Source organism: Arthrobacter sp. Z4-13, assembly GCF_054792705.1.
The window spans coordinates 1,424,617-1,482,287 of record NZ_CP096459.1; the positions used below are offsets into that span (position 1 = coordinate 1,424,617).

The window sequence follows — 57,671 nt, forward strand, 5'->3', positions numbered from 1 at the left end:
GGGACGTTGGCTGCCCCGCTGGACGGCTACCAGGATCTTTACAGCCACTGGAAATCCATCCAGGCCGAGCTGGACACGCTCCGGAGTGCCGCCCGGGACAGGCTCCGTGAAGCCGAGTCCCTGGAAGCGGCACTGGCCGAGATCGACGAAGTGGATCCGCAGCCGGGAGAGGACGAACTCCTCAAGGCAGAGGCGGTGAAGCTGGCCAATGTTGAGGAATTGCGGATCGCCGCGAGCACCGCCCATCAGGCCCTGATCGCCGAGGACTTCGGCGAAGCAGGCGACGCCACCACCCTGGTGGATGCCGCGAAGCGGACCCTTGAGCACGTGGCGGAGCACGACGCGGAACTCGGTTCTGCAGCTGCCCGGCTGGCTGAGGTGGGGTTCCTGCTGAACGATATCGCCACCGAACTGGCCAGCTACCAGGCCGGGCTGGACACGGAGGGACCGGAACGCCTCGCCGAGATCGAGGACCGGCGCGCTGTCCTGGCCAAGCTGATCCGCAAGTACGCCCCCTCCATCGACGAAGTCCTCCAGTGGGCCGAAAATGCCCGGGTGCGCTTCGACGAGCTGCAGGACGATTCAACCCGCATCGAAACCCTGGACGCCGAGGTGCTCCGCGCCGAGGCCGATCTGCAGAAGCAGGCGGCTGCCATCACCAGGATCAGGACCAAAGCCGCAAAGGAGCTCTCCTCACGCGTCAGCGCTGAGCTGAAGGCACTGGCCATGGCCGATGCCACGCTGGTGATTAACCTCGAGGGCAGCGGCCAGCTGGGACCGCACGGCGCTGACGAAATCAGCTTCCTGCTGCAGCCGCACTCGGGAGCTCCTGCCAGGCCGTTGGGCAAGGGGGCATCCGGCGGTGAACTGTCCCGCGTGATGCTGGCCATCGAAGTGGTACTGGCCGCCGTGGACCCTGTTCCCACGTTTGTCTTTGACGAAGTGGATGCGGGAGTCGGCGGACGCGCCGCCGTCGAGATCGGACGCCGGCTGGCCATGCTGGCACGCCACGTGCAGGTGCTGGTGGTCACGCACCTGCCGCAGGTGGCCGCCTTCGCGGACCAGCACATCACCGTCACCAAGACCTCCGTCAGGGGAGCCGACGGCAAAACAGCCACCGGGTTCACGTCGAGTGATGTCCGCCTCCTCGACGGCCCGGAACGGGTGCGTGAACTGGCCCGGATGCTGGCCGGCCAGGAGGACTCAGAGTCGGCGCAGGCACATGCGCAGGAGCTGCTGGACGACGCCAAACTGCTGCCACAGCGGGCGTGACACGGCCCGGGGGCATTTATAGCGAAACCCGCCAACCCCTTGCTTACCGGGCGCCCGGTAAGCAGACTTGATCATTTGGGAAACAGTTCCGGACCCGTGGAAGGCTCATTTGATGATAGGCTCGAATTCCGTGGTGCAGCGATCAAATTCCCGTGTAAATTCCCGGTTCCCGGGCTCGTCCAAGACGACCAAACACATCTTCGTAACCGGTGGTGTGGCGTCCTCGCTCGGTAAGGGACTGACGGCATCAAGCCTCGGTCATCTGCTGCGGGCACGCGGCCTGTCTGTAACTATGCAGAAGCTCGATCCCTACCTGAACGTGGATCCGGGCACGATGAACCCCTTCCAGCACGGCGAAGTCTTCGTCACCGACGACGGCGCTGAGACGGACCTGGACATCGGACACTACGAGCGCTTCCTCGACGAAAACCTTGAGGGCTCGGCCAACGTGACCACCGGCCAGGTGTACTCCACCGTCATCGCGAAGGAACGCCGCGGCGAGTACCTTGGCGACACCGTACAGGTCATCCCGCACATCACCGACGAGATCAAGCGCCGCATGCGCCTGCCCGCCGAAGGCAAGAACGCCCCGGATGTGATCATCACCGAAATCGGCGGCACCGTGGGCGATATCGAATCCCAGCCGTTCCTCGAATCAGCCCGCCAGGTCCGCCAGGACATCGGCCGCACCAACGTCTTCTTCCTGCACGTCTCCCTCGTCCCGTACATCGGACCGTCCCAGGAACTGAAGACCAAGCCCACCCAGCACTCCGTTGCAGCCCTGCGCTCCATCGGCATCCAGCCCGAGGCGATCGTCATCCGCTCGGACCGTGAAGTGCCGGACGCCATGCGCGAAAAAATTGGCCGCATGTGCGACGTCGATATCGACGCCGTGGTGAACGCTGCAGATGCCCCCAGCATCTACGACATCCCCAAGACCCTGCACACCCAGGGCCTGGACTCCTACATCGTGCGCGCCCTGGACCTTCCCTTCAAGGACGTGGACTGGACCAGCTGGGACAAGCTGCTTGAGGCTGTCCACAATCCCAAGCACCACGTTGAAATCGCGCTGGTAGGCAAGTACATTGACCTCCCGGACGCCTATCTGTCCGTCACCGAGGCCCTGCGCGCCGGTGGCTTCGCGAACGACACCAAGGTCAAGATCCGCTGGGTCCCCTCGGACGAGTGCGAGACCCGTGAAGGTGCCATCCAGGCCCTGGACGGGGTCAACGCCATCTGCGTCCCGGGAGGCTTCGGCATCCGCGGCCTTGAGGGCAAGCTCGGTGCACTGAAGTTTGCCCGCGAAACCAAGCTGCCCGTCCTGGGACTGTGCCTGGGCCTGCAGTGCATGGTCATCGAGTACGCCCGCAACGTGGTGGGACTGGAAGGTGCATCCTCCAGCGAGTTCGAGCCGGATTCGAAGTACCCGGTCATCGCCACGATGGAAGAGCAGCTGGAGTTTGTTGAAGGACGCGGCGACCTCGGCGGCACCATGCGCCTGGGCCTCTACGAAGCGAAGCTTGAAGCCGGTTCAGTCATCGCCGGGACCTACGGCAAGACCACCGTCAGCGAACGCCACCGCCACCGCTACGAGGTGAACAACAAGTACCGTGAGCAGATCGCAGCCGAAGGGCTCGTCTTCTCCGGCACGTCCCCGGACGGCAAACTGGTGGAGTTCGTAGAACTTCCTGCCGACGTCCACCCGTACTACGTCGCCACCCAGGCGCACCCTGAGCTGAGCTCGCGCCCCACCCGGCCGCACCCGCTCTTCGCCGGGCTTGTAAAGGCAGCCCTGGACCACCAGGAGGGCGCCGACACGGCCGCCGGCCTGGGCGCTGTTGCCCCGGAGGCCGGGCAGTCCGGTACGGTAGCCGCTAAGTAGTTCCGCACGACAAAAGGACGGCGCGATGCCCGGTACACACGAAGCCACTCACGTAGTAAAGGTTTCGGATGCACCGAGCCCGCGCCGTCTTTTGTCCACCGAGAAGGTCTACGAGGGCCGGATCTGGGACGTTGTCAGCGACAGTTTCCAGCTTCAGGAAACGGGTGAGCCCCTCACCCGGGACTACATCGAGCACCCCGGCGCCGTGGCCGTCCTGCCCATGAACGGCGACGGCGAAATCCTCCTTCTCAAGCAGTACAGACACCCCGTGGGCATGGACCTTTGGGAGATTCCGGCCGGACTGCTTGATATTGAAGGCGAGGACTTCGTGGTGGGTGCCGCGCGCGAACTCGCCGAAGAGGCGGACCTCGCTGCCGGCACCTGGAATGTCCTGGCTGACTTCTTCAACTCACCCGGCTCCTCCAGCGAAGCCATTCGAATCTACCTGGCCCGGAACCTCACCGACGTCCCGCATCACGAACGCCATGAGCGGACGGACGAGGAAGCCGAGATCGAGTTCCATTGGATTGACCTTGACGCCGCCGTGGAGTCGGTACTGGCCGGACGGCTGCACAACCCGTCTGCCGTCGTCGGCATCCTTGCCGCCGCAGCCGCGCGCGCTGACGGATATGCCAACCTCCGCCCCGCGGACGCACCCTGGCCCGCGCACCCCAGCCAGCGCTGATGGGCCCTGGTCCTTCTGCTGAACTGGCGTCTGCCGCACTGGTTCAGGACGCCCCCGGACAGGTGCGTGACGCCCCGCCGCCGGCTTCCCCGCCAACAGCCATAGACCGCGGCATCACCGACTACCTCCAGCACATAGGGGTGGAACGTGGCGTTGCAGCCAATACCCTGGCGGCCTACCGCAGGGACCTGGCCCGGTACTCCCGCTACCTGGCAGCCGCAGGATGCGGCCGGCCCCAGGACATCACCCGCCACCACGTGACCGGTTACGTCCGGGCGCTGACGGATGGGTCTGACGGCGGATCCGCGCTTGGCGTACGGTCCGCCGCCAGGACAGTGGTCGCCGTCAGGGGGCTGCACAAGTTTTGGGCCCTGGAAGGGTTCACACCCACAGACCCCGCCAGCGACGTCCATCCGCCCATGCCCGGGAAGCGGCTGCCAAAGGCCATCAGCGTGGACGAAGTGACCAGGATCCTGGAAGCGGCCGGAACCGACACCGCTACCGGACTGCGCGACCGGGCACTCCTGGAATTCCTGTACTCCACCGGCGCGCGCATCAGCGAGGCAGTGGGCCTGGACGTTGACGACATTTCCCTGCAGGAGCCGGAGACAGGACCCGCCATCGTACGGCTCTTCGGCAAGGGCTCCAAGGAACGGCTGGTACCACTGGGTTCCTACGGTGCCCGTGCCCTCGATGCCTACCTGGTCCGCGGCCGCCCGCTGCTGGCGGCCAAGGGCAAAGGGACGCCGGCCTTGTTCCTGAATGCCCGCGGCGGACGCATCAGCCGCCAAAGTGCCTGGACGATCCTGAAAACGGCCGCTGAAAAAGCCAACATCACCAAGGACGTCTCACCGCACACCCTCCGGCACTCCTTCGCCACCCACCTGCTGGAGGGCGGCGCGGACGTCCGTGTAGTCCAGGAGCTGCTGGGCCACGCCTCGGTGACCACCACACAGGTCTATACGCTGGTCACCGCAGACACCCTCCGCGAGATCTACGCTGCAGCGCACCCGCGGGCTCTCGGATGACGGACCCACCCGGCGACCAGGCCACCGGGGTGGCAGGAGCCGCAGCGGCAGTAACCCTCTGCTTCCTGCTCCGCGAGGCGGAAGTTGGAACAGAGGTCTTGCTCGGCCTCAAGCGCACAGGCTTCGGCACCGGAAAAATTGTGGGCATCGGCGGCCATGTGGAACCGGGGGAGAGCGAAGCCGAAGCCGTGGTCCGCGAAGTCCTGGAGGAAACCGGCGTGACCCTCCGCGAGGAAGACCTGACCGACGCGGGTGTGGTGCAGTTTGTCTTCCCGGCCCGGCCCGCCTGGGACATGCACACCCGGCTCTTCACCGCCCGGCGATGGGATGGTGTGCCGGCGGACAGTGATGAAATCATGCCTGCGTGGTTCCGGACCGACGCCCTGCCGGTGGACCGCATGTGGCAGGACGCCGATCACTGGCTTCCGGTGGTGCTCGAAGGCGGCAGGGTCAACGTGGTGGTCACACTCAACAGCGACAACGAAACGGTCGCCTCGTCCGTGAGCCTCCTGCCGTAAGCCCCTGCGGCGCAACACCTCCTACGGCACGTGCCGCTCCTCCGGCCCCACGTATTCGCTCAGCGGCCGGATCAAGGAGTTGGCGTCCAGCTGCTCCATGATGTGCGCCGTCCACCCGGTGATGCGGCTGGCCACAAACAGGGGAGTGAAGGTGTGGGTGTCGAATCCCATCAGGTGGTAGGTGGGGCCGGCCGGATAGTCGAGGTTCGGCTTGATTCCCTTCGCCTCGTCCATCGCCGCCTCCAGCCCGTTGTACAGTCCCAGCAGTTCGGGGCGGCCGTAGTGGGCGATCATCTTGTCCAGGGCGGCCTTCATGGTGGGCACCCGTGAGTCGCCGTGCTTGTAGACGCGGTGGCCAAAGCCCATGACCTTTTTCTTTTGGGCCAGCGCGTCCTCCATCCATGCCTTGGCGCGGGCCGCCGCTTCCTCCAGGGATTCCTGGGGGCGGATGCCTATCTCGTCGAAGGTGTGCATCACAGCCTCGTTGGCGCCGCCATGCAACGGTCCCTTTAAAGCGCCGATGGCGCCGGTGACGGCAGAGTGCAGGTCCGCCAGCGTGGACGTGATCACCCTGGCCGTGAAGGTAGAGGCGTTGAAGGAGTGCTCGGCGTAAAGGATCATCGAGACGTTGAAGGCTTCCACCACCTCCGGCACCTGTTCTTCACCAAAGGTCATCCACAGGAAGTTGGCGGAATAGCCCAGGTCATCGCGGGGCTCGACTGGTTCAATGCCGCCTCCCGCCTCGTGGCGGCGGCGCTGGTCGTAGGCCACCACCGCAGGCATGGCCGAGAACAGGTCGATGGCTTTGGCCATGTTGGCCTCCCGGGAGGAGTCCTCGGCGAGGGGGTGCCGGGCGCCCAGCACCGAGGCGGCGGTGCGGCAGACATCCATCGGATGGGAGCTCTCCGGCAGTGCGTCGATGACCTGCCTGACCACCGGGTCCAAGGCACGGCCGGCCCGCTCCCGGGCGTTGAACTCCGCCAGCTGCTGCTCTGTGGGCAGCTCACCGTTCCAGAGCAGGTAGGCCACCTCCTCGAAGCTGCACCTGGCAGCAAGCTCCTGGACGGGGTAGCCCCTGTAGAGCAGGGAATTGGTGTCCGGGTTGACCTTCGATACGGACGTGTAATCCACCACGACGCCGGCAAGACCCTTTTTGATGTCCTCTTCAGCCATGCTGAAACTCCTTCGTTCCTGTCGCCTGTTGTGCCGGCCGGAGCCGGCGCGGTTTTCCCTACTCCCCGGGGATCCGGAAATTGAACACTCCGCTGTCGAAGCGGTTGTAGCCTTCGTAGTCAACGAGATCGTATAACCGTGCGCGGGTCAGCATGCTGCCCACCTGCGCCTCCTGCGTGCCGTCAGCCTTAATCGATTCCAGCGTACGCTCGGCAGCGCCCATGGCACTACGGAGAAGTGTCACCGGATAAATGACCATGTTCACGCCAACACCCTGGAGCTGGTCCACGGTGAACAGGTCGCTTTTGCCGAACTCGGTCATGTTGGCCAGGAGGGGCACATCCACGGCTTCCCGGATGGCCTGGAACTCGCTGAGGTCCTTCATGGCCTCCGGGAAGATGGCGTCCGCTCCTGCTTCCACGAGCGCCCGGGCGCGGTCCTGCGCGGCTCCCAGCCCGCCCACGGCGCGGATGTCGGTGCGGGCCATAATCAGGAAGTTCGGGTCGCGGCGGGCGTCGGCGGCGGCGCGGATACGTTTGGTGGCAGTCTCCAGGTCCACCACGTTTTTGCCGTCGAGGTGGCCGCAGCGTTTGGGGTTGAACTGGTCCTCGATGTGCAGGCCTGCCAGGCCGGCGTTCTCAAGTTCCTGGACGGTGCGGGCCACGTTCATCGGTTCGCCGAAGCCGGTATCCGCGTCCACGATGGCGGGCAGGTCCGTCATGCGCGCAATCTGCCCGGCCCGGGTGGCGACTTCCGTGAGGGTGGTCAGGCCGATGTCCGGCAGGCCAAGATCGTTGGCCAGGACCGCGCCGGAAATGTAGACACCGGCGAAGCCCTTCTCCTCTATGAGCCGGGCCGAGAGCGGGTTGAACGCGCCGGGAAACTGCGTGATAGTGCCCGAGGCCAGGAGTTCGCGGAACCGGATCCGCTTCTGCTCGGGGGTCACCTTGGAATACAGCATCAGAAAAGTCCCTGGGGTGCGGCAGCGAAGTCGATGACGCCTGGTGCTGCCGAGATGTTCAGCTGGTCCAGCTCGCCCGCCGCGAGTTCCGGGAGGCGTTCGACGGCGGCAAGGAACCGTTCGATTTCAGCTTCCTCCACCAGGCCCGCGGCGAGGGTACGGAACTTGTTGATGTACTGTTCCCGGCCGAAGGGCCGGGCGCCGAGGGGGTGGGCGTCAGCGACGGCGATCTGGTCCCTGATGACGGTCCCGTCCATGAGGGTGATCTCCACCGAGCCGCCAAAGGCCTTCTCGGAGATATCCAGCGAGTGGTACCGCCGGGTCCACTCGGGGTCTTCCTCGGTGCTGACCTTCTGCCACAGATCCACGGTGTCCGGACGGGCGGCGCGGGCGGGGGAGTAGGAGTCCACGTGGTGCCAGGACCCGTCCTGCAGGGCGACGGTGAAGATGTAGGGGATGGAGTGGTCAAGGGTTTCCCGGGAGGCGGCGGGGCTGTACTTCTGCGGATCGTTGGCCCCGGATCCGATGACGTAGTGGGTGTGGTGGCTTGTCCTGATCAGCACCGACTTCACGTTTGCCGCATCCGTAGCCTCAGGGTGCTCGCGGTTCAGCTTCCGGGCCAGGTCGATCCACGCCTGCGCCTGGTACTCCGCGGAGTGCTCCTTGGTGTAGGTGTCCAGGATGGCGCGCTTGGCTTCGCCGGCTTCGGGCAGGGGCACCAGGTAGGAGGCGTCGGGGCCGTCCAGCAGCCAGGCGATCACACCGTCCTCGCCTTCGTAGATGGGCACCGGGGAGGTCTGCCCGCGCATTGCACGGTCTGCCGCTTCCACGGCCATTTTGCCGGCGAAGGCGGGGGCGTGGGCCTTCCACGTGGAGATCTCACCCTTGCGCGACTGCCGCGTGGCGGTGGTGGTGTGCAGGGCCTGGCCCACGGACTGGAAGATGGTTTCGACGTCGAGCCCCAGCAGCGTGCCGATCCCCGCCGCGGCGGAGGGGCCCAGGTGGGCCACGTGGTCGATCTTGTGCTTGTGAAGGCAGATCGCTTTCACCAGGTTCACCTGGATCTCATATCCCGTGGCAATCGCCCGCACCAGGTCCCGGCCGTTTGACCCCACGTGCTGGCCCGCAGCGAGAATCGGCGGAATGTTGTCCCCGGGGTGGGAGTAGTCCGCTGCCAGGAACGTGTCGTGGTAGTCCAGTTCACGTACCGCCACGCCGTTTGCCCACGCCGCCCATTCGGGGGAGACGCGCTCGCCGATCCCGAAAACTTTTGCGCCCTTTCCACCGGAGCTGGGGCCATGGGTGAGTGCCTGCGCCCGGGCTGCCACGATGGGTGCCCTGGTCAGCGAGGCGATGGCCACCGAGGCGTTGTCTATCACGCGGTTGATGACCATGTCCGTGACCTCGGCGGGCACCTCCACGGGATCGGCGGCAACCCTGGCGATTTTGTGCGCGAGTTGGTCCTCGCGGGGCAGGTTTTCCTCGCTCTTGTAGACGCGGACGTGGTGTTCCTTGACCATGGTGCTCCTTAGCGGGATGGGTGGGTGGCTTTGATGTGGGACAGGCTGCGGTGCAGGTGGAGGGTGGTGGCTGCCTGTGCCAGGCGCGGGTTCCGGATGGCGATGGCCTCGGCAATGGCGGCATGTTCGGCCGCTGCGGCAGTGAGCCGGGCGGCGTCATCGGCTGCGAGGCGGCGGATGCGGACCAGGTGGACACGAAGGCCGCGCATGGCCTGGGCAAGGTAGGAATTGGAGCTGGCGGCATCAACGGCAGAGTCCAGCCGGTCCACCAGCAGGTAATAGTCCTGCAGGGCGGGAGCGGTGCCGGTGATGAGCGACGGCGCTGCCCGGAATTCCGCCTCGAGCTTCCGGAAAACCTCGGCCTCGCCCCGCTGAGCGGCGAGGGCGGCAGCCTTTCCTTCCAGCGTCTCCCGGAGCTCGAACAGTTCGTCGATGTCCTCCAGCGAGATATCGGTGACGACGACGCCGCGGCCGCCTGCCGCCGTCGTCAGTCCTTCTGCGGTGAGGCGCCCCAGCGCCTCCCGGAGCGGCGTGCGCGAAACACCCAGGCGTTCGGCCTGCTCCACCTCGGCAAGCAGGGCACCCGGCTGGAGCCGCCACTGCACGATGTCATCGCGGAGCGCGGCGTAGGCACGGTCGCTGGCTCGCACTGGCAATCCCTTCGCTGGCATTGACCCCAGTGTATACATGCATCCGCGGTTTACGGCGGAGTAGGATCTTTTTACGCCAAAAAACCAGCAATTTGTATACATTGTGCTAGCGATAGAGATTTTGACAGGCTCAATTCAGCGGGCCGGCGGTTGAGCCGGAAACCGGAGCCGGGCTTAGCGGCCGCTCCATCGGTATTCGTTCTCGGGCCGGCCGGGCGTCCCGTAGCGTGCTGTCCTGGATACCGTTCCGGCATCCGCCAGGTACTCCAGGTAACGGCGCGCGGTGACCCGGGACATGCCCAGCGCATCCATAACCTCAGTGGCGGAGACGGCGCCCTGCTGCAGCTTCATAAATTCCTGGACTGACGCCAAGGTGGACACCGAGAGGCCCTTGGGCAGGGGCAGTTCGGACGGTGCCCGCAGGCTGGCGAACGCCTGGTCCACGTCCGTTTGGGAAGCCCCTGCCTTCCCGTGCCCGCCTTGCGGGCCGGTCAGCTGCTGCCGGAACTGCTGGTAGCTTGCCAGCTTGTCCGCAAAGGTGGCATAGGTGAACGGCTTGATCAGGTACTGGACAACACCGATGGCAACGGCGCTGCGCACGATGGCCAGCTCGCGGACGGCCGTGATGGCGATGATGTCCGCGAGTATTCCTGCCGACCTCATCCTGCGGGCAATATCCAGGCCGTGGAGGTCGGGCAGGTTCATGTCCAGCAGGACAAGTTCCACCGGATTTCCCCCAGCGGTGAACTCACTGAGCAGCCGCAGCGCGGACTGGCCGTCCGGGGCTGTGCCGGCGAGCTCGAAGCCTGGCAGCCGGCCCACGTAGGCTGCATGCGCGGCAGCTGCGATGGCCTCGTCCTCAACGACGAGGACCCGGATGTTGCTCACTGTTTGTGCTCCTTCTGTGCTGGCACCGCTGCGGGCAGGAACACTTCGAACTTGGCGCCGCGCCGTCCATTAATGGTCAGGCTACCTCCCAGGCGCTGCACCGCCTGCCGCACCAGCGCCAGCCCGATTCCCCGGCCGCCCGGGCCCGCCGGCTTGGTGCTGAAGCCGTGCCGGAGGATGTTCTCCGCTGTGGCCTGATCAATAGCGGGGCCGGAATCATGGACGGTGATGTCCAGTCCTTCCTCGTCGGACTCCACCGTGAGCTCCACCCGGCGCGGCGGCGGACCATCCGCGGCCGCATCCATGGCGTTGTCCAGCAGGTTACCAAGGATGGTCACCAGGTCCTGGACGGCAATTCCTGCAACACTCGCTGAGCCGAGTGCCGCCACATCCAACTGCACGCCGCGTTCGTGGGCTTCGGCCACTTTGCCCATCACCAGGGCTCCAAGAACGGGTTCGTCCACGGAGCTGACCATGTCATCCGTCAGTTGTTGGCTGAGCTCCAGGTCCTTGGTCGCGAAGGCAAGGGCCTCCTGGGTGCGGCCCAGTTCCAGCAGGGAAACCATGGTGTGCAGCCGGTTGGCGTGCTCGTGCGTCTGGGCGCGGAGGGCGTCGGAGAGGGTGCGCATCGTTTCCAGCTCGCTGCCGAGGGCTTCGATCTCGGTCCGGTCCCGCAGCGTCGCCACAGTGCCGTAAACGGGGGTCTTGCCGCGGCTGCCCGGGGAATCAGGCCCCTTGGCGGGTCCCTGGTTGACCACCAGGATGCGGGAACCGGTGAGCATAATCTCATCCTTGGCGCTGCGCCCCGACTCGAACAGGGTCCGCAGCCCCTCCTCGAGCGGCAGCTCGGCCAGCGACGGCGGCCGGGTGGGGTCCTTGCTGCCCGGACCGTCGAGGCCCAGCAGCTCGGCCGCCTGGTCGTTGTACATCACCACCCGGCCTCTGGTATCGATGAGGATCAGTCCCTCCCGCACGGAATGCAGCACCGACTCGTAATACGCGAACAGCTGGGCCAGCTGTTCAGGCCCCCAGCCGCGCGTGACGCTGCGGAGGTAACGGCCCAGCAGCCATGAGGCCAGCGAGCCCCCCACCAGCAAGGCAAAGCCGATGGCCAGGAGGGCAGGCAGGCGCCCGGCGAAGGCGACGTCGACTGTCCGCACGGTGACGCCGACAGATACCATCGCCTTCACCGCTCCCGCACGGTCCTTGACCGGAACAATGGTGCGCACCGAGGGCCCAAGGGTTCCCGCAACAACCTCGGTGAAGGCCTCACCTTGTAGCGCGGCGTCAATGGAACCTATATAGGGCCGTCCAAGTTCCTCGTCTCGGGGATGTGTCCACCGCGTCCGGTCCGGCGCCATGATGGTGATGAAGTCGACGCCGGTTGCCGCCATAACGTCCTGCGCATAGGGCTGAAGGGTGGGGGAAGGGTCCGGCGAAGCGGCTGCTTCCAATACCAGCGGGCTGGCCGCGATGGAAGCTGCAATTCCAGCCATCCGCTGCCCGGCTTCGTCATACGTGCGGTCGCGGGCGTCCACATAGGTGGCCGCTCCAACGATGGCGATGAACGCCGCCACAATCAGCAGGTTTGCCACGAAGAGCCGTCGGGCGATACTCCAGCGGTGGATCATCTGTACCTCCCACGACCAATATGAACGCAACGGTGAGCTGGGTCACCACGTGCCCAATGATGGATATCACACCGGAGGACGTGTCAAGCCCAGAGACTGTGCCGCAGCGTCTATCAGATTATCCAAAGGAGACACATCATGGCTTCTCAACGAGGAGAGTCGCTTGACACCGTGAAGACGCGGCGCAAGGGCATCGACAAATCGCACTACCTCTACATCGCCGTTATCGCCGCTGTCATCATCGGCGCGCTGGTGGGCCTGATGTTCCCTGAGGTTGGTAAATCCCTCAAGCCGCTGGGCGACGGGTTCATCAAGCTCATCAAGATGATGATCGCACCCATCATCTTCTGCACCATTGTCCTGGGTATCGGGTCCATTGCCAAAGCCGCCACAGTGGGCAAGGTCGGTGGCCTGGCACTGGGCTACTTCGTCCTCATGTCGACGTTCGCGCTCGCCATCGGCCTGGTTGTAGGAAACCTGATCCACCCGGGCGAGGGCCTGAAGCTTGCTCCCTACGACCCCAACAAGAAGGCGGAAGTTGACAGCACCGTCGCCTTCCTCCTGGGAATCATCCCGGGCGATATTCCGGTCCTTCCGACCCTCTTTGCCGCCCTCCTGGTAGGTTTCGCCCTGCAGAAGATGGGGCCGCAGGGCGCTCCCATCCTCAAGGCCATTGGCCACGGCCAGGTCCTCGTGTTCCGCATCCTGATCATGATCATGTGGCTTGCCCCCGTGGGTGCCTTCGGTGCCATCGCCGCCGTCGTGGGAGCAACCGGTTTCCAGGCCATCGTGAGCATGTTCACCCTCATGGCCGCCTTCTACATCACCTGCGCACTGTTCATCGTGATCATCCTGGGCGGTCTGCTCAAGGTGGTCACCGGCGTCAACATCTTCAAGCTGATGAAGTACCTGGGCCGCGAATACCTGCTCATCTTCTCCACCTCTTCCTCCGAAGCTGCCCTGCCCCGCCTGATCGCCAAGATGGAACACCTCGGTGTCTCCAAGCCCGTTGTTGGCGTCACCGTACCCACCGGCTACTCCTTCAACCTTGACGGCACGGCCATCTACCTGACCATGGCTTCCCTGTTCGTGGCCAACGCCATGGGAACCCCGCTGGACCTGGGAGCCCAGGTTTCGCTGCTGATCTTCATGATCATCGCTTCCAAGGGCGCGGCCGGTGTCACCGGCGCCGGCCTCGCCACCCTGGCTGCAGGCCTGCAGGCCCACAAGCCGGAACTGCTGGGCGGCGTGGGCATGATCGTCGGCATCGACCGGTTCATGTCCGAGGCCCGCGCCCTGACCAACTTCACCGGCAACGCCGTGGCCACCATCCTGATCGGCACCTGGGTCAAGGAGATCGACGGCGGCCAGGTGGACAACGTCCTCTCCGGCAAACTGCCCTTCGATGAGCAGACCATGATTGCCGGCCATGGAGAGCCGGTAGCCACCGAGACCGACGCACGGCCGGTTCCGGTGAACGCATAAGGCACAGCATTGCTGAACCGCACAATTGCCCCCGCAGCCATTGCTGCGGGGGCATTTGTGTGCCGGGAAGAGGTAACCTTCGACCTCAGCTAGAGGGTCAAGGCTCAACATTCGCGGAAAGTCAAGTTGCCTCGAATACCGTGTCGGGCGCTGTAGCCTTGGGAAGAAGAAGGATCGTTGCTGGCCAGCCAGCGGCAGGAAATCAACGTCATCGAAAGTGTGGATAGATACGTGAGCAGCGAACAGGGTTCAGCAACTCTGGAGGGCACGCAATTCGACCTGGAAGACCCGGTGATGGGACCCACGGGGCGCCCCTACCGCGAGTTCCCGGAACCCGCGCCCCTGGCCTCCCACGGTCCGGCCCGCGTCATCGCCATGGTCAACCAAAAGGGCGGTGTCGGGAAGACTACATCCACCATTAACCTGGCGGCGGCGCTGGCTGAGTACGGCCGCCGTGTGCTCCTGGTCGACTTCGATCCGCAGGGCGCCCTGTCTGCCGGCCTGGGTGTGAATCCGCATGAACTCGACCTCACCGTTTACAACGTGCTGATGGACCGCAAAGTGGACATCCGGGACGCCATCCACCAAACCGGCGTCGAGAACGTGGACCTCCTGCCCGCAAACATCGACCTCTCCGCGGCGGAAGTCCAGTTGGTCAACGAGGTGGCCCGCGAGCAGGTCCTTGACCGCGCCCTTAAAAAGGTGGAAGACGATTACGACGTCGTCCTCATCGACTGCCAGCCGTCCCTTGGCCTCCTGACCGTCAACGCATTGACGGCCGCGCATGGAGTGATCATTCCGCTCATCTGCGAGTTCTTTGCCCTCCGGGCTGTCGCGCTGCTGGTGGAGACCATCGACAAGGTCCAGGACAGGCTTAACCCGCGCCTGCAGGTGGACGGGGTGCTGGCCACCATGTACGACGCGCGGACGCTGCACAGCCGCGAGGTCATCACCCGCCTGGTGGAGGCCTTCGGCGACACAGTCTTCGAGACCGTCATCAAGCGTTCCATCAAGTTCGCCGACGCCACCGTTGCCGCAGAGCCCATCACCAGCTACGCCGGCAATCACGTAGGCGCCGACGCCTACCGCAGGCTGGCGAAGGAACTGATTTCGCGCGGCGGCGCACCCTAGCCACGCGTGGCCGAATTCAAGCCCGGCTTCGAGGTCCGGCTGGCCAATTTCACCGGTCCCTTCGACCTCCTGCTCGGACTGATTGCCAAGCACCAGTTGGATATCACCGAGGTAGCCATTGCCACAGTGACTGACGAATTCATCAAGTACATCCGGAACCTGCAGAAGCTGGGCGAGGAGTGGGCCCTGGATGAAGCCAGCGAGTTCCTTGTCATCGCGGCTACGCTTCTGGACCTCAAGGCTGCCCGGCTGCTTCCTGCCGGGGAGGTCGAGAACGATGAAGACATCGCGCTGCTTGAAGCCAGGGACCTGCTCTTCGCCCGGCTGCTCCAATACAAGGCCTTTAAGCACGTGGCGGGCCTCCTGGGCGAAACCCTGCAGCAGGAGGCCATGCGCTTCCCCCGGCAGGTGGCCCTGGAAGGACACCTCGCGGCCATGCTTCCCGAGCTCGTCTGGAAGCACACGCCGGAACAGTTTGCCCGCCTGGCCGAAGCCGCCCTGCAGCCCAAGGCCCCAAAGCCGACGGAGGTTGGCCTGGCGCACCTGCATGGCGGCAATGTCAGCGTGAAGGAGCAGGCAGAAGTGATGGGCCTGCGGCTTCAGCTTGAATCGCCGCTGACCTTCCGCGCCCTGATCGCCGATGCCGAGTCCACCCTGGTGGTGGTGGCAAGGTTCCTTGCCCTCCTGGAACTGTTCCGGGACAAGGCCGTTTCCTTCGACCAGCTGTCGCCACTGGGGGACCTCGCAGTTCATTGGACTGCCGGGAACGGGGAATGGTCTGCGGAAAACCTGAGCGAAGAATTTGAGGAGCAGCTGTGACTGAGCAGGCAACAGAAGGTACCAGGGAGGGGGAGCCGCACGTCGAAAGCCTTCCCGGTGGGGCCAAAGCCGCCCTCGAGGCGGTACTCATGGTCATTGACCAGCCCGCCACGGAGGAAGAACTGGCGGCAGGACTCGAACTTCCCGTTGCTGCCGTCGCTGCCCTGCTCGCAGAACTTGAGCGGGAGTATAGCGGCTATACTGTTAAAGCCCCGGATTTGGATCAAGCCAGTGGAACTGGCTTTGGCTCCAGCCCCCGGGGTTTTGAATTGCGGAACGTCGCCGGTGGCTGGCGGATCTACTCCCGCACCGAGTTCGCCCACATTGTGGGCAAATATGTGCTGGAGGGCCAAACGGCCAGGCTTACCCAGGCTGCCTTGGAAACGCTGGCGGTCATTGCCTACCGCCAGCCGGTGTCCAGGGCCAGGGTGTCCGCAATCAGGGGAGTCAACGTTGACTCTGTCGTACGGACGCTCGCCCAGCGCGGATTGATTGAGGACTCGGGAACGGATCCCGAGTCCGGCGCCATCCTCTACCGGACCACCTCATATTTTCTGGAACGGATGGGGATTGGGTCAGTGGCCGAGCTCCCGCAGCTGTCCCCGCACCTCCCGGGGCTGGACGGCATCGCGGAGTTTTACGACGTCGAAGGAATGTAGTCGGGGTGCCACCCTGGCTGCACGCAAGAGTACTCACAAGGGCAGATTATTTCTGCACGGCTGGCTAGGGTTGTCCATGGACACCCCACCGGCCAAATATCGAAGGACGGGTCATGACACAGGCGGGACGCCAGGGTTCACCACGTAACAGTTCGGGACGTAACGGTTCGGAACGAAACTCATCACAGCGCAACACCTCCCAAGGAGGCAGTTCGGGCGGCGGTTTCCGCGGCGGCGCCGCCAAGCGCGGCGGCGGCTTCGGCAGCGACCGCCCGCACCGCGCGCCCAAACCGCGCGAGGAGCGCTTCATCGATCCGGACGAGGCCGCCGCCGGCGCCCAGCCAGGCCGCGGAGCAACGGACCCCAAGTCCGCCAAGCCTTCTTCGCGGAAGCCTGCCGCCCGCAAGCCCGGCGCTAATAAAGCACCCGGAACGCCCGGAGCCCTCAAGCCGAAGCCGCGGACCGGCCGCCCCGGAGCAGCAGCTTCCCGGGCCTTTGGCAGCGAACGGTTCGGCCAGAACCTGGGTCCGGTCCGCCGGCCTTCACGCAAGAAAGGCCCGCGCGGCGAGGTTCCCCAGTCTGAACTCCATGATGCCGACGGCGTCCGCCTGCAAAAGGTCATGGCCTCCGCCGGGGTAGCGTCACGCCGCGTGTGCGAGGAAATGATCGCGGAGGGCCGGGTGGAAGTGGACGGCCAGGTAGTCACCGAACTAGGTGTCCGCATCGACCCGAAAACCGCCGTCATCCACGTTGACGGGCTCCGGATCCAGCTGGACGAGAACTTGGTATACATGGTGTTCAACAAGCCCAAGGGCGTTGTTTCCACCATGGAGGATCCCGAGGGCCGCCCCTGCATCAGCGACTTCCTCCGCCACCAGCAGGGCGAACGCCTGTTCCATGTGGGCCGGCTCGACGTCGCCACCGAGGGGCTGCTGCTGCTGACCAACGACGGTGAACTCGCCAACCGCCTCACGCACCCCTCTTACGAGGTGCCCAAAACGTACCTTGTACAGGTCCGGGGTCCGTTCCCGCAGGGTATCGGTGCCCAGCTCAAGGAAGGCCTGGAACTGGAGGACGGCTTCGCCTCGGTGGACTCCTTCAGGCTTGTTGACTCCACTCCCGGCCACGTCCTGATCGAGGTAGTGCTGCACTCCGGCAAGAACCGGATTGTCCGCCGCCTGTTCGATGCCGTCGGATTCCCGGTCCTGCGGCTGGTCCGCGTCAAGGTGGGTCCCATCGGCCTGGGTGACCAGCGCCAGGGAAGCATCCGCAACCTCGGCAAGCAGGAAGTCGGCCATCTGCTGGCATCCGTAGGGCTCTGACGCATGTCCGCTTTCCACAGCCAGGGCCGCGGGCACCTGGACGGTCCGGTGGTGGTCATCGGCACGGGGCTGCTGGGCACCAGCATCGGGCTGGGCCTGCGGGGCCGCGGCGTGCCGGTTTTCCTCTCCGACCCTTCCCCCACCAACCAGGCTGTCGCGGTGGATATCGGCGCAGGCCAGCCCCTTGCCGGGCTTGCCGGCGCTGCACCGCAGCTGGTGGTGGTCGCTGCCCCGCCGGATGTCACGGCAGATGCTGTGGCAGCGGCGCTGGCTGACTACCCGCACTCCGTGGTGGTCGACATCGCAAGTGTCAAGGCGGAAATCCTCTCGGCGCTGCGCAGCCGCGGCGTGGACCTCTCCCGCTATGTGGGCACACATCCCATGGCCGGCCGGGAAAAGTCAGGTCCGGTCGCAGCCCGCGGGGAGCTCTTTACCTCGATGCCCTGGGTGGTATGCCCCTCGGAGGAAACCTCTGGCGCGGCCCTCCAGACGGCCCGCTCACTGGCCACCGACCTGGGAGCGGTTGTTTCCCAGTTCACCGCCGACGAACACGACGAAGCTGTGGCCCTGGTATCGCACCTGCCCCAGGTCATGTCATCGCTGTTGGCCAGCCGGCTGCAGGGCACGCCGCTGCATGCGTTGTCCCTCGCGGGCAACGGACTGCGGGACGTCACCCGGATCGCTGCCAGTGATCCGGCCCTGTGGGTCCAGATCCTGGGTGGCAACGCCGGGAAGGTGGTCGAGATCCTCTACGGTGTGCGGGAGGACCTCAACCGCTTGATCGGCACGCTGGAAGAGCCAACTGCTCCCGGCGCCAGGCTTGATCTTGCGCAGCTGATGAGCGAAGGCAACGCGGGACAGGCGCGAATTCCGGGCAAGCATGGAGGGCCTCCCCAGGCCTATTCGTGGCTTACCGTCCTGGTGGACGACAAGCCGGGCCAGATTGCCCGGCTCCTCACGGAGATCGGCGAGATCGGCGTGAACCTGGAGGACCTGCGCCTGGACCACTCGTCGGGGCAAAACGTGGGTATGGTGGAAATCTCCGTGTTGCCGAACAAGCATGACCACCTGATCGAAGCACTCAACGACCGCGGATGGCGGGTACTTCAGTAATGACACAAGAACTTCTTGACACGCTGCCCGCGCTCCGCGTCGGCAGGCCGCTGGTGGTTGCCATTGACGGGCCGTCAGGCTCCGGTAAGTCCAGCGTCAGCAAGGAAGTAGCCCGCAGGCTCCGGCTTGCCTACCTGGACACCGGCGCGATGTACCGTGCACTTACCTGGTACTGCGTCACGCAGGGCATCGACCTGGAGGACGGCGCGGCAGTGGAGCAGGCGTCCCGGGACCTGGTTCTGGACTTGAGCACCAGCCCGCAGGAGGAGTACGTCCGGGTGGGCGGGATTGACGCCACGGATGCCATCCGTGACCCTGCGATCTCCTCGGCAGTCAGTGCTGTGGCCACCACCCTTGGCGCCAGGACCGAGCTCATTCGGCGCCAACGTGAATTGATTGAAAAGCACCACCGCCGGATGGTGGTGGAAGGCAGGGACATCACCACCGTCGTCGCGCCCGGGGCTGAAGTGCGGATGCTGCTCACAGCGAGCGAGGAAGCACGACTGCGCCGGCGCGGAATCCAGCTTGGCGGTACCCAGAACGCCGAGCAGCTGGCGGCACAGGTGACCCACCGCGACGCCAAGGACTCCACGGTGGTCAACTTCACGCAGGCCGCTTCCGGCGTGGTGACCCTGGACTCTTCTGACCTGGACTTCGACCAGACGGTTGCCGCCGCCCTCGTGATTGTGACCAAGGTCCTGAACCGTGACTGAACCGGCCGCGGCGACGCCCAGGCCGGACATCCCGTCCGGCTGGACCATGACCTGGAGCAGGCCTGTTGGCTGGATACTGGACCACTTGGTTTACAGGACGTCCGTCTCTGGCCGGAACAATGTTCCCACCGGCGGGCCGGTGATTTTTGCCGGCAACCACATCAGCTTTTTGGACGGGCCGGTGATGTTCGGTGCGTCACCGCGCCCCATGCACATCCTGGTGAAACAGGAGATGTTTAAGGGCTTCCTGGGTGGGGTGCTGACCGCGTCCGGGCAGCTGCCCGTGGACCGGTCGGGCGACCGTGCGGCGCTTCAGCGCTGCAAGGACGTGCTCGACGCCGGCCGTTGCGTCGGAATTCTCCCCGAAGGCACCCGGGGGAGAGGGGCAGCCGCGGATATCAACGGCGGCGTGGCCTGGCTGGCGCTGAACTCCGGAGCTCCGGTAGTGCCGGTGGCCATCCTGGGCACCCGCAAGGGGGACGAGCACCTGGATTCAGTGCCGCGGCCGGGCAGGCGTTTCCACGTCCGCTTCGGAAATGCGCTGACGCTGACCCGCAGGGCAGGGGAAAGCGGCCGTGCTTCAATGGACAGGGCGGCGCTGGAGATCCGGGCGGCATTGTCGGGGCACGTGCAGGATTCCATCCAGCTCACGGGGCAGCCCTTACCGGATGCAGATTTTTCCAAAGACTTCACAGCAGTAGCCGGGACGCCGGCAGATGACCACTAAGGACAATGCAATGAGCGACACAACCCAAACGTCCGGCCACTCCGGCGCCGGCGACGACGAATACACCCCCACAGGCACCGACCAGGTTGCCGAGCGGCTCGCGGCGATTGACGATGACGAAGCTGAGCTCCGTGCAGCGTCACTCAGGGCAGGCCTGGAGGACTACGACCTTGACGAGGACGACGCCGCGCTGCTCAGCGGTGAGTACGATGACGAGGACTATGACGGCCCCGTCAAGCTGGATCCGGTCCTGGCCATCATCGGACGCCCCAACGTGGGCAAGTCCACCCTGGTCAACCGCATCCTTGGCCGCCGCGAAGCAGTGGTGGAGGATACCCCGGGTGTAACCCGTGACCGCGTGATGTACTCGGCCAACTGGAACGGCCGCAACTTCACCCTGGTGGACACCGGAGGCTGGGAACACGACGCCCGCGGCATCCACGCCCGCGTGGCCGAGCAGGCCGAGATGGCCGTTGAGCTCGCCGACGCAGTCCTCTTTGTTGTGGATTCCGCGGTGGGTGCCACCGCCACTGACGAAGGCGTGGTGAAGATGCTGCGCCGCAGCAAGAAGCCGGTCATCATGGTAGCCAACAAGGTTGACGACTTCGCGCAGGAGGCAGACTCCGCCACCCTGTGGGGCCTCGGCTTCGGCGAACCCTACCCCGTCTCCGCACTGCATGGCCGCGGCGTGGCCGACCTGCTTGACCACGTCATGGACACCCTTCCCGAGTTCTCCACCGTCGAGGGAACGGACCGCTCCGGCGGCCCCCGCCGGATCGCGCTGATCGGCCGCCCCAACGTGGGCAAGTCGTCCCTGCTGAATAAGCTGGCCGGTACCGAGCGCGTGGTGGTGGACAACACGGCCGGCACCACCCGTGACCCCGTGGACGAATTCATTGAACTCGGCGGCCGCACCTGGCGGTTCGTGGACACGGCAGGTATCCGCCGCCGGCAGCACATGGCACAGGGCGCGGACTACTACGCCTCCCTGCGAACACAGGCCGCGCTCGAGAAGGCGGAGGTCGCCGTCGTGCTCCTCGCCGTGGACGAGGTCCTCAGCGAGCAGGACGTCCGGATCCTGCAGCTCGCCATCGAATCGGGCCGCGCAATGGTGCTTGCCTTCAATAAGTGGGACCTGCTCGACGACGAACGCCGGCGCTACCTCGAACGTGAAATCGAGCAGGACCTGGCCCACGTGGAGTGGGCGCCCCGCGTCAACATCTCGGCAAAGACCGGGTGGCACAAGGACCGCCTGGTTCCGGCCCTGGACCTGGCGCTCGAAAACTGGGACAAGCGCATTGCCACCGGCCGCCTGAACGCCTTCCTCGGCGAGCTCGTGGCCGCACACCCGCACCCTGTTCGTGGCGGCAAACAGCCGCGCATACTCTTCGGCACCCAGGCCTCGAGCAGGCCGCCAAAGTTCGTGCTGTTCACCACCGGCTTCCTGGATCCCGGCTACCGGCGCTTCATCACCCGCCGGCTGCGGGAAACGTTTGGCTTCGAGGGCACTCCCATCGAGGTCAACATGCGTGTCCGGGAAAAGCGCGGCAAGAAGCGTTAGTTGCTGTGATCTGCGTTACACACCCAGCTTCGAGTGCCGGAAAGTGTCACAGGCACCCTTCGCAATCGTGTAAGCTCTTCTAGGTGGTTCGGCCGGACTGCTGGTGGAAATCCCCGGGTTAGCCTGCGGATGAAACACAGCGGAGAACGGCGGAACTAACGGGCTGTAGCGCAGCTTGGTAGCGCACTTGACTGGGGGTCAAGGGGTCGCAGGTTCAAATCCTGTCAGCCCGACCACGAAGGCCGGAACTACGCGGAAAACGCGTGGTTCCGGCCTTTCTTGTTTCCGGTCACTTAAGGAACTTGGACGTCCTGCGGTCGGCAAGGATCTTGCCCTTCGTCTGGCAGGTAGGGCAGTACTGCAGTGCGGTATCGGCAAAGGAAACTTCCCGCACGGTGTCTCCACACACGGGGCACGGCTCGCCCGTCCGGGCATGCACCCGCATATGGCTGCGCTTGACGTCCTTCAGGTCCTTCGGCGGCTTGCCACGGGCCTCGGCCAGTGCCGTGCCCAGCACGCCGTGGATGGAGTCGTAGAGGACCTGCACTGTTCCGCGGTCCAGTGACTTGGCGGTGGCGAAGGGGGAGATCCGGGCGGCATGCAGGATCTCGTCGCTGTAGGCATTGCCGATGCCGGCGATCACACTCTGGCTCCTCAGGAGCCCCTTGATTTGCTGCGAACTGCCGGCAAGGATTTCGGCCAGCATGTCCGAGTCGAACGCCTCGGTAAACGGATCCGGCCCGAGCGTGGCGATACCCGGCACGTCCTGGGGATCCCGCACCACGTAGACGGCCAGGCTCTTTTTGGTACCGGCCTCTGTGAGGTCGATGCCGCGGGACCCGTCGGGGCCGCTAAAGGCAAAGCGCGCTGCAATGTGGCCCTTGCCCATCCGCAGTTGGGCATCGGTGGGGGAGTCCGTGAAGCGCACCCAGCCGGCCCTGGCCAGGTGGAATACCAGCGAGATGCCGCCGGTGTCTACGCTGATGAACTTGCCGAAGCGCCGCACGCCGGTCACAGTCCTGCCTTCCAGGGCGTTGAAGGGCGGATCCGCCGTCTTGAGGACGGCGAAGGAAACTATCTGCACTTTGGTCACCGAGGTTCCCCGCAGATGCTCGTCAAGAAATTCAGCCAGGCCGGCCACCTCGGGAAGTTCGGGCATGGCTTACCCTGCGGCTTCCCGGCGTCCCGGAACGGTGCGTGCGCTCATGGGTCCCATCTTGTCAGAAACCCCCGTGAACGCTCCGGCAGTTGTGCCTATACTTTCAGCGGCGGCCCGTTTGGGCCCGTTGACATTGGTGTTCGACCCCATGAAAGGCCCCTGATGAGCAACATTCCCGAAGACCTGTCCTACACCGCCGAGCATGAGTGGGTTTCTGCTCCCGACGCCGACGGCGTGGTGCGGGTGGGCATCACCGACTTCGCGCAGGACGCATTGGGCGATGTTGTCTACGCCCAGATGCCGGAAGTGGGCACCAAGATTACGGCGAACGAAGTTGTTGGTGAAGTTGAATCCACCAAGAGCGTCAGTGACATCTATGCACCGGTCACGGGCGAGGTAGTTGCCCGCAACGAGTCCCTTGATACTGATTCGGCCCTGATCAACACCGATCCCTACGGTGACGGCTGGCTCATTGAAGTCAAACTCGCCGAAGCGGACGCCGTTGAATCGTTGCTCCGTGCATCCGAGTACGAACAACAGGTAGGCTGAAAGCTAACCGGTAGATCCGGTTCGGCCAGCTGGGCAGACGGCACGTCTTCGCACGTCAGCGGCCGGATCGGGAGCCGGTGCCGGATCTGCGAGGCAGGCCGGACGGCAAATGTTGATTGCAGGCGTGAGAGCTGCAGCGGAAGAGGAGGAATCCATGGCTGGCCACACAAACAACCCTGCCGATGGGGAATACGGCAATGGTGCGGCCAAGGCGTCGGAGACCACCTCGATCCATCTGACCCCCGTGCGCGATGAACCCACGATTGCCCCCAAGCTCTCGTCCGACGAGCGCAACTCCGTCGAGGCACTGCCGGCCGGGTCCGCGCTCCTGGTTGCGCACAGCGGCCCTAACGCCGGTGCCCGCTTCCTGCTTGACTCGGATGTCACCACCGCCGGCCGCCACCCGGATGCCGATATCTTCCTGGATGACGTCACGGTCTCCCGCCGGCACGTCGAATTCCGGCGCACCGCACGGAGCTTCGAGGTGGTGGACAAGAACAGCCTCAACGGCACGTACGTTAACCATGATCGCGTGGACAGCGTCGAGCTCAAGTCCGGCAGCGAAGTCCAGATCGGCAAGTTCCGCCTCACCTTCTACCTGAGCCCTGCCACCGCTGCAGGCCGCGGCTGATCCGGGGACCGCTGCCTGTGGCAATGGCACAACCCGAACGCCGGGGACCGCAGGTCCTGAACATCGGCGAAGTCCTCGCTCAACTGAGCGGTGACTTCCCTGGCATGACAGCGTCAAAAATCAGGTTCCTCGAGGAAAAAGGCTTGATCAATCCCCGCCGCACCCCGGCGGGCTACCGGCAGTATTCCGACGGCGACGTGGAGCGGCTGCGTTTTGTCCTGGCTCTGCAGCGGGACCAGTACCTTCCACTGAAGGTCATCAAGGACTACCTCGACGCCATCGACAGGGGAGAGCGCCCCGAAAACCTGCCACCCGGCGTCGTGGTGTCCCCACGCATTGTTTCGGACGAACTGGCAGCAGAACTGCAGAACCGGGGGCGGAAGCTCACCGAAGAGCAGCTTCGCACGGAGTCCGGCGCCAGCGTTCCCCTGCTCCAGGCCCTCCTGAGCTTCGGGCTGATCAGCCACTCCAACAGCCACTTTGACGAGCACGCCCTCCAGGTTGCCCGGGCCTGCGTGCAGCTGGAAAGCCACGGGCTCGAGCCCCGGCACCTCCGGCCCTTCCAGGCGGCTGCCGAAAGGGAGTTCGGTTTAGTGGAACGCGCCGTGGCTCCGCTTGCTTCACGCAAGGATGCCGCGTCCCAGGCGCGGGCGGCGGAGGCCGCCCGCGAAATCAGCGACCTCTGCCTCACCCTGCACCGTGCGCTGGTGCAGGGCCACATCTCACGCATGGACATCTGATGATTGAAGTCGAGATCGTTGGCGTTCGGATCGAACTGCCTTCCAACCAGCCGTTGGTCCTCCTGCGGGAGATGCACGGTGAACGCCACGTGCCCATCTGGATCGGCACCCCTGAGGCCAGTGCCATCGCCCTTGCCCAGCAGGGCGTGGTCCCGCCCAGGCCCATGACGCACGACCTCCTGGTGGATGTGGTTGAGTCGCTGGGCCACTCCGTGGTCAGCGTGAACATCGTGGCGGTGGAGGACAACATCTTCTACGGCCAGCTCCAGTTCGAAAACGGCACCACCGTCAGTTCGCGTGCCTCCGACGCCCTCGCCGTCGCCCTTCGTGCCAAGTGCCGGATTTGGTGCGCGGATTCCGTGATGGACGAGGCCGGAGTCCGGATCACCGAACACGACGAGGGTGAGGACACGGAACCGGGTCCCACCGTTGATGAAGAGCGCGAAATGCGCCGGTTCCGGGAGTTCCTGGACGACGTGGAACCCGAAGATTTCGACGGCTGAGAGCTGATTAAGGTTAAAGTCGAGGCTGAAAGTTTCGACACGCCGTCTTGAAGGGCCAATGTCTTTGACCTTGGGTCCCCGCGGGCCTAACGTCTAAGTATCGAGTTCCCATTGCTTACGGCAGCCGCGCAAGTCACACTGGAAGGTGCGCCCCGCGGAAATTACAGGCATGACTTTCATTCCTGTTGAGGCTGCTGCAGTTCTTCCCTCGGAGCTTATGACAAGGAGGATCCAGGTGAGTCCCAAAGGCGAAGCAGGCGGGCTAAAACAGCCCACGGCCGGTGTTGCTGTGCCCGCAAGCGGTGCCCAGGGCCTCCTGTTCACTGAAGACCTCCCTGTCCTGGACGAAGACGCGGGGTACCGCGGTCCCACTGCCTGTAAGGCAGCAGGCATCACATACCGCCAACTGGATTACTGGGCACGGACCGGACTTGTGGAACCTGCCGTTCGCGGCGCGGCCGGCTCGGGATCACAGCGGCTCTACGGCTTCCGGGACATCCTCGTCCTCAAGGTCGTCAAACGCCTGCTGGATACCGGCGTATCGCTGCAGCAGATTCGTACCGCGGTGGAGCACCTGCGCGAACGCGGGGTGGAGGACCTGGCCCAGATCACGCTGATGAGTGACGGCGCCAGCGTCTACGAGTGCACGTCCGCGGACGAAGTCATTGACCTCGTTCAAGGCGGCCAGGGTGTGTTCGGCATCGCCGTCGGACGCGTCTGGCGAGAGGTGGAAGGCAGCCTGGCGTCGCTTCCGAGCGAACATGCTGCTGAGCAGTCTTTTCCTGACGACGAACTGAGTAAGCGGCGGGCGGCCCGGAAGATCAGCTGACGCTTGGGCCGCAACCTTTTTCGAACGGCAGAGGCCGCCCTCCCTGTGGGAGAGCGGCCTCTGCCGTCACCGATGCTGTTCCTACCGCGCCCGGCTGCGCAGGCCGCTTCCGACCGCCATCAGGTTGGCCAGCAGGTCATCGAACAGGGCGGCGGCTGCCTTGGCCGATTCGCCGGGCCAGTGGTGCACCGGGTGGGCGGCGCCTTGAATCTGCTGCCAGTTTGCCTGCTCCGGGATCCTGGGGCTCAGCAGAAGCTCACCGAACATGGACTCCATCTCGGCCAGCCGGTAGCTGTGCTCGGAGGACCCTGTGCGCACACGGTTGGCAACGATGCCGGCGGGGGACAAGTTGGGCGCGAACTCCTGGCGGAAGAGCTGGATGGCCCTCATGGTCCGCTCGGTTCCGGCCACGGAGAAAAGTCCCGGCTCGGCAACGAGGGCCACCTTGTCGCTGGCTGACCAGGCCATCCTGGTCAGGCCATTGAGGGATGGCGGGCAGTCGATCAGAACCAGCTCGTAGTTGTCCGCGGTGGCCAGCACGGTGGACAGCCGCCGGAGGTCGCGGCGGCTGAGGTCCGGACGGTCATAGATGCCCGTGTAGGCAGAGCCGACGGCGACATCAAGGACCGCTGGAACCGAACCGTTGGAGCGAGCCTGTGCCGTCCAGCTGCTGCCCACCACGTTCTCCTCGAGCTTCGCGCGGCGGGGGCTCTTGAGCATCCTTCCGATGTCCAGCTGGTCGCCGGGCTGTACACCCAGGGCAGTGGTCGCGTCTGCGTGGGGATCAAGATCCACCACCAGCGTGCGGATGCCTGCTGCAAGGGCTGCAGACGCCAATCCTGTGGTGACTGAAGTCTTGCCGACTCCACCCTTGAGGCTGCTGATGCTGACTACTTGCACTGAGAGACCAAAACCTAACGCCGGATGCCGTGTTGGGGGTAATGTTTGCTCCGGCAGCGCCGAAGCCGGACGGTCCTGCCGCCCTACTCATCATATGTGGATGCGTCGGCGATTCCTGCTTTAACGGGCGTCGGCATGGCACCGACTATGTTGCGGGGGCGGTTTCCGCCCGGGCCGGCAGAAGGGCTCGGGACATGACGGGGAAATCTGTGATGGTGGCCACAAAGATTTGTGTTTGTCCTTCTGGGTCCTAGACACTGTGACCACTCACCGATCCACCCGCAATGATGCAGGAGAAGTATGTTTTCCAAAGTTCTGGTGGCCAACCGCGGCGAAATCGCGATCAGGGCCTTCCGCGCCGGCTACGAGCTGGGCGCCAAGACCGTTGCCGTATTCCCCAATGAGGACAGGAACTCGATCCACCGCCAGAAAGCGGACGAGGCCTACCTGATTGGCGAAGAGGGCCACCCCGTCCGGGCTTACCTGGACGTTGACGAAGTGGTGCGGGTAGCGAAGGAGTCCGGCGCGGACGCCATCTACCCCGGCTACGGCTTCCTCTCCGAAAACCCGGACCTGGCCCGCGCGGCCAAGGAAGCCGGCATTACGTTTGTTGGTCCGCCGGCCGAGGTGCTGGAACTGGCGGGCAACAAGGTGGCGGCGCTGAAGGCTGCCCGCGATGCCGGCGTGCCGGTCCTAGAGTCCAGCCAGCCCTCCAAGGACCTGGACGAGCTCATTGCGGCTGCCGATGAGATCGGCTTTCCCATTTTCGCCAAGGCCGTGGCCGGCGGCGGCGGGCGCGGGATGCGCCGGGTGGACACCCGCGAGGCACTGCCGGAGGCCCTGCAGTCTGCCATGCGTGAGGCCGACGCTGCCTTCGGTGACCCCACCATGTTCCTGGAGCAGGCCGTACTGCGGCCGCGGCACATCGAAGTGCAGATCCTGGCGGACGCCGAGGGTAACGTCATGCACCTCTTCGAGCGTGACTGCTCCATCCAGCGCCGCCACCAGAAAGTCATTGAGATCGCCCCGGCCCCCAACCTGGACGAAGGCATCCGGCAGGCCCTGTACCGCGATGCCGTGAAGTTTGCCAAGGCCCTGAACTACGTCAATGCCGGAACCGTGGAGTTCCTTGTTGACACAGTGGGGGAGCGCGCCGGCCAGCACGTATTTATCGAGATGAACCCGCGCATCCAGGTGGAGCACACGGTCACGGAGGAAGTCACCGACGTCGACCTCGTGCAGGCACAGATGCGGATTGCGGCCGGCGAAACGCTGGCTGACCTCGGCCTCTCGCAGGACACCGTAAAGCTGCGCGGCGCGGCACTGCAGAGCCGCATCACCACCGAGGACCCGTCGAACGGCTTCCGCCCGGACGTGGGAAAGATTACCGGCTACCGTTCTGCCGGCGGAGCGGGCGTACGGCTCGACGGCGGCACTGTCTACTCCGGTGCCGAAATCAGCCCGCACTTCGACTCCATGCTGGTTAAGCTCACCTGCCGCGGCAGGGACTACCCCGCCGCCGTCGCCCGCGCACGCCGTGCCCTGGCCGAATTCCGTATCCGTGGTGTCTCCACGAACATCTCCTTCCTCCAGGCTGTGCTGGACGACGCCGACTTCATCGCCGGCGATGTGGCCACGAACTTCATCGACGAGCGCCCGCAGCTGCTCAAGGCGCGGGTCTCTGCCGACCGCGGAACCAAGCTCCTCACCTGGCTGGCTGAGGTCACGGTCAACAAGCCGAACGGCGAGCTGACCGTGCACTCCAATCCGGCCAGCAAGCTGCCCTCCGTCAAGGACAGGCAGGCAGCACCCGGCTCGCGGCAGAGGCTCCTGGAGCTGGGACCCGAGGGCTTCGCCAAGGCGCTTCGCGAACAGAACGCAGTGGCCGTCACTGACACCACCTTCCGGGACGCCCACCAGTCGCTCCTGGCCACCCGCGTCCGTACCCGCGACCTCGTGGCGGCCGGCCCCGCGGTCACCGCCCTGATGCCGGAGCTGCTTTCCGTTGAGGCCTGGGGCGGTGCCACATATGACGTCGCCCTCCGGTTCCTGGGCGAAGACCCCTGGGACCGGCTCGCCGCCCTTCGCCAGGCGCTTCCCAACGTGTGCATCCAGATGCTCCTCCGCGGCCGCAACACCGTGGGCTACACGCCCTACCCTGAAGAGGTCACGGAAGCGTTCGTCAACGAGGCCGCGGCAACCGGCATCGACATCTTCCGCATCTTCGATGCCTTGAACGATGTCAGCCAGATGGCACCCGCCATCCGCGCTGTCCGGGCTACAGGCACCGCAGTCGCCGAAGTGGCGCTCTGCTACACCGGGGACATGCTGGACCCTGAAGAGAAGCTCTACACGCTGGACTACTACCTGGAGCTGGCGCAGAAGATCGTGGACGCCGGAGCCCACATCCTGGCGATCAAGGACATGGCGGGCCTGCTCCGCCCCGCCGCCGCGGCGAAACTCGTTTCCGCCCTGCGGGAACGCTTCGACCTGCCGGTGCACCTGCACACCCACGACACCGCAGGTGGCCAGCTGGCCACCCTGCTGGCCGCCGTGGAGGCCGGTGTTGACGCCGTTGACGTTGCCTCCGCATCCCTGGCGGGAACCACGAGCCAGCCGTCCGCGTCGGCCCTGGTGGCCTCACTTGCACACACTCCGCGGGACACGGGCCTCAGCCTTTCCGCCGTCAGCTCCCTGGAACCGTACTGGGAGGCGGTACGCCGTGTCTACGCGCCGTTCGAGTCCGGACTTCCGGGCCCCACCGGGCGCGTGTACCAGCACGAGATCCCCGGTGGGCAGCTTTCGAACCTCCGCCAGCAGGCCATAGCCCTGGGACTGGGGGAGCGCTTCGAAGCGATCGAGGACATGTACACCGCCGCTGACCGCATCCTGGGCCACCTGGTCAAGGTCACCCCGTCCTCCAAAGTGGTGGGCGATCTCGCCCTGCATCTGGTAGGCCTGAACGCCGATCCGGCGGACTTCAACGAAAACCCGCAGAACTACGACATCCCGGATTCAGTCATCGGATTCCTGTCCGGCGAACTTGGTGACCCCCCGGGAGGCTGGCCCGAGCCGTTCCGGACCAAGGCCCTCCAGGGCCGCAGCGTGAAGATCCGTGACGTGGAGCTCAGCGCCGAAGACAGCGCCGCCTTGAAGTCCGACTCCAAGACCCGCCAGCGCACGCTGAACCGGTTGCTCTTCGACGGACCCACCAAGGACTACCTGAAGAGCGTGGAGACCTACGGCAACATCTCGGTCCTGGATACCCGGGATTACCTCTACGGACTTCAGCGCGGCCAGGAGCACGAGATCCAGCTGGAAAAGGGCGTGCGGCTGATCGCGTCCCTCGAAGCCGTGTCCGAGCCTGACGAAAAGGGCATGCGCACAGTGATGTGCACCCTGAACGGCCAGTCCCGGCCGGTGGTGGTCCGCGACCGTTCCGTGGTCAGCAACGTCAAGGCTGCAGAGAAGGCCGACCCCGCCCAGCCCGGCCACGTGGCAGCCCCGTTTGCCGGTGCCGTCACCGTGACGGTCAAGCCCGGCGACACCGTGAACGCGGGTGACACCGTGGCCACCATCGAAGCGATGAAGATGGAAGCGTCCATCACGACGCCGGTAGCCGGCAAGGTTGCCCGGCTCGCCATCTCCTCCGTGGAGCCGGTACAGGGTGGAGACTTGCTGCTGGTAGTGGAGCAGTAGAGCCACCGAGTTAGCCCCATACAACGAGAGGGTCCCCCGTCAGGAGGACCCTCTCGTTGCGATTGCGGCAGTGGTGGAGGCAGGCCCCGATCCTCTGCGTGCTATTCCCCGCGCCCGGCCGAGGCCGCTTCGCGGCGGGCAGGGGCGCGGGCCCCTTTTACGCACGCTGCCGGACAGGTGCCTGCCCGCGGGAGGCCGACACGCTGCCGGACCTGGCCTGGCTCTTAGTGGTGCTTAGCTAGGAATGTGTTGCCGCGGGACCACCTCGCTCGCGGGCGTCAGGTCCGTGGTGCCGCGTACATCTCTTCGATGACGGTCTCGAAGTCCTTCATGACCTGGGCGCGCTTGACCTTCATTGAGGGGGTCAGGTGCCCGGATGCCTCGGTGAAGTCAGCGGGCACGATCCGGAAGGACTTGATGGCTTCGGCCTGCGACACAGAGGCGTTGGCTGTGGTGATCAGGTCCTGGACCGCTGCCTTGACTACAGAGTTGTTGGCCGCATCCTCGAGCGAGGTGCCGGCAGGGAGGTTGTGGCGTTGCAGCCAGCCGGGCAGGGCCTCCTGGTCCAGGGTGACAAGGGCTCCAATAAAGGGCCTGTTGTCACCGACCACCAGGACCTGGGAGACCAGGGCGTCGGCGCGGATCTGGTCCTCGAGCAGCGCAGGGATAACGTTCTTGCCGCCGGCCGTCACGATGATTTCCTTCTTGCGGCCGGTGATCCACACGAAGCCGTCTTCGTCGAGGCGGCCAATGTCGCCGGTGCGGAACCAGCCGTCGGCAAAAGTATCCGAGGTAAGGTCCTCCCGCATGTAGTAGCCGTGCATCACGCAGGCGCCCTTGGCGAGGATTTCACCGTCCTCGGCAATCCTGACGGCGTTGCCCGGCAGCGGCTTGCCGACAGATCCGATCTTGATCAGCGACGGAGTGTTGACTGAGATGGGGGCGGTGGTTTCGGTCAGGCCATAGCCTTCGAGGACCTGCAGGCCAATGCCCTGGAAGAAGTGGCCCAGGCGTTCACCCAGTGGGCCGCCTCCGGATACGGCGTGCGCAACCTGGCCGCCCATGGCAGCCCGCAGCTTGCTGTACACCAGCTTGTCGAAGAGGGCGTGGCGGAGCTTGAGGCCAAGGCCCACCCGCCCGTTCTGGCGCGCTTTCGAAAAGGCGATCGCGGTGTCCGCAGCCTTATGGAAAATGGCGCCCTTGCCGCCGTCCTCTGCCTTGGTCAGCGCCGAGTTGTAGACCTTTTCGAAAACGCGGGGCACGGCAAGAATGAAGGTGGGCTGGTAGCTCTGCAGGTCAGCGAGCAGGTTCTTGATGTCCGGCGTGTGGGCCACGGTTGTTCCGGCAGCCATGGCCAGGACGGAGATGAAGCGTGCGAATACGTGGGCCAGCGGCAGGAACATGATGGTCTTCGCGTTCTCGTGGACGATCTCGCCGATGATCGCGAGGGCGTTGTCCGAGAGTTCAACGAAGTTTCCGTGCGTGAGCTCGCAGCCCTTGGGGCGGCCCGTGGTGCCCGAGGTGTAAATGATGGTGGCGATGTCTTCCAGGTTGGCCGTCGCCCGCCGCGCCTCAAGGTCTGCGTCGCTCACCCCGCGGCCGGCGTCACGCAGGGCATCCAGGCCCTGGCCTTCCAGCTGCCACACGTGCTGGAGCGCTGTGAGGCCCTCGGCAGTCACCGCCTGGCGGATCACGTCTTCATGGTGTGCTGCCTCGCCAAAGGCTGCCACTGCACCGGAATCACCGAGGTTCCAGGCCACCTGCGAGGGGGAGGAGGTCTCATAGATCGGAACCGATACTGCTCCCGCAAACCAGATGGCGAAGTCCACCAGGGCCCATTCGTAGCGCGTGCGGGACATGATGCCTACGCGGTCACCCGCAGCCACGCCGCTTGCCATCAGTCCCTTGGCCAGGACCGAGACGTCGGCCAGGAAGTCCGTAGCTGAAATGTCCTGCCAGGCACCGGCGGAGTCAAGCCGCGAAAACAGTGCCGGGTTGCTGGGCTTCGCAGCCTGCCGCAATACCAGATCAGTGATGTTGGTTTCCGGTGGGACAACAACAAGAGGCGGAACACTGAATTCGCGCACTATAGCTCCTTTGATATCCGAAGACCCGCGCAGGGTATGCCTAAAGACTAGTACGCCTGTACCGGGCCGTGCAGTATCTAAAGCTACTGATCAGTAACTTAGCCGTCAATGGTGCTGGGCGGGACATGCGGGGGCGCACTCCTCCGCCCCCGGAACCGCCAGCCTAGAATGGTTGACTATGTATGCACCGCCCCCCGGCGAACAGGCCGGCCCCTTGCGACGACCAGTTCCGTGGAGGCGGCGCCCAACCACCGGCCGGACCCGTTTGCGCCGCGGTGAAGGCTTCCGCGAGCACCTGCGCCTCGGGCGGAAGGGCCTTGCCATCGGCATCGACATCGGGGGCACCAAGGTGGCGGCCGGCGTCGTGGACGCTGAAGGCAGGATCCTCAATGAGGCGCGCCGCTCAACGCCGGGCACGAACCCGCGGGCAGTGGAACAGGTCATCGTGGAGCTCGTGGAGGAGCTCGGCCGGGGGCACCGGATCTGGTCGGTGGGAATCGGCGCCGCAGGGTGGATGGACCTCGACGGCGGAACGGTACTTTTCAGCCCGCATCTCGCCTGGCGCAACGAACCCCTTCGGGAAAACCTGCAGCACCTCCTGCGCCGTCCCGTCCTGCTCGCGAACGACGCCGACGCCGCGGCATGGGCGGAATGGCGCTTTGGTGCCGGCCAGGGCGAGGACCGGCTGGTGTGCATCACCCTGGGCACGGGAATCGGCGGGGCCATGGTGATGGACGGGCGGGTGGAGCGGGGCAGGTTTGGCGTAGCGGGCGAGTTCGGCCATCAGATCATCATGCCCGGCGGGCATCGGTGCGAGTGCGGCAACCGGGGGTGCTGGGAGCAGTATGCGTCCGGAAATGCCCTGGGGCGTGAGGCCCGCATCCTGGCACGGGCGAACTCCCCTGTGGCCCAGGACCTGCTGGCAGCTGTAGGGGGCAACACAGATACCATTACCGGCGCAATTGTCACGGAGCTGGCCTTGGCAGGTGACGCCGCTTCCCGTGAACTTATTGATGAAGTAGGTGAGTGGCTCGGTTTGGGCTTGGCCAACCTGGCGGCCGCACTGGATCCCGGCCTCTTTGTTATCGGCGGCGGCCTTTGTTCCGCCGGGGACCTGCTGGTGGAACCTGCCCGCAAGGCATTTTCCCGCAACCTCACCGGCCGCGGCTTCAGGCCTGCCGCCGGCATTCAGTTGGCGGCATTGGGACCAAATGCCGGGCTGATAGGGGCGGCCGACCTTTCCCGGGTGAGCAGCAGGGTACGCGCCTAGGGCACTGGATGTAGGGGGGCCTAAACTCGGGCGCCGTCGTCGTTCTCGTCTTTTTCCTGCGGTAGCTTCATGATCAGGTAGACCGTTCCCAGCACAAACACGGCCACGATTCCCACGACGGCGATCAATGGCGCCGAGCGCCAGAACATGGCCGACAGCAACAGGGCTATGGGCCCGCCCACTGCGGCCAGCCAGGCCAGCATGGTCAACGGGTCCGTTCCGGCCAGGCTCGGCGGTTCCTCGGGAATGAACTCGCCGTCGTCCCCGTCAACGTCATAATCGCGGGGTCCGGTGGTCGGGGTCCTGTCCTTGGCGGTGCCACCTGAGGCTGAGTCCTGCCGCTCGGCGGCGGACAGCTCGGTGGGGGCAGCCCCGGCAAGTCCCAGGGGGTCGAAGTCACGGAAGGTGGCGGACCTGCCCGCGGCAGCGGGTGTATCTTCCGGCGCTTCCGGGCCGTCGGCGGCACCGGTACCTGAAGGGCCTGCGGGGGAATCCGCTTCGAGGCGGGCCACGAGGTCCAGCCAGACGGCGTCGTCGTGGTTGGCTCCCTGGTCCGGCGAGCCGGCGTCAGGCCTGTTCATGGGAAGCCTCCTGGCCGGGCAGTGCAGCTGTTGCGGACGCGGGGCCGGCAGCGGAAACCACGCCGCGGATGAAGTCCACCGAACCCGCAAAGATCTGTTCGGCGTCGTTGTCCATGGTGGCCACGTGATAGCTGTTTTCCAGCCGGGCCAGCTCCAGGGCAGCGTGAGTGAGGCCGCGGCGCAGGGCCACGATGCTGGAGTCGGACACGACATGGTCAACAGTGGATCGGTAGACCTGCACGGGAGCAGTGACCCTCGGCAGGAGCCTGGTGGTGTCCTTGAACATCTTGTTGAGCTCGTGGGCGGCAGCAACCGGAGTGCGGTTATAGGCACCCTCGTCCATGCCTTCCTTGAGGATATCGTTTGCGATGGCCGGAGTGCTTTTCATGACCAGCTTCAGGATTCCGGCCAGCGGCGCGCGGGGATCATCGATCACCAGTGCCGGGTTCACCAGCACAACACCTGCGACCGGTCGCGTCGCGGCGATGCGCAGCGCCAGCGCGCCTCCCATACTGAGGCCGGCTGAAAAGACATAGTCGCAGTCCGCGTCGAGTTCCAGATAGGCGTCGTCAAGCGCCCCATGCCACTGCTGCCACGTGGTCCTGGCAAGTTCCTGCCAGCTGGTGCCGTGGCCCGGCAGAAGCGGCATGCGGACAGCGAAACCCGCGGCGGCGAAGGCACCCGCCCACGTGCGCAGGCCGTGGGGACTTCCCGTAAATCCGTGCGAGAGGACCACGCCGATCCGGGGCCCCCCGCCGTTGAATGGACTGCTGTAGGGGCTGTGGTCCGGACTGGAGGTCATGGGGTCTCCACTGAGGTGTTCTGGCGGGCGTTGGCGTAGAAAAAGGCACTGGACTTGGCAAAGATTTCCGGCGCATCCACGTCCAGCGTAGCCACATGGCCGCTGCTGGCAAGGCTGACGACCTCCGCAAGGTTCGTGCCCAGGCCTTTTCTGAGTACTGCAAGCGATGTAGGTGGGACTACTGCGTCCGTGCGGGACTTGAACACCTGTACGGGAGCCGTCACGCGGGGCAGGCCACGCGCGGCCGCTGCGAACAGCTTCTTCAGCTCATGCACGGCGGAGAGTGGCGTACGGGAATAGTCGCCGTCTTCGGTGACAATGGCCGTGGGCTGCTCCTCCTCGATGGGGAGGGTGGTCTTTTGGAAATACTTAAGCACACCGATGACGCGCACCCGGCGGTCGTAAAAGCTCAGGCCCGGGTTCACCACCGAAACCCCCGGCACCTGGTGCCTGGAGGCTGTCAGCAGCGCGATGGCGCCGCCCATGGACAACCCCGCAACGAAGCACGTATCGGTCCGCTCCGAAAGCTCGAGGTAGGCGGTTTCGAAGCTGCCGTACCAGTCGCTCCAGCGTGTCCGGGCGAGCTCGCGCCAGTCGGTCCCGTGCCCGGGCAGCAGCGGAACCGTCACTGCGTACCCCTGGGCGGCCAGGTGTTCCGCCCACGGCAGCACACTCAGCGGACTGCCGGTGAAACCGTGGCAGATTGCCACTCCGGTCCGGGCATTTGAACCATGGCCTGGATAGCTGAAAGCGGCAGGGCGGGATGGGATGCTGCTTTCGCTCATGACTCCATCGTGTCACTGTTCCGGGCAAATCTCACTAGAGTAGGGTTGCATTGAACTGCTGGCCAGGCCCGATGCGGAGCTTGTGGGCTGCCTTCCGGAGAGGTTTTGCACGTGTTCTATTGGGTGATGAAAAGGATCTTTTTGGGTCCGGTGCTGAAGCTGCTTTTCCGCCCCTGGGTAAAGGGCCTGGACAACATCCCGGCCGAAGGTCCGGCGATTATCGCCTCCAACCACCTCTCGTTTTCCGACTCTATCTTTATGCCGTTGATGGTCCGTCGTCCGGTGGTGTTCCTGGCCAAATCGGAGTACTTCACCGGCACCGGGATCAAGGGGAGGCTGACGGCGATGTTTTTTCGCCTCACCAACCAGCTCCCCATGGACCGGTCCGGTGGCGCGGCCTCGGAGGCGTCGCTGAGCGCCGGAATGGATGTCCTCTCGCATGGCGGGCTGCTCGGCATCTACCCGGAGGGTACGCGCAGCCCCGATTCGCGCCTGTACCGGGGCAAGGTGGGGGTGGCCAGGCTCGCGCTCAAGGCCGGTGTGCCGGTGGTTCCCGTAGCAATGATCGGCACGGACAAGGTGCAGCCCATCGGCAAGCGCCTCCCGAATATCCGCCGGATCGGCATGATTTTTGGTGAACCGCTGGACTTCAGCAAATATCACCACCAGGCCGAGGACAGGCTGGTCCAGAGGCAGGTCACGGACGAGATCATGTTCGAGCTGATGCGTCTCTCCGGGCAGGAATACGTGGATGAGTACGCGGCCGTGGTGAAGCTCCGGCTCGCGGGCAAACCGTCGGACCCGGCCGCAGCCGCAGAACCCCTTGCGACCCCGTCGCCGATCGACAGTGCCCGCGGCGGCCCGGATGCTGATGCCGGTGGCACAAACGCCGGTGCCGGGCACCAGGCTGCCGACCCCGGAAAACGGCAGGACAACGGCGGGGCTGCCGCCACCGCCTGAGCCAGGCCGGCGTCCGGCCCGGCTGCAGTCGTCCCCGGCCCGTTGGCGGTTTGGCGGATGTCTGTGACGCCGTGCCCGGGATGCGTGACGCCGCGGTGTTCCACGCACCTGCGCGACCGTTAGTCTTAGAGGGTGACTGAGCTATCTGCAAAACCTGCCTTTTCGCTGTCCAGCACCGCCCAGAGCGGAGCGGCCAACTATCCCGGACTCGATGACTGGCGGGACATGCCAATCTCCCAGCAGCCCAGCTGGCAGGACAGTGAAGTGTTCGATGCCTCGGTCAAGGAACTCTCCGTGCTTCCTCCGCTGGTGTTCGCCGGCGAGGTGGACGTCCTGAGAGAGCGCCTGGCAGCTGCTGCCCAGGGCAAGGCATTCCTGCTTCAGGGCGGCGACTGCGCCGAAACCTTCGAGGCCGCCACAGCGGACAAAATCAGTGCACGCGTCAAGACCATCCTCCAGATGGCGGTGGTCCTGACCTACGGCGCCGCGATGCCCGTCATCAAGATGGGGCGTATGGCCGGGCAGTTTGCAAAGCCGCGCTCGTCCAATGATGAAACCCGCGACGGCGTCACCCTTCCCGCTTACCGCGGAGACATCGTCAACGGCTACGACTTCACGCCGGAATCCCGCGGCCACGACGCCGCACGGATGCTCCGCGCGTATCACACCTCCGCCTCCACGCTCAACCTCATCCGCGCCTTCACCCAGGGCGGGTTCGCGGACCTGCGCTCTGTACACCAGTGGAACAAGGGCTTCACCGAAAACCCGGCCCACGCACGCTACGAGTCCCTGGCGCGGGACATCGACCGTGCCATCAAATTCATGGATTCCTGCGGCGCGGACTTCGAGGCGCTCAAGCGCGTTGAGTTCTTCGCCAGCCACGAGGCCCTCCTCCTGGACTACGAGCGTGCCCTCACCCGCATCGACTCCCGCACCGGATTCCCCTATGACACGTCCGCGCACTTCCTCTGGATAGGGGAACGGACGCGCGAGCTGGACCACGCACACGTCGATTTCCTGTCCCGGGTGCGGAACCCCATCGGCGTCAAGCTGGGCCCGTCCACCACTGGTGATGATGCCCTCCGCCTGATCGACAAGCTGGACCCTGAGCGCGAGCCCGGCCGGCTGACCTTCATCACCCGCATGGGCGCCGGCAACATCCGCGAGAAGCTGCCCGCCGTCGTCGAGAAGGTCACCGCCTCAGGCGCTCAGGTGCTCTGGGTTACCGATCCCATGCACGGGAACACCGTTACGTCCCCGAACGGGTACAAGACCCGCAACTTCGACGACGTCATTGACGAAGTGCGCGGCTTCTTTGAAGTGCACCACGCCCTGGGGACTGTTCCAGGCGGCCTGCATGTGGAAATGACCGGCGACGACGTCGCTGAGTGCCTTGGTGGCGCTGATCCGATCGACCAGGAAGCCTTCCTGGACCGCTACGAGTCAGTCTGCGACCCCCGGCTGAACCACATGCAGTCCCTGGAAATGGCCTTCCTGGTGGCGGGGGCACTCGCAAAGCACTGAGCCCTGCTGATACCTTTCGGCACCGATGGGGCGTGGTGTGGGCGGGCTCTGTTCGCCTACACCACTGTCAGTGTGATGACTGATCCTTCAGGTACTTCGGTGTCCACGGGATCCTGGTCCCGCACTGTGCCAAAGAAGCCGCCCAGGATATTGTCCACCTGCACCCGGAAGCCCAGGCTTTCGAGGGCCCGCTTCGCTTCCGCTGCCTGCTTGCCGATGTAGCTGGGAACCTCCACCATCCTGGGCCCCTTCGAGATGGTCAGGGTCACCGTGCCGCCGCGGGTGAGGGTGCCGTTGGCTGGAGATTGGCTGACAACAGCGCCCTCGGGGATGTTCCTGTCGAATACCTCTTCGCGGGCCACGTCCGCCTCCAGGCCGGCCGCCTCGATGGCATCCTTGGCATCGTCCTCGTCCTGGCCCACCACGTTGGGTACGGGGATCGGCTCGGGGCCTTTGGATACCACCAGGTTGACGGGTGTTCCGTGCCGGGCAGGGGTGCCGGCGGCCGGATCCTGTGACAGGACAAGACCCGCCGCTGCAGCTTCATCAAACTTCTCGGTGACTGTCCCCAAAGCCATTTCCGCCCCGTTCAGGCCGATCTTGGCTTCCTCGAGGCTGCCACCGGTCAGCCCGGGCAGCGGGAAAAGTTGCGGGCCCTTTGAAACAAACACCGAGACAGGCTGGAACTTCCGGATCTCCGAGCCGGCAGGGGGCTCCGTGCCCACCACGAGCCCACTCTGCACGTCGTCGTCGAAAACATCCCGGGTAGTGGACCGGAACCCTGCCTGGCTGAGGAGTTGCTGGGCCTGTGCCACCGTCTTGTTCGCCACGGCAGGGATGGCCGCGGCCGAGCCCGGCCCCATGCCAAAGAACCACCCGGCCCCTGTTGCCAGCAAGGCGGCAATGAGCAGGATAACCACCCACAGGACCCCTCGGCGGCGCGGTCTTCCCTCGCGCAGGTTACGTACCGGGGTGGCTGCGGCGCGTGCACGGGCTTTCTCGTTCTCCTTGTCAGCTTTGCGCTGGGCCCGCTTGCTCATCGCTGCAGGTGCCGCGGCAGCCCACGCGTCATCATCCGTCCCGGGGGGAGTGAGATTGTGCCGAAGACTGGAAGCAGGAGTGCGGGCCTCCTGACCAGAACCCTGATCAACCTTAGGCTGCAGCGGGCGGTGCGGGGGCGCTGCGGGCCGGCCAAATGGCATAACGGTTGTTGGGTTGTTGGTACGGGCTATGACCTCGGTGTGGTTCGGGTTTTCGGCGGGGACGTGGCCGCCGGCATCGACGGCCGCGGGCGGTTGCAGGTCCAGTTCACGGTCGCTGAGGTTGGTCCTGATGTGGCGCAGGTCCTGGAGGAGCGCATTCCCGTCGATGGGGCGGTTCTCCGGATTGTTGGCGGTACACCACTGCACCAGCTCGTCCACCTCTGCCGCCAGGCCCGGCACCAGGGCCGAGGGTGGGCCGACTGTCCCGTTGACGTGCTGGTAAGCCACCTGGATGGGAACTTCGCCGGTGAACGGCTGCTGGCCGGTCAGCATCTCGTAAAGCATGATGCCCACGGAGTACACGTCACTCCGGGCATCAGCGGATTTACCGAGGACGAGTTCGGGGGAGAGGTAGGCAACGGTGCCGAGCAGCGCTCCGGTGCTGGTGGAGGTGGTGACCGCGCGCGCCAGTCCGAAGTCGCCGATCTTGATCCTGCCGTCTTCGGCTATCAGGACGTTTTCCGGTTTCACATCCCGGTGAATGAACCCGGCCGCGTGTGCGGCGCCGAGGCCTTCCACGACCGGATCAATCAGCGCCAGCGCGAGCCGGGGCGGAAGCGCACCCTTGGCCTTGATGACGTCCCGCAGCGTGTGGCCCTTGATGTACTCCATGACCAGATATGCGGTGTGGGCATCAGTGCCCTGGTCGAGTACTCCCACCACGTGGGGGTGGGACAGCCTGGCCGCAGCCTTGGCCTCCCGGCCCAGTCTGCCGAGGAAGCTCTCATCCGCGGCGAGGTGGGGGTGCAGCACCTTTAGGGCCACATCCCGTTCCAGCCGTTGATCGGTGGCCACATAGACGGTGGACATGCCGCCTCGCGCCAGCCTGTACCTGACGGCGTACCGGTTGTCCACCAGGGTTCCTACCAAAGGGTCTGACACGTGTTCCTGCACCCTACGATCGTAATCCAGCAAGCAAACGGGTCCGAACCCCTACAGGTCCGGACCCGTGCCGACTTTGGCCGCGTTGCGGAAGCGGGGGCCGGTGCTAGCGGAAGTTCTTCTGGTGTGCCTTGATGGCTGCAACGTAGGTCTTGGTGTCGTCGTACATGCCGTACTTGCTCACCGAATACTGGCCCTGGTAGTAACCGGCAATGGCTGAATCCCGGTCCTTGCTGGTGGCGAGGAGCTGGCGAATGATCGCCACCCCGGCCGTTGCATTGTCGTACGGATCCAGGAGGTTCAGCTTCCGTCCCACCAGGTCCGATGCCCACTCGCCTGAGCTGGGGATGACCTGCATGGTTCCGATGGCATTTGCAGGGGATACCGCACGCTGGTCGAAGCCGGACTCCTGGTGCGCGAAGGCGAGTGCGAGCGAAGGCTCCACGCCCATCGCACGGGCCGTATCCGCCACTATGGCGCGCATCTGCTGGCGGGACGGGACCGGCGAAGCGTTTAGGAGTGCCTTGTTTTTGTTCGCCGAGCTCACCACTGCGGCTGGGTAGCGAAAGCCAAGGAAGGAACTGGGCACCAGTGGCGTGACAGAGGCCGCCGGCTGCGGGGTCCGCTGGCCGGCACCAGGGATGGCCAGCTTGTTGCCCGGGTAGATCACCGTGCGCAGGTTCATTCGGTTGGCGGAAAGGAGCTCCGACAACTTCACCCCATGGCGCGAGGCAATGGCCGAAAGAGTGTCACCAGCCTTGACGGTGTACGAGCCGGATGCCGGGGCAGTAGCCGAGGAGTTCGCCAAGGCCGGAGCGGGGGCAGCCGGGGCGGGAGTGGCTTTGCCGCCGCCAACTTTCACTTTCTGACCGGGGTAGATGATGGAACGCCCGTTGAGGTTGTTCCAGGAAAAGACGTCCGCCAGGCTCACCTTGTGCTTTGCGGCAATGGCCCCAAGCGTGTCGCCTGGCTTCACGGTGTAGGTGGCACCGCCGCCGGCGGAGGAGCGGACTGCGGGAGCAGGCGCCGGAGCGGGCCTCACGGGCGCGGCGGCGGAACCCGAAAGCTTAATTTTCTGCCCCGGGTAAATGATGGTGTTCGCCTGCAGATTGTTGAGCTTCAAGACCTGGGCGGTGCTCAGCCCGAACCTGCCCGCAACTGCGCTGATGGTGTCGCCCCGGGCAATCGTGTACTGGGCGGGTGCTGACGGCCGGGCCGGCTTGAAGGCTGCGGGAATGGTGGTGGAGACGGACGACGCCGGGATGACGGCCGCCGTCGCCTGTGCCGCCTGTGCTTTCATGGCCGCCGCCAGGGTGGCTGGAATGGCACGGGCGGGCTGCTCTGCAGCTGCTGGCTGGGCGAGGGCCAAGGATGACAACACAACCGCTGGCAACGCTGCCGTAGTGGCAGCGATCATGGGCAGACTCGGCTTGGGGGGCTGCTTGGGCGAGCGGGACATCGTCATAGAAAGAATCCTCTTCTCAACTGCGGGCGCGGGCGGGGATGCCGCTGGTACTACTTCGATACTACTGTTACTCGTGTTATTGCTGTTACGAAAGTGATCTATGTGAATCTCTCACGAAATCGCGTGTAGCACAAGAATTCCGGCATTTCCCGCAAGCAGGAATTTGTGGAGTGTCCGCAGCTCAAAAGCGCCGTTGGCAATTTATCGACTAGGCGCGACGGTATGCACCATGGCAACCTTGATCCGTGAGTACTGTAGAAAACCTGGTGGGCGAATGGTTGCCCTTGCCCGACGTCGCCCAATTGTTGGATGTTTCCATCACTAAAGTCCATAGCCTGCTTGACGAGCATGCCCTGGCGGCTTTGCGGGTGGGAGAGCGGAATATCCGTTCGGTCCCGGCCGAATTCATCCAGGACGGCCAGGTGGTGGACAGCCTTAAAGGCACCATTGTTGTGCTCGCAGACGCGGGCTACTCTGACGAGGACCTCATTATCTGGCTTTTCACGCCTGACGAATCGCTGCGCGGACGTCCCATTGACGCCTTGCGGGAGGGCCGCAAGACAGAAATCAGGCGCAGGGCGCAGACCCTGGCCTGGTAGCTGTCGCCCTAAGGCGCAGAATCAGGAGGCGCGGCTGACGGTTGCTTCAGCCAGCCTCCGCAGGGCGGTTTTCGGCATTTCGTCCAAGGGAAGCGACTCGAGGGCATCGAATGCTGCCGCCCCGAATTCGTTGATGAGGACTTCGGTGGCCTGCAAGGCCCCCGACTCTTCGATAATCCGCCGGATCTCAAGAATGTCCTCGTCGGCGAGGTCGGGGCTGCCCAGCCGGGCATCGATGAAGGCGGATTCGGCTTCCGACGCCTGGTCCAGGGCAAGCGCCACCAGCACCGTCCGCTTGCCTTCGCGCAGGTCGTCCCCGGCAGGCTTGCCAGTGGTGAGCGGATCACCGAAGACGCCCAGCACGTCGTCACGAAGCTGGAAGGCCTCGCCAAGGGGCAAAGCAAATGCCGAGTAGCCGCGGAGTAATTCGTTCGAAGCGCCGGCGAGTGCTCCTCCCAGCGCCAGCGGGTGCTCCGTTGAATACTTGGCCGACTTGAACCTGATGATCGACTGCGCCCTGCTGACGGCGCCCGCGCGGTCCCGTACCGGTCCGGCCACTTCCTCCAGGATGTCCAAGTACTGGCCGGCCATCACCTCTGCCCGCATGAGGTTGAAGATCAGCCGGGCCCTGCTGCCCGCAGCAGCCCGGTCGCCGATATCCGTAAACGCTTCTTCACTGAATGAGAGGCATAGGTCCCCGGTGAGGATTGCAGCGGCCTGTCCGAACCGTTCGCTGTCCAGTGCCCAGCCGCGGGTCCCATGGAGCTGGCTGAAGCGGCGGTGGACGCTGGGTCCGCCCCGCCTGGTGTCCGAGCGGTCAATAATGTCGTCATGGATCAGCGCGGCGGCCTGGAACAACTCCAGCGCCGCTCCGGCCGTCACTACCTGCTGGGCGGACGGATCACCGCCGGCGCCCCGCCACCCCCAGTAGCACATCAGGGCCCGAAGGCGCTTTCCGCCAGTCACCAAATTGGAGATGGAACCCATGATGGGTTCGATGTCCGGGGAGATGGCGGACATGATGGACTGCCGGGACGTGAGAAAGTCAGTCAGTTCACCGGCTACCGCCGCCACGAAGGCGGCCTGTTCATTCCTTAGCTGCTCAGCTGCCGTCACTTGGCTGACTCAGCTGCCACGTTGGCGCCGATGGTAAAGGTGACAACTCCGGCCGCTTCCACCGCGGAGAGATTAACCGTCTCATTGCCTCCCCGAACGAAGTCCTTTGAAGCCACCGCCCCCACGGCTTCACCCGGGACTGCCTTGAACCCGCGCGCCTCAAGTTCCTTGGTGTAGAAGTCCAAAACGGCCGCAGTGGGCGAAGTGATGGTGGCAACCAAGGCGACGGTGGCCGGCTTTGACGCCTTATCGAAGCTGCTGGACACCACACGCGCACCCGGCATGAGCGGCAGGAGCTGCTGGGGGAAACCTTGGACGACGGCACCTACCGTTGCGGAGGTGTTGGGCGAGGCGGAGGGGCTGGCCGAGGCTGTCATGGTGGACTGGACAGTTTCCGGTGCAGAGGCCGAAGCAGTGGGATCCGGTGTTCCTGACGGCGTTGGGCTGCACGCGGCGAGGGCCAGCGCTGCCCCTGCAGCGAAAGCCGCCAGGGCTGCTGGCCTAAGGTTTCCAATGACCGTCACAGGGACATTCCTCCTGGTGTAGATGCCGGATTCAGCCTCCAGTTTAGTCAGTACAAAGCGATATGATTGCAGCCGTGGCACCTGTTGGGACGAACGAGCTGGCCGGAGCAGGTCTCCGGGGCCGCAGGCGCAAGTGCATTATGCACGTGGACATGGACGCTTTTTTCGTCTCCGTTGAACTGCGCACGCGGCCCGAGCTGAGGGGCAGGCCCGTCATCGTCGGCTATCCGGCGGAGCGCTCGGTAGTCCTGTCGGCGTCCTACGAAGCCAGGGCGTTCGGCGTCAAGTCGGCCATGCCAATGGCCGTAGCGATGCGAATGTGCCCCCAGGCAGTGATCATCGAGCCGCGGCACAAGGTGTACTACGAGGTCTCCGCCCAGCTGATGGCAATCTTCGAATCCGTCACTGAACTCGTGGAGCCGCTGAGCGTTGATGAAGCTTTCCTGGACGTCAGTGGCGCGATACGCCGGCTGGGCCCGCCGCGGGCCATCGGGGAGCTAATCCGGCAAAGGGTAGCCGCAGACCTGGGCATTACCGCCTCTGTGGGGATCGCTGAAACAAAGTTCGTGGCAAAAATCGCCTCCACCCGCTGCAAACCGGACGGACTCCTCCTGATTGGGCCGGACGAGACCGTCCCCTACCTCCACAGCCTGCCGGTTGGGGCTCTGTGGGGTGTGGGCGCGAAAACCACCGACGTCCTGGCGAGGACGGGTATCAAAACTGTCGCGGACCTGGCAGCCACGCCGGTTTCCTCCCTGCGGAAGATGCTTGGCGCCACCGGCGTCCACGTCCACCAGCTCGCGTGGGGAATAGATCCGCGTCCCGTGACGCCTGTCCGTCCCGAAAAGAGCATCGGGGCTGAAGAAACCTTTGCTGTGGACACCGCCGACGACGCCCTCCTCCACCGGGAACTGCTGCGGCTTTCGCACCGTACTGCTGAGCGGCTGCGGAGTTCAGGATTGGTGGCCCGGACCATCGCCTTGAAGCTGCGGTTCGCGGACTTCTCCACCATCACGCGCAGCCGGACGGTCCAGACGCCCATGGACAGTGCGCAGCACATTTACGCGGTGGCGCTTCAGCTCCTGGACTCCGTGGACAGGCCCATGACCGTCAGGCTGGTAGGAGTGCGGGCCGAGCAGCTTGAAGAAGCCGCGCAGACCTCGCTCCAGCTGAGTATCGACCGCAGGGACGACAACTGGCGCGCCGCCGAGCAGGCTGTGGACCAGGTGGCCCGCAAATTTGGCGGAAAGCGGGTTCTTCCGGCCCGGCTCCTGGAGCCGGGCAGCGGGTCCGGTTAGGCCCGGCCGATAAGCGGCCCGGAGAGTGCCGGGAAAGTCTTTGCCGTCTTTCAGAACGGCACTGAACAAACTATCCTTGTAGATACGAAGTTTTTGAGTGACTGGACTTACTACCGGGCTCTCTTGGACATGCTTCCGCCCAGGCGACGGCATGCCTGGTTACCGCTTTTCGCCATAGCCGGCGGGGTGGGAACCACGAAGGCACGCCGAACGTTATCCGTGCAGGAGTACTGGCTGGGATCAGCCCGGACGTTGGCCTACAAAAGGAGGTCGTGATGCCGCTGTCGGAGCACGAACAGAAGCTGCTTGAGCAGCTGGAGAAGCAGCTTCACGAGGACGATCCAAAGTTCGCGAATTCCATGGGGTCGGACCCCGGGCGCTCGTGGTCGACGAGACACGTCGTGATCGGCGTCCTTTGTGCGCTGGCCGGCGTCTTCCTTTTACTGGTGGGCGTCACCCTTCAAAACATCTTTGTTGGTGTCCTGGGCTTCATTGTGATGGGCGGCGGCGTCTACTTCGCCACGATGCGCAGCAGTTCGTCCGCAGCCAAGGGCGCCAAGTCCGGCACGGGCAAAGCCGGCAAACAGCGAAGCTCCTTTATGAGCAGCCTGGAGGAACGCTGGGACGAGCGGCGCAGGGGCGAACCCTAACCTTTTCGGCGTCCGCTGGTACGGAGGCCCCCGGCACACCACTTCGCTCCCCAATATGGGTGGAGCGCGCTAAGAAGACCCGCTTCGGCGGGTCTTTTTGCGTTGAGGCAACCTTCAGGACCCACAGCAGCAACGCTTCAATCCGGTCGGCACCGTTTTGCCCGTCTGCAGGCCTCTGGCCGTTAAATGTCCTCCACTTCCCACCACCGGCTCATTTCCGCGGCTTTTAGCGGCAGTATTCCCAAAAACTGAGCCGCTGCACGCCCTTTCCGCGTTGACTGTGGTGGAAAGTGGAGTAATGTGGAGGACATAAGAGGGTGGTTGCAACATAAGGGATGTGCAGTTCCTGACATCGGACAGGCGGTGGGCCAGTGTTTCTTGGCACGCATTCGCCACGTCTGGATGAAAAGGGGCGGATCATTCTCCCCGCGAAGTTTCGGGAGGAACTTGCCAGCGGACTGGTCCTTACCAGGGGTCAGGAACGTTGCATCTACGTCTTCAGCGAGAAGGAATTTGCCCGGGTTCACGAGCAAATGCGGGAGGCGCCAATCTCCTCAAAACAGGCGCGGGACTACATCCGCGTCTTTCTCTCTGGAGCCTCGGATGAGGTACCTGACAAGCAGGGGCGCGTGACTATTCCGCCGGCGCTCCGGGAGTACGCAGGGCTCGGAAGGGAACTGGCCGTCATAGGCGCCGGAACCCGTGCTGAGATCTGGGATGCCCAGGCTTGGAATGAGTACCTCGCGGAGAAGGAGACTGCCTTCTCTGAAACCGATGATCCCATTCCGGGCATTCTCTGACCGGAACAGGGCAGCGGGCAGTTTTCTTGGCTGAGATCTCCAGCCGGCCCATCGGCTGGCCAACCTGGCTCACTTCCCCGGAGCCAGGCGGGCAGGGCGATAGGCGCGGATGGGGATCTGGGCCAAGAACCATACCAGGTGACGCGAGGGCGAGAGAGGACGGGCATGAACGAACAACCGAAGCCGACGTCCGAACGCCATGTGCCGGTCCTTCGGGACCGGTGCATCAATTTGTTGGCCCCCGGATTTGAAGCCGCCAGGAACCGCGGCGAAACCCCGGTAGTCATCGATGCGACGCTGGGCATGGGCGGCCACTCCGAAGCCATGCTGCAGCGGTTTCCGGACCTCCACCTGATCGGCATCGACCGGGATGAGGAAGCTCTTGCCCTGGCAGGGGAGCGGCTGGTGCCGTTTGTGGCGCGGACGGACCTGGTCCACGCCGTCTACGACGAAATCGAAGAAGTCATCGCTGACCTGGGCGTACCCGAAGTTCACGGAATCCTCATGGACCTGGGCGTGTCCTCGCTCCAGCTGGATGAGCGTGAACGGGGCTTTGCCTATTCATTCGACGCACCGCTGGACATGCGGATGGACACCAGCCGTGGGCAGACTGCGGCCGACGTCGTCAATAACTACAGCGAAGACGAACTCGTCCGCATCATTCGAAAGTGGGGTGAAGAGAAGTTCGCCGGACGCATCGCGAACAGGATCGTCACCTCCCGGGCCGCGAAACCCTTCACCACCACCGGCGAGCTCGTGGATCAGATCCGCGCCGTCGTTCCGGCGGGAGCGGCCAAGTCCGGGGGCCACCCTGCCAAGAGGACGTTCCAGGCCCTGCGGATCGAAGTGAACGAGGAGCTCGACGTACTGGAACGCGCGGTCCCCGCAGCCGTTGACGCTACAGCAATGGGCGGACGCATCGTAGTCATGTCCTATCACTCCCTGGAGGACAAGATCGTCAAGGGAGTCTTCCAGGCCCGCTCCAAATCCTCCGCTCCACTCGGGTTTCCAGTTGAGCTGGAAGAGCATAAACCCGAACTGAAGACCCTGACCAAAGGCACCGAAGTGCCAACCGCCGTCGAAATCGCCGAAAACCCCCGCGCTGCCTCAGCAAGGCTCCGCGCTGTGGAACGTATCCGAACCAGGAGAGCTTAATGAGCACCGCTGCCGTCAAGAACTTTCCCGTCGTTTCCGGTTCGGCGGCCAAGCAGCTTCCTGCGGGTTCGCCGGCCGGGCCGCGCCGGAGCCGCACTCCGCTGTCCGTAGTCCGGACCGCTCCCCGCAAGCGCCGCGCCCCCTTTGTGGTGCTGTGCTTCGCCATGCTTGCCGTAGCTCTGATCGCCGTTCTCGTCCTGAACATTTCGGTATCCACGGCGCAGTACCAGTTGGTGGAACTCCGCGGCAAGCAGAGCACGCTGACGAAGCAGAACCAGGACCTCACCCAGCAGGTCCAGAACTTTGAGGCACCCCAAAACCTCGCGGCGCAGGCGACGGAGCTGGGGATGGTGCCTTCCACCGTGAAGGGCCAGATTGACCTTTCCACCCTCTCCGTTACAGGCAAGGCAACCCCGGCTCTGAAGGACGGCGCCGCCGGTGCCGTTATTCCGGCGCCTGCTGTTGGAGGCCAGCTCATAGTGGTTCCGCCGCCGAGCAAACGGGATCCGCTGGAAGCCCGGAAGCCCGTCGAGGAAGCCCCGGCAGCTGCTCCCGCCGCTGCTGAGACCAAGCCGGCCCCTGACGCAACGCCCGCCCGGACACGGCCGTCATCCGCTCCGTCTGCCCCGCGCGTGGAGCTTCATGGCGGATCAGTACCTGCACCCGAGCAGAAGGTCCCCGGACAGTAACACGGCAGGTCTGACAGGCAACAGGGTCGAGCAGCAAGGATTATCACGGTGGCGCAGAAGACCGGCAAGGCACGAAGCGGCAAGGTCCCGAACGCCAAAAAGCGCCTTCGCCTGGGCCTGGGCATGATGCTGGCCCTCCTGCTGGTGGTGGGCGGCAAACTCTTCCTCGTCCAGGGACTGGACGTGGGGGGAATGGCCGAAGCGGCACTCAACAGCCGGATGAAGCGGACGGTCCTGCCTGCCGAGAGAGGCAGCATCCTTGACTCCCGTGGAACGGTGCTCGCCAACAGCGTGATCCGCTACAACGTGGTGGTGGACCAGCGGGTGAACACCAAAACCGAAACCTTCAAGCGCCTGGATACGGTGGACGGCAAAGAGAAGCTGGTGGACGTCAGCCGGGACCAGGGCCTCACCGAGCTGGCCGCCGCCCTGGGCATGGAGAAGGACGCTATCCGCGACGCCGTTACCGGCGAGCAGCCCTATTACATTGTGGCCAAGGACGTAAAGCCGGATATCGAGGACCGGATCTCCCAGCTCCAGATCCCCGGCATCGTCACGGAAGGCGTCAGCAAGCGGGTCTATCCCAATGGTTCCGTGGCCGGCGGAATCATCGGGTTCCTGGCCGACGGCGCTACCGGCCAGGCCGGTATAGAACAGACCCAGGACGAACTGCTGAAGGGCGCGGACGGCGAACGCCTGTTTGAGATCGGCGCTGACGGCCTGCGCATTCCCGTGGGCGTGGATGAGCTGACGCCGCCGCAGGACGGCAAAGACGTCAAGCTCACCCTCAACTCGGACCTGCAGTATTTTGCCCAGCAGGCCATCCAAAGCCAGTCGGACAAACTCGACGCCGAGTGGGGCGTCATCATTGTGATGGACGCCAAGACCGGGGACCTGGTAGCCATGGCCGACACCAATTCCCCCGATCCCAACGACCCCGGCCGGGTAGCCGCCAAGGACCGCGGCGTCCGTGCCGTCACAGCGGCATACGAGCCCGGTTCCGTTCAGAAGATGATGACCGCGGCGGCCCTCATTGAGGAGGGCAAGGCCAAGCCGCTGGATTCGTTCACCCTTGGCCCTACCTACACGGTGGACGGACAAACCTTCAGCGACTCCTTTGCCCATGGAACCGAGGAGCGCACCCTGGCGGGCATCCTGGGCTATTCCATGAACACCGGCACCGTCATGGCCGGCCAGCGCCTCAGCAAGGAGCAGCGGTACGACTGGCTCAAGAGATTCGGCATTGGTGAGGCGCCGGACATCGGGCTGCCGGCCACGGCCTCCGGCATTCTCACGCCCTGGCAGCAGTGGGACGGGCGCCAGGAGTACACGGTGCTGTTCGGGCAGGGCGTGTCCCAGTCCACCCTCCAGACCGTCCGGGCCTTCCAGTCCATCGCCAACAACGGCGTGATGCTTCAGCCCAGGCTCATCGATGCCTACATTTCCCCTGACGGAACCGAGGAAAAGGTGCCCGCCGCGCCGTCGCGGCAAACAGTGTCTGAGGACACGGCGCAGCAGGTCCAGGACCTTCTGGAAAGCGCTGTCACCGAAGGCCAAATCAAGGACGCGGCCATTGATGGCTACCGCGTGGGAGCGAAGACGGGCACCTCCGAATCACCCTGTGACGACGGCAAGTCCGGGTTCTGCGGCTACACCGCTTCCATGGTGGGAATGGCACCGATGGATGATCCGCGGTTTATTGTGGAGGTGGTACTCCAGCGGCCCAAGGGCAGTATTTATGGGATTACCAACGGTCCGGTGTTCCGGTCGGTCATGAGCCAGGCACTGCGGACCTACAACGTCCAGCCATCCACCGGCGAACCGGCCAGGCTGCCCCAGTTCGCCAAGTAGCACCCCGGCAACAGGCCGATCGCACCAGCAGCACCACCGGTTCATCCATGCCGGGCTCGATCCACTAGCACCATCGGAGATTCCTTGTCTGACCTTAATCCGTCCGATAGCCGCGCCGTTCCGGAAGGACCTGCCGGCCAGGGCCGCTTCCGCCCGTTAACTGTTGCAGCGGTCCGGCTGGCAAGCATCGGCGATGCCATTGACGTAGCGGTGCCCGGTCCAGCGGCCGAGGTGGAAGTCACCGGAATTTCGTTGAATTCGCGTGCCGTGGAGCCGGGGGACCTTTACGTCGCCCTTCCGGGCGCCGCCCGTCATGGTGCGGATTTCGTTCCGCAGGCCATCGAAGCGGGAGCCGTCGCCGTCCTCACGGACGAGGCCGGAGCCAGGCTGCTGGCGCTGTCCACCGATGTTCCGGTACCTGTGATCATTGTGGATTCACCCCGCAATGTGGTGGGGCCATTGTCAGCTTTGATCTATCAAAGCCAGCCGGGGGGCGGCCAGCCGCAGCTGTTTGGCGTGACGGGCACCAATGGAAAAACCACCACTACCTATTTCATCAACTCGCTGCTGCGTGCCCTGGGCCGGAAGACCGGGCTGATCGGCACCATTGAGATCAATGCCGGCGGGGACCCCATCCCGAGCCTGCTCACCACCCCCGAATCCACGGACGTGCATGCGCTGCTGGCACTCATGCGGGAAAGGGGACTGGCGGCGGCCGCCATGGAGGTCTCCTCCCACGCAATCTCGTTCCAGCGGGTTGACGGAGTTCTCTTCGATGTTGCAGGCTTCACCAACCTGACCCAGGACCACCTGGACCTGCACCTCACCATGGACGACTACTTCGCCACCAAGGCGGAGCTTTTTACGCCAGGCCGCGCCCGTGCGGCGGTGGTGACGGTCGACGACGAGTGGGGCCGCCGTCTTGCCGGCGCCACTGAGGTGCCGGTCACCACCCTCGCCACGTCCGCCGGAACCGCTGCCGATTGGACAGTAACGGGGACTGCCGCGCGCGGGCTCGGTACGGAATTCCTGCTCAGCGGCCCTGACGGCGTCCGGCTCACCGCGCACACCGGACTTCCCGGCAGCTTTAACGTTGCCAACGCGGCGCTGGCGGCAGTGATGGTCCTGACGGCAGGCGTGGACGCCGTCACGCTGCAGGCAGCACTGGACGAGCACGACCCCTTCACCGTAGCGGTGCCCGGACGCATGCAGCTGGTTTCCGATCAGCCGGCCGCGATCGTGGATTTTGCCCACAACACCGATGCGTTGGCCCGCGCCCTCGAGGCGGTACGGTCGCCGCAACCGGGGTCCCGCCTCATTGTCGTGTTTGGCGCCACAGGCCAGCGCGACCAGGGAAAGCGCCCGGCAATGGGAGCCATCGCAGCCCGGCTCGCCGATACCGCCATTATCAGCGATGACGACCCCCACGATGAGGACCCCGCTGCCATCCGCGCCGACGTCCTGGCCGGAGCCCGGGAAGCGAAGGAAGAGGACTCCCTGGAGTGTGAAGTCTTGGAAGTTTTCCCGCGCGCCGAGGCGATCCGGCGTGCCGTGGAGCTGGCCCGCCCGGAGGACACCATCCTCGTGGCGGGCCGGGGCCATGAAGTGTGGCAGGAGGTCAAAGGCGTCAACCTTGCCCTGGACGACAGGGTGGAACTGCGCAGCGCCTTGACAGCCAGGGGATTCAACGTTCTCCAAGACGACCGGATAGAGTCCTAGACCGAGATGATTGCATTTACTGCGGCGGAGATCGCCGACATCACTAACGGGCGCCTGGACGCCGATCCCGGCATCACGCCCCTTTCGGTGGTCACCGACTCACGCGAATCCACACCCGGTTCGCTCTACGTCGCAAAACCTGGTGAGCACGCGGACGGCCACGACTACGTGGCAGCTGCGTTCGCAGCGGGCGCCACCCTGGCCTTGGTGGAGCGTCCGGTGTCCGCGCCGGACGGAACTCCCTACCCCTCGGTTCTGGTTCCGGACGCAGTCCTTGCCATGGGCGCACTGGCCGCCGAAGCCGTGCGCAGGATCCGTGCCGAACGTGCCCGGGAAGGCAGCGAACTCACGGTAGTGGGAATCACCGGCTCGGCCGGAAAGACCACCACCAAAGACCTGCTCGCCGGCATCCTGGCCACACAGGGAAACACCGTGGCGCCGCAAGGGTCCTACAACGGCGAAATCGGTGTTCCGCTCACCGTCTTCCGCGCCGGAACAGAAACGCGCTACCTGGTGATCGAGATGGGTGCCACCGGAATAGGGCACATCCGGTACCTCGCGGAGCTGGTCAAACCCGACATCGGCGTGGTGCTCGCCGTCGGAACCGCCCACGCCGGGGAGTTCGGGGGAGTGGATAACATCGCCCGGGCCAAAGGGGAGCTTGTTGAGGCCCTTGCCCCGGCAGGCACTGCAGTGGTCAACCTCGACGACGAGCGGGTAGCTGCCATGCGTGCACGCACCGCGGCATCAGTGCTCGGGTTTTCCGCGGAAGGCCGCGGGGACGCTGCCGTGCAGGCACTTGGCGCCGACACCAATGCTGCGGGTCACCCCGAATTCGATCTCCAGCTGCCGGACGGCGAAACGGGCCTGCACGTGAGCAGCCGCCTGATCGGCGCGCACCACGTGGGGAACCTGCTCGCCGCTGCCGCCGCGGCGTGGGCTGCAGGCGTTCCCGGAAAGGACATAGCATCCTCCCTCAGTATTCAAACTGCCGCCAGCAGGTGGCGCATGGAGCGCACCGAGCGGGCGGACGGCGTCACCATCATCAATGACGCCTACAACGCCAACCCCGAATCCATGCGCGCCGCCCTGCGGACGCTCGCGGACCTTGGACGGGGCAGGCGCACCTGGGCAGTCCTGGGAGCAATGCTCGAACTGGGCGAGGAGTCCATTCGCGAACATACCGCCGTCGGTACACAGGTGGTCCGGCTCAACATCTCCCGACTCCTGGTAGTAGGCCGGGAAGCCCGGGCCCTGTACGTGTCAGCGGTGCAGGAGGGGTCCTGGGGCGACGAGTGCCTTTTCGCGGAGAACGTGGAAGAGGCCTACGAAGTGTTGGACGCCGAGCTCCAGCCAGGCGACCTGGTGCTGTTCAAATCCTCAAACAGCGTGGGGCTTCGCCACCTGGGCGATCGGATAGCATTACCCCGACAAACCCCGCAACCCGCCGATGAAAGGAGCACTCTGCTGTGATTGCACTTTTGATCGGCGCCGGACTGGCACTCCTGTTCGCCCTCGTGGGAACTCCGCTCTTTATCCGGCTACTGGTCCGCCGCGGCTACGGCCAGTTCATCAGGGATGACGGTCCCACCTCGCACCACACCAAACGAGGCACGCCCACCATGGGCGGGACAGTGGTGGTGGCGGCGGTACTGCTGAGTTACGGCCTCACCCACCTGATCATGCTGATGGTGAATCCCGGTTCTTCGGGACCCTCCGCTTCGGCCCTCATCCTGCTGTTCCTCATGGTGGGGATGGGGCTGGTGGGATTCCTTGACGACTTCATTAAGATTTCCCGGCAGCGCAGCCTCGGCCTCGACGCGAAAGCAAAACTGATCCTGCAGGCAGCCGTAGGCATCATCTTCGCGGTGCTCGCCCTGAACTTTCCCAACGGTGACGGTGCCACGCCCGCCTCCACAAAGATTTCGCTGGTCCGTGACCTGCCCTGGCTGGACCTTGCCTTCGGTGGAACCGTCCTTGGGGCCATCCTGTTCGTGGTCTGGTCCAACCTCATTGTCACCGCCGCAACCAACGGCGTAAACCTGACCGACGGCCTCGACGGGCTCGCTGCGGGCGCATCGGTGATGGTCTTCGGCGCCTATACCCTGATGGGGATCTGGCAGAGCAACCAGGCCTGCGGCTCGCCGCGCCAGGCTGGCAGCGGATGCTATTCCGTCCGCGATCCCCTCGACCTTGCGCTGCTCGCAGCCATCATGAGCGCCGCGCTGGTGGGCTTCCTGTGGTGGAACACCTCGCCCGCAAAGATCTTTATGGGGGACACCGGTTCACTGGCTATTGGCGGCGCCATCGCAGGCTTCGCCATCCTGTCCCGGACCGAACTGCTGCTGGGCATCATCGGCGGACTGTTCGTCCTGATCACCCTGTCCGTCATCATCCAGGTGGGTTACTTCAAAGCCACCGGCGGTAAGCGCGTCTTCAAGATGGCCCCGCTGCAGCACCACTTCGAGCTGAAGGGCTGGGCGGAAGTGACAGTGGTGGTGCGGTTCTGGATCCTGTGCGGGCTCTTTGTTGCCGCGGGGCTTGGCATTTTCTACGCTGAATGGGTGGTGCTGCTGTGACCGTTTCCTCCCGACTCGAGAACCTCACCAGCTGGGACTCCGACTGGTCCGGACTGCGCGTAGCCGTTACCGGCATCGGCGTCTCCGGATTCGCTGCGGCCGACACGCTCATCGAACTCGGTGCCCGGGTGGTGGTGGTGGACGCGGCCACGAGCGGGACGGCCAGGGCACACGCAGAAACCCTCAAGATCGTGGGCGCGGCCGATGTCCTGCTCGGCGAGGACGCAGTACACCGCATTCCCCGGATCGACGGCGAACTGCCCGAACTCATCGTGACCTCACCCGGGTGGCGCCCCGACCAGGCCCTCCTGGCAGCCGCCGCAAGGGCGCATATCCCAGTGTGGGGCGACGTCGAACTCGCCTGGCGGGTACGCGTGCGGGAAGGCCGCAAGACGGCGGACTGGCTCGCCATCACGGGAACCAACGGAAAGACCACCACTGTTGGCCTCACCGAATCCATGCTTCGGGCCGCCGGGCTGAAGGCCATCGCAGTCGGCAACGTGGGCAGGCCCATCCTGGATGCCCTCCGTGATCCTGTGGAGTACGACGTCTTCGCCGTCGAGCTCTCAAGCTTCCAGCTCCATTGGGCCCAGTCGCTCTCGCCCGTCGCCAGTGTCTGCCTGAACGTTGCAGAAGACCACGTGGACTGGCACGGCTCCTACGATTCCTACCTCGCGGACAAGGCCAAGGTTTACGAACAGACGCAAAAGGCCTGCATCTACAACGCCGAGCAGATTGAAACCGAGCGGATGGTGGAAGATGCCGACGTTGTGGAGGGCTGCCGTGCCGTCGGTTTCACCACCGTCACCCCGGCCATCAGCATGCTCGGCGTGGTGGAGGGACTGCTGGTGGACCGGGCGTTCATTGCCGAACGCAAGGACAGTGCTGCGGAACTTGCTTCCATGACCGACCTGGGCGCCTTCGCCCCACGCCATATGGTGGCCAACGCACTGGCCGCGGCAGGACTCGTGCGCGCCTACGGGGTGGATGCAAGAGCCGTCCGGCAGGGCATTCAGGACTACGTCCCGGGGGATCACCGCATCCAGCCGGTAGCCCGCTACAACGGTGTCCTGTGGGTCAACGACTCCAAAGCCACCAATCCCCATGCAGCGGCCGCCTCACTGGCGACCTTCAGCAACGTCATCTGGATCGCCGGTGGACTCTCCAAGGGAGTCACCTATGACGAGCTGGTCCGGGAACACGTCCGGCGGCTCAAGGCCGTGGTGCTGATCGGCAGCGATACTTCGGCCCTCACCGAGGCCCTCCAGCGACACGCGCCGGATGTCCCGGTGATCATCCCGGCGGCGGGTGAAACTGAAGTGGTGCAGACCGCCGCATCGGCTGGCGCCGTCCCATCCGTTACTGCCGTACCTGGCGAAACGGTGATGGCCAGGGCCGTAGCGTCAGCAGCGCAGCTCGCCGCATCCGGTGACACTGTGCTGATGGCTCCGGCAGCTGCTTCCATGGATCAGTTCTCTTCCTATGCTCACCGTGGCGACACTTTTATCGAAGCTGTCCGCGAGCTGGTGGAAGGGCAGGCCCAGACCGGCGAGGAGTAACAATGGTCAGTACGCCAACGCGACCGCAGCCAGTTAGGCAGCAGCCGGTTAAACAGCAGGGCGCCCAGCCACGCACCGGCTCCCCGGTAACAGCCGGTCCGCGTCCCGCGACGGCCGCCGCCAGGCTCCGGACCATGTACCGCAGGTTCTGGGCCGCCCTGGAAGGCACCGGCACCTCCCGGAACGGATCCACGTACTACCTCATCCTGGGATCAACGCTGGCACTGACCGCCATCGGCATCATGATGGTGCTCTCAGCCTCCAGCGTGGAATCCATTGCCGCCGGAAAGTCGCCGTATGGCGACGCACTGAAGCAGGGCATGTTTGCCGCCATCGGCATCTTCACCATGTTCGTGCTGTCCCGGATCAACGTTATCTGGCTCAAACGGCTCGCCTGGCCGGCGATCGGGGCGGCAGTGGTCCTCCTGATCCTCGTTCAGGTGGTGGGTGACGAGGTTAACGGCAACAAGAACTGGATCGACCTCGGGGGCATTACCTTCCAGCCGTCGGAGGCGTCGAAACTCGCCCTCGCGCTCTGGATGGCCACGGTCCTGGCCATGAAGGGAAAGCTCCTCAGCCGCTGGCAGCATGTGGCGATCCCTGCTGTCCCGCTGGCCGGAATCATCGTTGGCCTGGTCCTGGTTGGAAACGACCTCGGCACGGCCATGATCATCATGATGATTACGGCGGCCGCACTTTTCTTTGCCGGGGCACCGCTCTATCTCTTCGGCATCGCCGGACTGTTCGGAGCTGCCCTGGCCGGTGT

General features: G+C 64.9%; 50 protein-coding genes, 1 tRNA gene and 1 pseudogene (2 of these 52 only partly in view). 36 read left to right on the forward strand and 16 right to left on the reverse strand.

What is annotated here, in order from left to right:
- The 5 genes from recN to M1E07_RS08360 all read left to right on the forward strand — a co-directional run.
- Window positions 1-1,272 carry the 3' portion of a DNA repair protein RecN gene (gene recN / locus M1E07_RS08340; RefSeq protein WP_461189773.1) on the forward strand. 468 nt of this gene lie to the left of the window's left edge, so 1,272 of the gene's 1,740 nt are visible here — the last part of the coding sequence; the start codon falls outside the window, past its left edge; the stop codon is at window positions 1,270-1,272.
- Between the two features lie 112 nt (window positions 1,273-1,384).
- Entirely contained in the window at window positions 1,385-3,154 is a 1,770-nt protein-coding gene (locus M1E07_RS08345; protein ID WP_461189774.1) for a CTP synthase, read from the forward strand.
- Window positions 3,155-3,179: 25 nt separating this feature from the next.
- The gene (locus M1E07_RS08350; protein WP_461189775.1) at window positions 3,180-3,839 is read left to right on the forward strand and encodes an NUDIX domain-containing protein; all 660 of its coding nucleotides are present in this window, start codon (window positions 3,180-3,182) and stop codon (window positions 3,837-3,839) included.
- On the forward strand, window positions 3,839-4,867 hold the full coding sequence (gene xerD, locus M1E07_RS08355; RefSeq protein ID WP_461189776.1) for a site-specific tyrosine recombinase XerD: 1,029 nt from the start codon (window positions 3,839-3,841) through the stop codon (window positions 4,865-4,867). Before M1E07_RS08350 ends, xerD begins: the two co-directional genes overlap by 1 nt.
- Window positions 4,864-5,385, forward strand: a complete 522-nt coding sequence (locus tag M1E07_RS08360) for an 8-oxo-dGTP diphosphatase (protein WP_461189777.1) — start codon at window positions 4,864-4,866, stop codon at window positions 5,383-5,385. Before xerD ends, M1E07_RS08360 begins: the two co-directional genes overlap by 4 nt.
- 21 nt (window positions 5,386-5,406) lie before the next feature.
- Here the strand turns inward: M1E07_RS08360 and M1E07_RS08365 are convergent, their stop codons facing one another.
- From M1E07_RS08365 to M1E07_RS08390, 6 genes and pseudogenes are all read right to left on the reverse strand, one after another.
- Window positions 5,407-6,558, reverse strand: a complete 1,152-nt coding sequence (locus M1E07_RS08365; protein ID WP_461189778.1) for a bifunctional 2-methylcitrate synthase/citrate synthase — start codon at window positions 6,556-6,558, stop codon at window positions 5,407-5,409.
- Between the two features lie 58 nt (window positions 6,559-6,616).
- Window positions 6,617-7,519: a methylisocitrate lyase gene (prpB, locus tag M1E07_RS08370; protein ID WP_461189779.1), complete on the reverse strand. Its 903-nt coding sequence runs from the start codon at window positions 7,517-7,519 to the stop codon at window positions 6,617-6,619.
- Window positions 7,519-9,039, reverse strand: a complete 1,521-nt coding sequence (locus M1E07_RS08375; RefSeq protein ID WP_461189780.1) for an MmgE/PrpD family protein — start codon at window positions 9,037-9,039, stop codon at window positions 7,519-7,521. The genes prpB and M1E07_RS08375 overlap by 1 nt, the downstream gene beginning before the upstream one ends.
- Window positions 9,035-9,689, reverse strand: a pseudogene (locus M1E07_RS08380) (GntR family transcriptional regulator); the annotation flags it as partial. The pseudogene M1E07_RS08380 and the gene M1E07_RS08375, both read right to left, overlap by 5 nt.
- A 174-nt stretch (window positions 9,690-9,863) precedes the next feature.
- On the reverse strand, window positions 9,864-10,577 hold the full coding sequence (locus M1E07_RS08385; RefSeq protein WP_461189781.1) for a response regulator: 714 nt from the start codon (window positions 10,575-10,577) through the stop codon (window positions 9,864-9,866).
- Window positions 10,574-12,208 carry a sensor histidine kinase gene (locus M1E07_RS08390; protein ID WP_461189782.1) on the reverse strand — a complete coding sequence of 545 codons (1,635 nt, stop codon included), beginning with the start codon at window positions 12,206-12,208 and terminating at the stop codon, window positions 10,574-10,576. The genes M1E07_RS08385 and M1E07_RS08390 overlap by 4 nt, the downstream gene beginning before the upstream one ends.
- Window positions 12,209-12,346: 138 nt before the next feature.
- Between M1E07_RS08390 and M1E07_RS08395 the strand changes: the two genes are divergently transcribed.
- The 10 genes from M1E07_RS08395 to M1E07_RS08440 all read left to right on the forward strand — a co-directional run bounded on the left by M1E07_RS08395 (window position 12,347) and on the right by M1E07_RS08440 (window position 21,974).
- Window positions 12,347-13,693, forward strand: a complete 1,347-nt coding sequence (locus M1E07_RS08395; protein ID WP_461189783.1) for a cation:dicarboxylate symporter family transporter — start codon at window positions 12,347-12,349, stop codon at window positions 13,691-13,693.
- Window positions 13,694-13,924: 231 nt separating this feature from the next.
- Window positions 13,925-14,824 (forward strand): ParA family protein, encoded by a 900-nt coding sequence (locus M1E07_RS08400; protein WP_461190357.1) that lies wholly within the window; start codon window positions 13,925-13,927, stop codon window positions 14,822-14,824.
- A gap of 6 nt (window positions 14,825-14,830) precedes the next feature.
- Window positions 14,831-15,643 (forward strand): segregation and condensation protein A, encoded by an 813-nt coding sequence (locus tag M1E07_RS08405; protein WP_461189784.1) that lies wholly within the window; start codon window positions 14,831-14,833, stop codon window positions 15,641-15,643.
- On the forward strand, window positions 15,640-16,302 hold the full coding sequence (gene scpB, locus M1E07_RS08410; RefSeq protein ID WP_461189785.1) for an SMC-Scp complex subunit ScpB: 663 nt from the start codon (window positions 15,640-15,642) through the stop codon (window positions 16,300-16,302). Before M1E07_RS08405 ends, scpB begins: the two co-directional genes overlap by 4 nt.
- 113 nt (window positions 16,303-16,415) lie before the next feature.
- Window positions 16,416-17,624 (forward strand): pseudouridine synthase, encoded by a 1,209-nt coding sequence (locus tag M1E07_RS08415; protein ID WP_461189786.1) that lies wholly within the window; start codon window positions 16,416-16,418, stop codon window positions 17,622-17,624.
- A gap of 3 nt (window positions 17,625-17,627) precedes the next feature.
- Window positions 17,628-18,737 carry a prephenate dehydrogenase gene (locus M1E07_RS08420; protein WP_461189787.1) on the forward strand — a complete coding sequence of 370 codons (1,110 nt, stop codon included), beginning with the start codon at window positions 17,628-17,630 and terminating at the stop codon, window positions 18,735-18,737.
- The gene (gene cmk, locus M1E07_RS08425) at window positions 18,737-19,450 is read left to right on the forward strand and encodes a (d)CMP kinase (protein ID WP_461189788.1); all 714 of its coding nucleotides are present in this window, start codon (window positions 18,737-18,739) and stop codon (window positions 19,448-19,450) included. Before M1E07_RS08420 ends, cmk begins: the two co-directional genes overlap by 1 nt.
- 46 nt (window positions 19,451-19,496) lie before the next feature.
- On the forward strand, window positions 19,497-20,177 hold the full coding sequence (locus M1E07_RS08430; protein ID WP_461190358.1) for a lysophospholipid acyltransferase family protein: 681 nt from the start codon (window positions 19,497-19,499) through the stop codon (window positions 20,175-20,177).
- Between the two features lie 10 nt (window positions 20,178-20,187).
- The gene (der, locus tag M1E07_RS08435) at window positions 20,188-21,738 is read left to right on the forward strand and encodes a ribosome biogenesis GTPase Der (protein WP_461189789.1); all 1,551 of its coding nucleotides are present in this window, start codon (window positions 20,188-20,190) and stop codon (window positions 21,736-21,738) included.
- Between the two features lie 159 nt (window positions 21,739-21,897).
- Window positions 21,898-21,974, forward strand: a tRNA-Pro gene (locus M1E07_RS08440).
- Window positions 21,975-22,027: 53 nt separating this feature from the next.
- On the opposite strand, the gene M1E07_RS08445 is transcribed toward M1E07_RS08440, so the two are convergent.
- Window positions 22,028-22,897, reverse strand: a complete 870-nt coding sequence (locus tag M1E07_RS08445) for an Fpg/Nei family DNA glycosylase (protein WP_461189790.1) — start codon at window positions 22,895-22,897, stop codon at window positions 22,028-22,030.
- 162 nt (window positions 22,898-23,059) lie between these two features.
- Between M1E07_RS08445 and gcvH the strand changes: the two genes are divergently transcribed.
- The 5 genes from gcvH to M1E07_RS08470 all read left to right on the forward strand — a co-directional run bounded on the left by gcvH (window position 23,060) and on the right by M1E07_RS08470 (window position 26,149).
- Window positions 23,060-23,446: a glycine cleavage system protein GcvH gene (gene gcvH, locus M1E07_RS08450; RefSeq protein WP_461189791.1), complete on the forward strand. Its 387-nt coding sequence runs from the start codon at window positions 23,060-23,062 to the stop codon at window positions 23,444-23,446.
- A gap of 154 nt (window positions 23,447-23,600) precedes the next feature.
- Window positions 23,601-24,077, forward strand: coding sequence for an FHA domain-containing protein (locus M1E07_RS08455; RefSeq protein WP_461189792.1), 477 nt, complete (start codon window positions 23,601-23,603; stop codon window positions 24,075-24,077).
- A gap of 23 nt (window positions 24,078-24,100) precedes the next feature.
- Entirely contained in the window at window positions 24,101-24,817 is a 717-nt protein-coding gene (ftsR, locus tag M1E07_RS08460) for a transcriptional regulator FtsR (RefSeq protein ID WP_461189793.1), read from the forward strand.
- The gene (locus M1E07_RS08465) at window positions 24,817-25,320 is read left to right on the forward strand and encodes a bifunctional nuclease family protein (protein WP_104045283.1); all 504 of its coding nucleotides are present in this window, start codon (window positions 24,817-24,819) and stop codon (window positions 25,318-25,320) included. The genes ftsR and M1E07_RS08465 overlap by 1 nt, the downstream gene beginning before the upstream one ends.
- A gap of 235 nt (window positions 25,321-25,555) precedes the next feature.
- Window positions 25,556-26,149 carry a MerR family transcriptional regulator gene (locus tag M1E07_RS08470; protein ID WP_009358601.1) on the forward strand — a complete coding sequence of 198 codons (594 nt, stop codon included), beginning with the start codon at window positions 25,556-25,558 and terminating at the stop codon, window positions 26,147-26,149.
- Between the two features lie 81 nt (window positions 26,150-26,230).
- Here M1E07_RS08470 and M1E07_RS08475 read toward each other — a convergent pair whose 3' ends face one another.
- Window positions 26,231-27,049, reverse strand: coding sequence for a ParA family protein (locus tag M1E07_RS08475; RefSeq protein ID WP_461189794.1), 819 nt, complete (start codon window positions 27,047-27,049; stop codon window positions 26,231-26,233).
- A gap of 300 nt (window positions 27,050-27,349) precedes the next feature.
- On the opposite strand from M1E07_RS08475, the gene M1E07_RS08480 reads away from it, so the two are divergent.
- Window positions 27,350-30,748 carry a pyruvate carboxylase gene (locus M1E07_RS08480; RefSeq protein WP_461189795.1) on the forward strand — a complete coding sequence of 1,133 codons (3,399 nt, stop codon included), beginning with the start codon at window positions 27,350-27,352 and terminating at the stop codon, window positions 30,746-30,748.
- A 278-nt stretch (window positions 30,749-31,026) separates the two neighbouring features.
- Here M1E07_RS08480 and M1E07_RS08485 read toward each other — a convergent pair whose 3' ends face one another.
- Window positions 31,027-32,835: an AMP-dependent synthetase/ligase gene (locus tag M1E07_RS08485; RefSeq protein ID WP_461189796.1), complete on the reverse strand. Its 1,809-nt coding sequence runs from the start codon at window positions 32,833-32,835 to the stop codon at window positions 31,027-31,029.
- 178 nt (window positions 32,836-33,013) lie between these two features.
- Between M1E07_RS08485 and M1E07_RS08490 the strand changes: the two genes are divergently transcribed.
- On the forward strand, window positions 33,014-34,105 hold the full coding sequence (locus tag M1E07_RS08490; protein WP_461189797.1) for an ROK family glucokinase: 1,092 nt from the start codon (window positions 33,014-33,016) through the stop codon (window positions 34,103-34,105).
- Window positions 34,106-34,125: 20 nt separating this feature from the next.
- Here M1E07_RS08490 and M1E07_RS08495 read toward each other — a convergent pair whose 3' ends face one another.
- The 3 genes from M1E07_RS08495 to M1E07_RS08505 are packed head-to-tail and all read right to left on the reverse strand — an operon-like array spanning window position 34,126 to window position 36,273.
- The gene (locus tag M1E07_RS08495; protein ID WP_461189798.1) at window positions 34,126-34,686 is read right to left on the reverse strand and encodes a hypothetical protein; all 561 of its coding nucleotides are present in this window, start codon (window positions 34,684-34,686) and stop codon (window positions 34,126-34,128) included.
- Window positions 34,673-35,488 carry an alpha/beta hydrolase gene (locus M1E07_RS08500; RefSeq protein ID WP_461189799.1) on the reverse strand — a complete coding sequence of 272 codons (816 nt, stop codon included), beginning with the start codon at window positions 35,486-35,488 and terminating at the stop codon, window positions 34,673-34,675. The genes M1E07_RS08495 and M1E07_RS08500 overlap by 14 nt, the downstream gene beginning before the upstream one ends.
- The gene (locus tag M1E07_RS08505) at window positions 35,485-36,273 is read right to left on the reverse strand and encodes an alpha/beta hydrolase (RefSeq protein ID WP_461189800.1); all 789 of its coding nucleotides are present in this window, start codon (window positions 36,271-36,273) and stop codon (window positions 35,485-35,487) included. The genes M1E07_RS08500 and M1E07_RS08505 overlap by 4 nt, the downstream gene beginning before the upstream one ends.
- 111 nt (window positions 36,274-36,384) lie before the next feature.
- Between M1E07_RS08505 and M1E07_RS08510 the strand changes: the two genes are divergently transcribed.
- Window positions 36,385-37,233: a lysophospholipid acyltransferase family protein gene (locus M1E07_RS08510; RefSeq protein WP_461189801.1), complete on the forward strand. Its 849-nt coding sequence runs from the start codon at window positions 36,385-36,387 to the stop codon at window positions 37,231-37,233.
- A gap of 132 nt (window positions 37,234-37,365) precedes the next feature.
- On the forward strand, window positions 37,366-38,757 hold the full coding sequence (locus tag M1E07_RS08515; protein ID WP_461189802.1) for a class II 3-deoxy-7-phosphoheptulonate synthase: 1,392 nt from the start codon (window positions 37,366-37,368) through the stop codon (window positions 38,755-38,757).
- Window positions 38,758-38,813: 56 nt separating this feature from the next.
- Here the strand turns inward: M1E07_RS08515 and pknB are convergent, their stop codons facing one another.
- Both pknB and M1E07_RS08525 read right to left on the reverse strand, forming a co-directional pair.
- Window positions 38,814-40,913, reverse strand: a complete 2,100-nt coding sequence (gene pknB, locus M1E07_RS08520; RefSeq protein ID WP_461189803.1) for a Stk1 family PASTA domain-containing Ser/Thr kinase — start codon at window positions 40,911-40,913, stop codon at window positions 38,814-38,816.
- A gap of 94 nt (window positions 40,914-41,007) precedes the next feature.
- The gene (locus tag M1E07_RS08525) at window positions 41,008-42,366 is read right to left on the reverse strand and encodes a lytic transglycosylase (protein ID WP_461189804.1); all 1,359 of its coding nucleotides are present in this window, start codon (window positions 42,364-42,366) and stop codon (window positions 41,008-41,010) included.
- A 245-nt stretch (window positions 42,367-42,611) separates the two neighbouring features.
- Here M1E07_RS08525 and M1E07_RS08530 point away from each other — a divergent pair, with 245 nt between their 5' ends.
- Window positions 42,612-42,965 (forward strand): Rv2175c family DNA-binding protein, encoded by a 354-nt coding sequence (locus M1E07_RS08530; RefSeq protein WP_461189805.1) that lies wholly within the window; start codon window positions 42,612-42,614, stop codon window positions 42,963-42,965.
- Between the two features lie 21 nt (window positions 42,966-42,986).
- Here M1E07_RS08530 and M1E07_RS08535 read toward each other — a convergent pair whose 3' ends face one another.
- Together M1E07_RS08535 and M1E07_RS08540 are read right to left on the reverse strand one after the other, a co-directional pair.
- Window positions 42,987-44,081, reverse strand: a complete 1,095-nt coding sequence (locus M1E07_RS08535; protein WP_461189806.1) for a polyprenyl synthetase family protein — start codon at window positions 44,079-44,081, stop codon at window positions 42,987-42,989.
- Window positions 44,078-44,605 carry a hypothetical protein gene (locus tag M1E07_RS08540; RefSeq protein WP_461189807.1) on the reverse strand — a complete coding sequence of 176 codons (528 nt, stop codon included), beginning with the start codon at window positions 44,603-44,605 and terminating at the stop codon, window positions 44,078-44,080. The genes M1E07_RS08535 and M1E07_RS08540 overlap by 4 nt, the downstream gene beginning before the upstream one ends.
- A gap of 140 nt (window positions 44,606-44,745) precedes the next feature.
- Here M1E07_RS08540 and dinB point away from each other — a divergent pair, with 140 nt between their 5' ends.
- From dinB to ftsW, 11 genes are all read left to right on the forward strand, one after another.
- Complete coding sequence (dinB, locus tag M1E07_RS08545; protein WP_461190359.1) at window positions 44,746-45,903, forward strand: DNA polymerase IV; 1,158 nt, start codon at window positions 44,746-44,748, stop codon at window positions 45,901-45,903.
- 275 nt (window positions 45,904-46,178) lie between these two features.
- Window positions 46,179-46,553 (forward strand): DUF3040 domain-containing protein, encoded by a 375-nt coding sequence (locus M1E07_RS08550; protein ID WP_461189808.1) that lies wholly within the window; start codon window positions 46,179-46,181, stop codon window positions 46,551-46,553.
- A 371-nt stretch (window positions 46,554-46,924) separates the two neighbouring features.
- Window positions 46,925-47,353 (forward strand): division/cell wall cluster transcriptional repressor MraZ, encoded by a 429-nt coding sequence (gene mraZ, locus M1E07_RS08555; RefSeq protein ID WP_018763545.1) that lies wholly within the window; start codon window positions 46,925-46,927, stop codon window positions 47,351-47,353.
- Between the two features lie 165 nt (window positions 47,354-47,518).
- Complete coding sequence (gene rsmH / locus M1E07_RS08560) at window positions 47,519-48,508, forward strand: 16S rRNA (cytosine(1402)-N(4))-methyltransferase RsmH (RefSeq protein ID WP_461189809.1); 990 nt, start codon at window positions 47,519-47,521, stop codon at window positions 48,506-48,508.
- Window positions 48,508-49,197, forward strand: a complete 690-nt coding sequence (locus tag M1E07_RS08565) for a hypothetical protein (protein ID WP_461189810.1) — start codon at window positions 48,508-48,510, stop codon at window positions 49,195-49,197. Before rsmH ends, M1E07_RS08565 begins: the two co-directional genes overlap by 1 nt.
- A gap of 48 nt (window positions 49,198-49,245) precedes the next feature.
- A complete protein-coding gene (locus tag M1E07_RS08570; protein WP_461189811.1) occupies window positions 49,246-51,048 on the forward strand; it encodes a peptidoglycan D,D-transpeptidase FtsI family protein in 1,803 nt (600 codons plus the stop codon).
- An 84-nt stretch (window positions 51,049-51,132) separates the two neighbouring features.
- The gene (locus tag M1E07_RS08575) at window positions 51,133-52,767 is read left to right on the forward strand and encodes a UDP-N-acetylmuramoyl-L-alanyl-D-glutamate--2,6-diaminopimelate ligase (RefSeq protein ID WP_461189812.1); all 1,635 of its coding nucleotides are present in this window, start codon (window positions 51,133-51,135) and stop codon (window positions 52,765-52,767) included.
- A gap of 6 nt (window positions 52,768-52,773) precedes the next feature.
- Complete coding sequence (locus M1E07_RS08580; protein WP_461189813.1) at window positions 52,774-54,240, forward strand: UDP-N-acetylmuramoyl-tripeptide--D-alanyl-D-alanine ligase; 1,467 nt, start codon at window positions 52,774-52,776, stop codon at window positions 54,238-54,240.
- Entirely contained in the window at window positions 54,237-55,346 is a 1,110-nt protein-coding gene (mraY, locus tag M1E07_RS08585) for a phospho-N-acetylmuramoyl-pentapeptide-transferase (protein ID WP_461189814.1), read from the forward strand. Before M1E07_RS08580 ends, mraY begins: the two co-directional genes overlap by 4 nt.
- Window positions 55,328-56,905 (forward strand): UDP-N-acetylmuramoyl-L-alanine--D-glutamate ligase, encoded by a 1,578-nt coding sequence (murD, locus tag M1E07_RS08590; protein WP_461189815.1) that lies wholly within the window; start codon window positions 55,328-55,330, stop codon window positions 56,903-56,905. The genes mraY and murD overlap by 19 nt, the downstream gene beginning before the upstream one ends.
- Window positions 56,906-56,907: 2 nt before the next feature.
- Window positions 56,908-57,671 carry the 5' portion of a putative lipid II flippase FtsW gene (gene ftsW / locus M1E07_RS08595; protein ID WP_461189816.1) on the forward strand. It continues 595 nt past the right edge of the window, so only the first 764 of its 1,359 coding nucleotides appear in the window; it begins with the start codon at window positions 56,908-56,910; the stop codon falls past the right edge of the window.

Excerpts from the sequence above, each read along its gene's own strand:
- M1E07_RS08345 (WP_461189774.1), top strand. The coding sequence starts at position 1,385 with ATGATAGGCTCGAATTCCGTGGTGCAGCGATCAAATTCCCGTGTAAAT.
- M1E07_RS08350 (WP_461189775.1), top strand. The coding sequence starts at position 3,180 with ATGCCCGGTACACACGAAGCCACTCACGTAGTAAAGGTTTCGGATGCA.
- xerD (WP_461189776.1), top strand. The coding sequence starts at position 3,839 with ATGGGCCCTGGTCCTTCTGCTGAACTGGCGTCTGCCGCACTGGTTCAG.
- M1E07_RS08360 (WP_461189777.1), top strand. The coding sequence starts at position 4,864 with ATGACGGACCCACCCGGCGACCAGGCCACCGGGGTGGCAGGAGCCGCA.
- M1E07_RS08365 (WP_461189778.1), bottom strand. The coding sequence starts at position 6,558 with ATGGCTGAAGAGGACATCAAAAAGGGTCTTGCCGGCGTCGTGGTGGAT.
- prpB (WP_461189779.1), bottom strand. The coding sequence starts at position 7,519 with ATGCTGTATTCCAAGGTGACCCCCGAGCAGAAGCGGATCCGGTTCCGC.
- M1E07_RS08375 (WP_461189780.1), bottom strand. The coding sequence starts at position 9,039 with ATGGTCAAGGAACACCACGTCCGCGTCTACAAGAGCGAGGAAAACCTG.
- M1E07_RS08390 (WP_461189782.1), bottom strand. The coding sequence starts at position 12,208 with ATGATCCACCGCTGGAGTATCGCCCGACGGCTCTTCGTGGCAAACCTG.
- M1E07_RS08395 (WP_461189783.1), top strand. The coding sequence starts at position 12,347 with ATGGCTTCTCAACGAGGAGAGTCGCTTGACACCGTGAAGACGCGGCGC.
- M1E07_RS08415 (WP_461189786.1), top strand. The coding sequence starts at position 16,416 with ATGACACAGGCGGGACGCCAGGGTTCACCACGTAACAGTTCGGGACGT.
- M1E07_RS08420 (WP_461189787.1), top strand. The coding sequence starts at position 17,628 with ATGTCCGCTTTCCACAGCCAGGGCCGCGGGCACCTGGACGGTCCGGTG.
- cmk (WP_461189788.1), top strand. The coding sequence starts at position 18,737 with ATGACACAAGAACTTCTTGACACGCTGCCCGCGCTCCGCGTCGGCAGG.
- M1E07_RS08430 (WP_461190358.1), top strand. The coding sequence starts at position 19,497 with ATGACCTGGAGCAGGCCTGTTGGCTGGATACTGGACCACTTGGTTTAC.
- der (WP_461189789.1), top strand. The coding sequence starts at position 20,188 with ATGAGCGACACAACCCAAACGTCCGGCCACTCCGGCGCCGGCGACGAC.
- M1E07_RS08445 (WP_461189790.1), bottom strand. The coding sequence starts at position 22,897 with ATGCCCGAACTTCCCGAGGTGGCCGGCCTGGCTGAATTTCTTGACGAG.
- gcvH (WP_461189791.1), top strand. The coding sequence starts at position 23,060 with ATGAGCAACATTCCCGAAGACCTGTCCTACACCGCCGAGCATGAGTGG.
- M1E07_RS08455 (WP_461189792.1), top strand. The coding sequence starts at position 23,601 with ATGGCTGGCCACACAAACAACCCTGCCGATGGGGAATACGGCAATGGT.
- ftsR (WP_461189793.1), top strand. The coding sequence starts at position 24,101 with ATGGCACAACCCGAACGCCGGGGACCGCAGGTCCTGAACATCGGCGAA.
- M1E07_RS08465 (WP_104045283.1), top strand. The coding sequence starts at position 24,817 with ATGATTGAAGTCGAGATCGTTGGCGTTCGGATCGAACTGCCTTCCAAC.
- M1E07_RS08480 (WP_461189795.1), top strand. The coding sequence starts at position 27,350 with ATGTTTTCCAAAGTTCTGGTGGCCAACCGCGGCGAAATCGCGATCAGG.
- M1E07_RS08490 (WP_461189797.1), top strand. The coding sequence starts at position 33,014 with ATGTATGCACCGCCCCCCGGCGAACAGGCCGGCCCCTTGCGACGACCA.
- M1E07_RS08495 (WP_461189798.1), bottom strand. The coding sequence starts at position 34,686 with ATGAACAGGCCTGACGCCGGCTCGCCGGACCAGGGAGCCAACCACGAC.
- M1E07_RS08500 (WP_461189799.1), bottom strand. The coding sequence starts at position 35,488 with ATGACCTCCAGTCCGGACCACAGCCCCTACAGCAGTCCATTCAACGGC.
- M1E07_RS08505 (WP_461189800.1), bottom strand. The coding sequence starts at position 36,273 with ATGAGCGAAAGCAGCATCCCATCCCGCCCTGCCGCTTTCAGCTATCCA.
- M1E07_RS08525 (WP_461189804.1), bottom strand. The coding sequence starts at position 42,366 with ATGACGATGTCCCGCTCGCCCAAGCAGCCCCCCAAGCCGAGTCTGCCC.
- dinB (WP_461190359.1), top strand. The coding sequence starts at position 44,746 with ATGCACGTGGACATGGACGCTTTTTTCGTCTCCGTTGAACTGCGCACG.
- M1E07_RS08550 (WP_461189808.1), top strand. The coding sequence starts at position 46,179 with ATGCCGCTGTCGGAGCACGAACAGAAGCTGCTTGAGCAGCTGGAGAAG.
- rsmH (WP_461189809.1), top strand. The coding sequence starts at position 47,519 with ATGAACGAACAACCGAAGCCGACGTCCGAACGCCATGTGCCGGTCCTT.
- M1E07_RS08565 (WP_461189810.1), top strand. The coding sequence starts at position 48,508 with ATGAGCACCGCTGCCGTCAAGAACTTTCCCGTCGTTTCCGGTTCGGCG.
- M1E07_RS08580 (WP_461189813.1), top strand. The coding sequence starts at position 52,774 with ATGATTGCATTTACTGCGGCGGAGATCGCCGACATCACTAACGGGCGC.
- murD (WP_461189815.1), top strand. The coding sequence starts at position 55,328 with ATGGGTGGTGCTGCTGTGACCGTTTCCTCCCGACTCGAGAACCTCACC.